Raw genomic sequence first — 56,567 nt, forward strand, 5'->3', positions numbered from 1 at the left:
GCGGGGCCCGCGACCGTACGTACTACTGCGCGGGTCCGGCCACCATGCTGGCGGTCCGAGCCGCCGATCCGGGCGCCGAGATCGCGCTGACGTGGACCACCCTGGCTCCCCCGCGCCGGGTGCTGATCGAAGCGGTGGCCCCGACCTGGCTCAACTACCGCTTCGGGCTGGTCGGCCCGGAGCTGGTCGACGCCCTGCACCGGGACGGCCTGCTGGTGTCGGCCTGGACCCCGGACACGAAGCGCGCGATGCGTGCGCTGGTCAGGGCCGGGGTGGACTCGATCACGACGAACCGGGTGGACGCGCTGGGAGCCGTACGGGCCGAGCTCGGCCGGTGAGCCGCGCTCGACTGGTGAAGCGTGCCTGGGGGGAGCTCGGAGCGTGGATCCGGCGGGCCGGTCCGCGCCGGCAGGACCTGGGGCTGACGCTGCTGGTGCAACTGGCCGTCACGATGCCGTTCGTGGTGCCCCGGTCGGCCGATCTGCCGCCCGCGGACTGGGCCTCGTACGCGATGACCACGCTCGGCGTGCTCCCGCTGATCTGGCGGCGGCGGGCCCCGGTCGCGGTGCTGGCCGCGATCCTGCTGGTCGGCGGCGCGTACAAACTGACCATCGACGGACCGGGGCAGCCACTTCCGTACGCGGGGCTGATCGCCTTCTACACGGTCGCCCTGCTGTGCACGGCCCGGGTCCGGATGGGGGTCGGCTGGATCGCGGTCCTCACGGTCTCCCTGTCGGTCGGGTGGAACACCGCCACCGCGCGCGAACTGCTCTTCACCCTCTTCGTCTCGGGCGCGGCCTACGCGCTGGGCCGGCTCCAGCACACCCGGCAGGCTTACACGGCGGCCCTCCTGGACCGGGCCGCCCAGCTGGAGCGGGCCAACAGGATCGAGGCGGAACAGGCGGCCGCCCGCGAACGGGCCCGGATCGCGCGGGAGATGCACGACATCCTCTCGCACGCGGTGAGCATCATGATCGTGCAGGCGGAGGCCGGCCCGGTGGCCGTACGCAGGGCCCCCGAGCGGGCCGAGGCCGCGTTCGAGGCCATCGCGGAGACGGGCCGCGACGCGATGGCCCAACTCCGCACGATGCTGGGCGTGCTGCGCACCGACGAGGCGGCGCCGCGCTCCCCGCAGCCCGGCATCGGGGAGCTCGCGGGGCTGCTGGAGCGGGTCCGGGGCAGCGGCCTGGAGGTGACCTACGAGCGCACGGGCCCGGTGCGCGCCCTGCCGGCGGCGCTGGAGGCGACGGTGCACCGGGTGGTGCAGGAGGCGCTGACCAATGTGGTCAAGCACGCCGGGGCTGCGGCGGTGGCCGTGCGCCTGGAGTACGGGGAGCGGGAGCTCACCGTGACGGTCACGGACGACGGGCGGGGGCCGGGTGTTCTGCCGCGCACGGGCTCCGTACCGGGGGCGCGACCGGGCGGGCACGGCCTGATCGGGATCCGGGAGCGGGCCGCCGCCCACGGCGGGACCGCGCGGTCGGGCCCCCGCCCGGACGGCACAGGCTTCGAAGTGCGGGTCGTCCTTGTAACGTCGGGCGCGGAGGTGGGGAAGTGACGATCCGTGTGGTGGTGGCCGACGACCAGGAACTGGTGCGCAGCGGCTTCGCGATGATCCTGGACGTCCAGGAGGACATCGAGGTGGTGGCGGAGGTCGGGGACGGGGCGGCGGCGGTCGCGGCGGTACGGTCCCTCGCGCCCGACGTGGCACTGCTGGACGTGCGGATGCCCGTGCTGGACGGGATCGAGGCGTGCCGGGAGATCTCGGGGACGAGTTCCTGCCGGACGGTGATGCTGACGACCTTCGACTCGGACGAGTACGTGTACGAGGCGCTGCACGCGGGGGCCAGCGGGTTCCTGCTCAAGGACGTGCGGCGGGACGATCTGGTGCACGCCGTACGGGTGGTGGCGGCGGGCGAGTCCCTGCTGGCGCCTTCGGTGGCCCGGCGGCTGATCGCGGAGTACACGGCGGCGACGGCCCGGCCGGCGGCCGGGGAGGCGCTGTCCGCGGAGCGGCTGGAGGTCCTGACGGCCCGGGAGCGGGAGACGCTGCTCCACCTGGGGCGGGGGCTGTCGAACGCGGAGCTCGCGGTGGAGCTGATGGTGAGCGAGCACACGGTCAAATCGCATGTGGGCAACGTGCTGTCGAAGCTGGGGCTGCGGGACCGGATCCAGGCGGTGATCTGCGCGTACGAGACGGGTCTGATAGCGGCTGGCTCTTCGGTATCTCCCTCTGGGGAGTGAGACGGGTCGTATCTCCTCGCTCTCGGTGGTGAGTTGTCGTACCGGCAAAGACCCCTCTCGGTGGTGATCCGCAACTACCCCTGTGACCAGCAGCATTGAGGTCATCGGGGCGAAAGTCGCCCGGAGAGCCGACAGGGGGATCCACCATGAACCGAGCGACCCGCACGCTGATCGCCACCGCCCTGGTCCTGGGCGTCGCGGCCGGACCGGCCGCCGCCCACGCCGGGTCGGCGGGGGCGTCCGCCCCGGCCGCGAGCTCCGCGACGCAGGGGCCCGCGCCGCTGGTCTCCACCCCGCCGAACGCCACGGCGCTGGAGCAGGCGATCGCCGGGCTCGGCGCCGGGCACAAGGAGGCGACGGCCGCGCTGGTACGAGTGGGCGGCGCGAGCGGCGCCTGGCGGGGCAGTTCCGGCGTCGCGGACATCCGCACCGGGCGTGCGGCCATCGAGGAGGGCCGGTTCCGGGCCGGCTCGGTGACCAAGGTCTTCACCTCGGCGGTGGTGCTCCAGCTCGCGGCCGAGGGCAAGCTGGACCTCGACGGGCCGGTCCGCCGGTACCTGCCCGGGACGATCCCCGAGGCGTACGGCGCGGTCACGGTCCGGCAGCTGCTCAACCACACCAGCGGGATACCGGCGGCCGACGGTCCGGGCGACTCCTTCGAGGCGCAGTGGGAGCACCGCTTCGACGTGACCGATCCGCACGACCAGATCGCCGACGCGGTGGCCAAGAGCCCCGAGTTCGTCCCGGGCACGGTCCAGCACTACCTGAACATCAACTACACGGTGCTGGGCGTGCTGATCGAGAAGGTGACGGGCACGACGTACGAGAAGGCGGTCGCCTCTCGGGTCCTGAAGCCGCTGGGGCTGCGGGACACCTCGTTCCCGGGCCGTTTCCAGACCCGCATACCGGGTCGCCACAACCACGGGTACCAGGCGGTGACGCGCGAGGACGGTTCCACGGAGCTTCGGGACGTGACCGAGTGGAACTCCTCGGACCGGTGGGCGGCGGGCGACATCATCTCCACCACGGCCGATCTGGAGCGGTTCACCTTCGCCCTGTTCAGCGGACGCCTCGTGCCGGCGGCGCAGCTCGAGGAGATGTTCACGGTCCCCGGGGTGAAGGACTTCGCCACGGGCAAGGCCGCGACGATGACGGCCGGTTTGTCGCGGATCAAGCTGCCCGACGGCACGGTCGCCTGGGGCAAGTCGGGTGGCCGGCACGGGTACAACACGGCGATAGGCGGGACCCGCGACCTGTCCCGCACCCTCGTGTACTCGGTCAACGCGACCGATGCCAAGGGCCAGGACATGAACTCGGTCGCCCTCGCCGTCGTCATGGCCGCCTTCGCCAAGTAGCGCGTACTCAGCCCCGGGCTGCGGCCAGGTCCGTTGCCGGGTCCGTGGCCGGGTCCGACGCCGCAGCCGTGGCCAGGTCCCGATCGGGGTCCACCGGCATGGCCTCCAGGCGCTTGATCATGCGACGCAGGGCCAGCAGGGGGATCACCCCGAAGACGCCGAAGGAGATGTCGATCAGCGACCAGTAGAGGGGGATCCCCCGGATGGGCCCGCAGATCAGGGCCAGCGGAATGATGCCGGCGCAGGCGATCATGCCGGCCTCGACGATCCAGACGTTGCGGACGGGGTCTCGGTGGACTCCGTAGAAGAACACCGCGATCACCAGGTGGGCGAAGGCGAGCCAGTCCGTGCCGTAGAGGAGGAAGGGGTACTCGGAGTCCGCCCGCTCCAGGCCGTCGCCGACACGGCGCAGCCACTCGTTGTCCACCAGGGCATTGGCCCAGTGGAGTTCGCTCACCAGGGGAAAGGCGGTGAGTCCGCTCAGCACGAGGCAGACGAGGAACAGGGCAAGCCAGGCACGGATCCGCCGCAGAAGGGCGCTTCTCTCGCTCATGAAAGGGAGCCTACCCAGTTTTCTGAACATGTTCAGCATAATTGCTGAACATGTTCAGTTCCGCCGCAAGATCGTGATCAGAGCCCGACGATGCCGTTCCAGCGCTTGGCGAAGGAAGAGCGCTCGGCGGAGGAGATGTCGCGGGCCACGACGAGCCGCTTGCGCATGTCCTCGTCGGGGAAGATCAGCGGGTTCTCGGCCAGTTCGGCGGTCTCCTGGTCGTCGGAGGCGGCCAGCACCTCGCGGGCGGCCGGGACCGGGCAGACGTAGTTGACGTAGGCGGCGAGCAGCGCGGCCACCTCCGGGTCGTAGTAGTAGTCGATCAGGGCTTCCGCATTGGCCTTGTGCCGGGCCAGGTTGGGGACGAGCAGGCTCTCCGCCCAGAGCTCGCCGCCCTCCTCGGGAACCACGAACTCGATGTCGGGGTTGTCGGCCTGGAGCTGGATCACGTCTCCGGAGTAGGCCTGGCAGGCCAGTACGTCGCCCTTGCCGAGATCGGAGGTGTAGTCGTTGCCGGTGAAGCGGCGGATGTGCTTCTTCTTCACCATGCTCTCGACCTGGTCGCACACCCGGTGGAAGTCGGATTCGGTCCACTTGGTCACGTCGACGCCGTTGCCCTGCATCAGCAGGGAGAAGGACTCGTCGAGACCGGAGAAGAGCGTGACCTTGCCGGCCAGGTCCGGGTGCCACAGGTCCTTGACGGACTTGATCTCCCGGCCGAGCGCCTTGCGGTTGTAGGCGATGCCGGTGATCCCCGACTGCCAGGGGACGGTGTGCAGCCGGCCCTCGTCGAAGGCCGGGGAGCGCAGCTGCGGGTCCAGGTGCTTGGCCACGTTCGCCTGCGCCGAGCGGTCCATCTTCTGGGCCCAGCCCAGGCGGACGAAGCGGGCGGCCATCCAGTCGCTGACCACGACCAGGTCGTGTCCGGTCTGCTGGCGGTTCATCAGGGACGGGCTGATCTTGCCGAAGAACTCGTCGTTGTCGTTGATCTCCTCGGTGTACCGGACCTCGATGCCGGTCTTCTCCGCGAAGGCGTCCAGCGTCGGGCGCCGGCTCTCGTCCTCTTCGTCGGTGTCGATGTAGAGGGGCCAGTTGGAGAAGGAGACGCTCCGGTCGCTCTCGGAGTGGTCCTGACCCTCCCGTCGGCTCTCGGGGACGTACGCGGCGGGGACACCACAGCCGGGAAGGGCGGCCAGCAGGCCCACGGCACCGAGGCCGCGCAGCGCCGCGCGACGGGAAAAGGCGAGTTCAGGCATGGGACGAGCCTGGTGGAACGCCAAAGGGCGGGCAATAGACATGTTGTCTACTGCCCGCCCCTTCAAGGCTGTGACCTGGTCAATGCGGCGGCCGGCAGGCCGCCCGCCCGGCCTTCGGTCAGCCGCCGAGCGAGGTCATGACGTGCTTGATGCGCGTGTAGTCCTCGAAGCCGTAGGCGGAGAGGTCCTTGCCGTAGCCGGACTTCTTGTATCCGCCGTGGGGCATCTCGGCGACGAGCGGGATGTGGGTGTTGATCCACACGCAGCCGAAGTCGAGGTTCTTGGACATCCGCATCGCGCGGCCGTGGTCCTTGGTCCACACGGACGAGGCGAGGGCGAACTCGACGTCGTTCGCGTACGCCAGGGCCTGATCCTCGTCCGTGAAGGACTGGACCGTGATGACGGGGCCGAAGACCTCGTTCTGGATGATCTCGTCGTCCTGCTTGAGGCCGGAGACCACGGTCGGGGCGTAGAAGTAGCCCTTCTCGCCGACCTGGTGGCCGCCCGCCTCGACCTTGGCGTGGGCGGGGAGGCGCTCGATGAAGCCCGCGACCTGCTTGAGCTGGTTCGGGTTGTTCAGCGGGCCGTAGAGCACGTCCTCGTCGTCCGGCTGGCCGGTCTTGGTGTCGGCCGCGTTCTTGGCCAGCGCCGCGACGAACTCGTCGTGGATCGACTCGTGGACCAGGACGCGACAGGCGGCCGTACAGTCCTGGCCGGCGTTGAAGAAGCCCGCGACCGCGATGTCCTCGGCGGCCTTGGCGATGTCGGCGTCCTCGAAGACCACGACGGGAGCCTTGCCACCGAGCTCCAGGTGGACGCGCTTGACGTCCTTGGAGGCGCTCTCGGCGACCTGCATGCCCGCGCGCACCGAGCCGGTGATGGAGGCCATCGCCGGAGTGCTGTGCTCGACCATGGCCCGGCCGGTCTCGCGGTCGCCGCAGACGACGTTGAAGACGCCCTTGGGCAGGATCGAGCCGATGATCTCGGCCATCAGGATGGTGGAGGCCGGGGTGGTGTCCGAGGGCTTGAGGACCACGGTGTTGCCCGCGGCGATGGCCGGGGCGAACTTCCAGACGGCCATCATCATCGGGTAGTTCCACGGCGCGACCTGGGCGCAGACGCCGACCGGCTCACGGCGGACGATGGAGGTCATGCCCTCCATGTACTCGCCGGCCGAACGGCCCTCGAGCAGGCGGGCGGCACCGGCGAAGAAGCGGATCTGGTCCACCATCGGCGGCAGCTCCTCGCTGGCCGTGAGGCCGAGCGGCTTGCCGGTGTTCTCCGACTCGGTGGCGACCAGCTCGTCCGCGCGCGCCTCGAAGGCGTCCGCGATCTTCAGCAGTGCCTTCTGGCGCTCGGAGGGGGTCGCGTCGCGCCACGCCGGGAAGGCGGCCGCGGCCGCGGCCATGGCGGCGTCGACGTCCGCCTGGCCGGAGAGGGGGGCGGTCGCGTACGCCTCGCCCGTGGCGGGGTTGACCACCTCGGTGGTCCGCCCGTCGGCGGCGTCCTTGAACTCCCCGCCGATGTAGTTGCGCAGACGACGCAGTTCGGTGGTCACTACAGCCACACTCCTGTGCTCACATGTCCAATGGTTGAGACAACTACCAAGCCTAGCCTCTCGGACACCGTTTTCGACAGGCCCACACAGCACGAACTACGGAATCGGTGAGATCTGACTCCCGAAACAACGAATTACATCGTTCTCGCCTTGCGGAACAGACGACTCCTCGTGCACAGTGAGGTCGTGGTCAGTCGAAGCGCAGATTCCAGGAACAGACAACCGTCCCCTTCGGTCGATGCTGTGTCCCTGGCGATCATCGAGCAACTGCAAGAGGACGGTCGTCGTCCTTACGCGGCGATCGGCAAGGCCGTGGGCCTGTCCGAAGCAGCGGTGCGCCAGCGAGTACAGAAGCTGCTCGACCAGGGCGTCATGCAGATCGTCGCCGTCACCGACCCGCTCACCGTGGGGCTCCGGCGCCAGGCGATGGTCGGCATCAACGTCGAGGGAGACCTCGACCCGGTGGCCGACGCGCTGACCGCGATGGCCGAGTGCGAGTACGTGGTGATGACCGCGGGCTCGTTCGACCTGATGGTGGAAATCGTCTGCGAGGACGACGACCACCTGCTGGAAACGATCAACAAGAAGATCCGCGCGCTCCCCGGCGTGCGATCAACCGAAAGCTTCGTTTACCTGAAGCTGAAGAAGCAGACCTACATGTGGGGAACGCGATAGCCGTGAGCCAGGACCTCTCCAAGACCGCCTACGACCACCTGTGGATGCACTTCACCCGCATGTCGTCGTACGAGAACTCGCCCGTACCCACCATCGTGCGGGGCGAGGGCACCTACATCTTCGACGACAAGGGCAAGCGCTACCTCGACGGCCTCGCGGGCCTGTTCGTGGTCAACGCCGGTCACGGCCGCAAGGAACTGGCCGAGGTCGCCTACAAGCAGGCGCAGGAACTCGCGTTCTTCCCCATCTGGTCGTACGCGCACCCCAAGGCCGTCGAGCTCGCCGAGCGCCTCGCGCACTACGCCCCGGGCGACCTGAACAAGGTCTTCTTCACCACCGGTGGCGGCGAGGCCGTCGAGACCGCCTGGAAGCTCGCGAAGCAGTACTTCAAGCTGCAGGGCAAGCACACCAAGTACAAGGTCATCTCGCGTGCGGTCGCCTACCACGGCACCCCGCAGGGCGCCCTGTCCATCACCGGTCTGCCGGCCCTCAAGGCCCCCTTCGAGCCGCTGGTCCCCGGCGCGCACAAGGTGGTCAACACCAACATCTACCGCGCCCCGATCTACGGCGACGACCCCGAGGCCTACGGCCGCTGGTGCGCCGACCAGATCGAGCAGGAGATCCTGTTCGAGGGCGCCGACACCGTCGCCGCCGTCTTCCTGGAGCCGGTGCAGAACGCCGGTGGCTGCTTCCCGCCGCCGCCCGGCTACTTCCAGCGCGTCCGCGAGATCTGCGACGAGTACGACGTCCTGCTCGTCTCCGACGAGACGATCTGCGCGTTCGGCCGTCTGGGCACGATGTTCGCCTGTGACAAGTTCGACTACATCCCGGACATGATCACCTGCGCGAAGGGCATGACCTCGGGCTACTCCCCGATCGGTGCCTGCATCATCTCGGACCGCCTCGCCGAGCCGTTCTACAAGGGTGACAACACCTTCCTGCACGGCTACACCTTCGGCGGACACCCCGTGTCCTCCGCGGTGGCGCTCGCCAACCTCGACATCTTCGACAAGGAAGGCCTCAACCAGCACGTGCTGGACAACGAGGACGCCTTCCGCGCGACGCTGGAGAAGCTGCACGACCTGCCGATCGTCGGCGACGTCCGCGGCAACGGCTACTTCTACGGCATCGAGCTCGTCAAGGACAAGGTCACCAAGGAGTCCTTCACGGACGAGGAGACGGAGCGCGTGCTCTACGGCTTCCTCTCCAAGGCGCTCTTCGAGAACGGCCTGTACTGCCGCGCCGACGACCGTGGCGACCCGGTCATCCAGCTGGCCCCGCCGCTGACCGCCGACCAGGGCACCTTCGACGAGATCGAGGGCATCCTGCGCCGCGTGCTCACCGAGGCCTGGACCAAGCTCTAACCAGCCCGCGTCCTCCCACCGTCCCGCAGGCGGCAAACTGCCGGACCACACGGCCCGGATCCTCCGTTCGAGTGAGAACGCGGGGGTCCGGGCCGTGTGCTGTCACCATCCAAGACGTTCATCTCTTTACATCTCATTGCGGCGCCAGTGACCAAGCGGGCTCCGCTTCGTTCCCCCGGACGGAGGTGTACGCCATGGTGGCTCCACGGGACAACGCTCCGCCGGACAACGCTCCGCCGGACAAGATCCCGCCCCAGGACGATCTGCTCTGGGCACGGTCCCTTCACTACTCCCACAGCGGTTCGCCGGGACTCATCGGGGTCTCGATCGGCGTCCGCGCGGGAGAGATCCTCGCCGTCACCGGCCCGCGGGGCAGCGGCAAGACCACGCTGCTGCACTGCCTGTCCGGACAGCTGCGGCCCGAGCAGGGCGAGGTCTGGTTCAACAGCGTCCCCGTGCACACCATGGGGACCCTGACCCGCGAGCGGCTGCGCCGCGACCGCTTCGGCTGGATCGGCCCCGAGCCGCGGCTGCTGCCCGAGCTCCGGGTCTGGGAGAACGCCGCCCTGCCGCTGCTGATCGCGGGCGTGCCCCACCGCACGGCCAAACGGGCCGCCTGCGAATGGCTGGACCGCCTCGACATCGGCGCCTTCGCCCGCAAGCACCCCGGCGCCCTCAACCGGGCCGAGTCCCAGCGCGTCGCCCTCGCCCGCGCCCTCGCGAACCTGCCCGCCGTGATCTTCGCCGACGAGCCGACCGCTCCCCTGCACCGGGCCGAGCGCTCCCTGCTGCTGCGCACCCTCACCACGGCCGCCCGCTCCCACGGCATCACCGTGCTGCTCGCCACCCACGAGGAGGAGACCGCGGCCGTCGCCGACCGGCACTTCGCCCTGCTCGACGGCCGCCCGGCCGCCGCGGCGGTCGCTGCCGGGCTCCCCCCTACCTCCATCCCCCAGCCCCCGGAGGACCAGGCCGCGTGCTCGCTCTCCGCCTAGCCCGCGGCTCCCGGCCGCTGGTCCAATTGCGCCGACTGCTCGTCGCCGCCGCTTCGGCCGGCAGCGGCTTCCTGCTGCTGTACGTGCTCGCACAGGCCACGGCCCGGCCCGCCGGATCGTTCCCTCAGCTGCTGTGGGCCCTGGTCCCCCTCGCCGTCACCGTCCAGTTCGCCGTCGCGGTGGCCCGTACCGACCCCGCGACCCGCCCCCTCGAAGGGCTGGACGCCGCCGGGCTGGGACCCCTACGACTCACCCTGGTCGCGACGATCTCCACCGCCGTGGCCTGCGCCCTCGGCAGCGCCGTGGCCCTGGTCGTCTTCCTCCATCTGCGCGGGGACGTGACCGGGCTGCCCTTCGACGGCGCCGGGTCGCGGCTGCTCCACGGCGACCAGCCCCTGCCCGTGGCGGCCGCCCTCACCCTGCTGGCCCTGCTCCCGCTGGCCGCCTCGATCGCCACCGCCCTCGCCCTGCGCCCGCACCCCCGGCCCGCGCCGCAGACCGCACTGCCCTGGGGCATCGCCCTCACCGCCTGCGGACTCGCCGCACTGGCCTACTCCCGCCCCGGCGGAGCCGCCATGCCGACGGGCTGGGCACTGACCGCCCTCGGACTCGCCCTCGCCGGCCCGGGCCTCGCCTACGCCTGCGGGGCGCTCGTCCAGGCCGTCCGCCCGGGCGCGCTCCGGCTGCTGGCCGGGCGGGCCCTCCAGGAGGAGGCCCCCCGGCTGGGCGCACCCCTCGGTGTCCTGTGCGCCGTCGCGGCGGGCGCCCTCAGCGCCGTGGCCCTGCGCGATCACGGCGGACTCCAGGTCCCGCTCGGCCCGCTGACCGCGCCCGCCGCCGCTCTGGTGACGCTGTGCGCGGCCGCCACCCTGCTCACCTCCGCGGTCGAAGTCCGCCAGGCCAGGGCCGCCACCCGCGAGACCCTGACCGGGCTCGGCGCCCCGGGCAAGGTCCTGCGTACGGCCGCGACCGTACGGGCCACCGCGCTGGTGGCGGTGTGCCTGCCGCTCAGCTGGGGTGTGTCACAGCTGACGTCGCTGGCATTGACCCGCTGAGCCGGGCAGCCCTTAGGGTGGGCCGAATGGTCAACCCACACATCGAGACCGATACCGAGATCGAGACCCTCGCCGAGTTCGACCGGGTCGTGGCCCGCGGCTCGCTCAGCGGGTACCGGATCCAGTCGGTCAACCTGCTGGAGCGGACCTTCGCCCTCCTGTCCGCCGACACCTCGGCCGCCGTGTTCCTGGGCTGCCCGATGGAACCGGACGCCTCGGTCAAGGTGCGCGCGGACGGCGCCCTGGTCTTCCCGCCCGTCCCGGACCTCCCCTTCAACCCCTACCGGGGCCTGCTCTACACGGCCGAGGAACTCTTCACCGGACTCTCCGCGGGCTACGAGGCCACGCCCGACTCCGAGGCGTACGCCTGGTTCCAGGAGACCAAGGCTGACGGCGACATCTACTCCTCGATGCTGCGCTCCATCCACGACGACGCCATCTCCGACGCCCTCGACGAACACCTCGTCGGCGCCCGCGTGGTCGGTGTGATGGGCGGCCACGCCATGGCCCGCGGCGGCGACGCCTACCGGGGTGCGGCCGAGCTCGGCCGGACGCTGACCCGCTCCGGTCTGACCGTGGCCACCGGCGGCGGTCCCGGCGCGATGGAGGCGGCCAACCTCGGCGCGTACCTCTCGACGGCCCCCGACGAGGCCCTGCCCGAAGCCCTGCGGATGCTGGCCAAGGCCCCTTCCTTCACCCCGTCCGTCTCCGACTGGGCGCGCGCGGCCTTCGCCGTACGGGAACGCTGGCCGGCGATCACGGGCGGCGACTCGGTGGGCATCCCGACCTGGTTCTACGGACACGAGCCGCCGAACCCCTTCGCCGGACACATCGCGAAGTACTTCGCGAACGCCACCCGGGAGGACGGGCTGCTCGCCCGCTCCAACGCGGGCGTGGTGTTCCTGCCGGGCGCGGCCGGCACCGTCCAGGAGATCTTCGACAACGCGACGCCCAACCACTACGAGTCCCGCGGCGAGCCGACCCCGATGATCCTGGTCGACCGCGCCCACTGGACCGAACGGCTGCCTGCCTGGCCGCTGCTCCAGTCACTCGCCCGGGGCCGGGCGATGGAGTCCCGGATCGCCCTGGTCGACTCGGTTTCAGAGGTTCCGGCGGCCCTCGCAGCCATGAGCTGACCTGGACAACCTGACCCGGTCAGGCAACTTCTCTCCCCTTTTCCACGTCTGGAAGAGGTACGCACTACGTAAAACCTGCCAGACGTGAACGGAGCCCTCGGGTGCTCATAGGCCTGCTCACCGCCATCGCGGCGTCCATCTGCTACGGCACGGGATCCGTCCTGCAAGCCGTGGGCTCACGGCGGGCGGCCCGGATGTCGCCCACCGCCGCCGGGGTCACCCAGCACGGCGGCCCGAACCTCAGCTCGACGGCGAAGGCCGCGATGACCTGGGAGTTCATCGTCGGCACCATCCTGGACTTCGTGGGCTTCGGGCTGGGCGCCCTGGCCGCCCGCCTCCTGCCGCTCTTCCTCTCTCAGACGGTCATCAGCGCCAACCTGGTGATCACGGCCGTGCTGAGCGTGAAGATGCTCGGCATCCGGCTGACCCGCAAGGAATGGACCTCCATCGGGGTCGTCTGTGCGGCACTGGTCCTGCTCGCGACCGCGGCGGGCCACGAGGGCGGCCACTACGCTCCGGCGTCCACGCACTGGTGGCTCCTGGGCGTGACCGTACTGATCATCGTGGGCGGCACGGTGGCGGTACGTTTCCTCGGCGCCCGGGCCGCGATCCTGGCGGGCCTGCTGTCGGGTCTGGCGTTCGGCGCGCTGGGCGTCGGGGTCCGCATCCTCAACGGCGTGGAGCCGTTCTCGTTCCCGTCCCTCCTCGCCGACCCGGCCCTGTACGCCATCGTCCTGGCGGGGGTCGGCGGCATGTACCTGCACACCGTGGCGCTCCAGATCGGCTCGGTGAACGGCGCCACCGCGGCCCTGGTGGTCGGCGAAACCGTGCTCCCCGGCGCGATCGGCGTCCTCTGGCTCGGCGACGCGTCCCGCCCCGGCATGGCCTGGCTGGCGGTCCTCGGCTTCGTCCTGGCGGTAGCCGGCGCGGTGGCAGTCGCCTGGTACGGCAACCACGAGGACGCACACGGAGACGTCCCCACCCCGGTCGGCTGAAACCCGGGGAAGCACCGGGGCTGGTCGCTTTCAGCCGTCCGGCATTTGAGGACCGGGGTCTGGGGCGGAGCCCGGACCCCTCAGCCCGTCCGGCGCTTGAGGACCGGGTCAGGGCCGGCCCTGGGAACGGTGGAAGGGCGGGTAGGGGAACTCCGCCCCGCGCAGCGGCAGGGGCCACCACGCGGACTGCTCCCCCGCGCAGCGGCAAGGGTCGCTGCGCGGGACTCCGCCCGGCCCTACTCCCCCGCCAGCACGACCACCTCGCCCGGGGCGAACTCCACCTCGACCCGGTCCCCGACCGCCGGCGCCCCCTCAAGCCCGCACTCCGCCTCGAGCACGGGCCCCACCTCGGGCCGCAGCGACAGCGCAACATGCGTCCCCCGAAAGGTCCGCGACACCACCTCGCACCCCAGCCCCCCGGGCGCCAGCACCACCCCCGCCGGCCGGATCAGCACACGATGATCCCCCGACGGCGACCCGGCCGGAACCGGCACCTTGCCCCACGGCGTCACGGCCACCCCGGCGGAAAGCACCGCACGCACCACGTTCTCGAAGCCCAGGAACCGCGCCACGAACTCCGACGCCGGCCGCTGCCACACCTCCAGCGGGGTCCCCGCCTGCGCGATCCGCCCGTCCCGCATCACGACCACCCGGTCGGCCAGCGCGAACGCCTCGCCCTGGTCGTGCGTGACGGCCAGTACGGTCGTGCCCAGCCGCGAGAACAGCCCCTGCAACTCCACCACGAGCCGCTCCCGCAGCCCCCGGTCCAGCTGCCCGAGCGGCTCGTCCAGCATCAGCAGCCGCGGCGAAGGCGCCAGCGCCCGCGCCAGCGCGACCCGTTGCTGCTCGCCGCCGGACAGCGAGGCCACCGCCCGGCCCTGCGCCCCGGGCAGCCCGACCAGCTCCAGGAGCTCGGTGACCCGCGCCTCGGAGGACTGCTTCGAAGCACCCCGCATCCGCAGCCCGAAGGCGACGTTCCCGCCCACGTCCCGGTGCGGGAACAGCTGGTGGTCCTGGAACATCAGGCCCACCCCCCGCCGGTGTACGGGCACTGCGGCCTGGTCGGCGCCGCCCAGGAGCACCCTCCCGCCGGCGACGGGCTGGAGCCCGGCCACCACCCGCAGCAGGGTGGACTTGCCGCTCCCGCTCGGCCCCAGCACGCACACGATCTCGTGCTCGGCGACCGCCAGGTCCACGGCGTCCACGACCGCGCGCTCACCGAAGCGGACCGACACCCCTTCCAGCTGAAGCAGGGTCATCAGAACTCTCCGGAGGTCTTGTCGGGCCGCAGCCGCTCCAGCAGGAGCAGGGACACCGCGCACGTCAGCATCAGGATCGTGCTCAGGGCCATCGCCTGGCCGTAGTTCATCTCCCCGGCCCGCCCCAGCAGTCGCGCCACGGCGACCGGCAGCGTCGGATGGTCGGGCCGCGCGATGAAGACGGTCGCCCCGAACTCCCCGAGGGACACGGCGAAGGCGAAGCCCGCCGCGATCAGCAGGGCCCGCCGCACCATCGGCAGGTCCACCTCCCGCCAGGCCCGCAGCGGTGAGGCGCCGAGCACGGCGGCGGCCTCCCGCAGCCGTCCGTCGACCGCGCGGAGCACCGGCAGCATGGTCCGTACGACGAAGGGAACGCCCACCAGCGCCTGCGCCAACGGCACCAGGATCCACGAGGTCCGCAGGTCCAGCGGGGGCTCGTCGAGGGTGATGAGGAAGCCGAAGCCGACGGTCACGGCCGACACCCCCAGCGGGAGCATCAGCAGGGCGTCGAAGCCCCGTACGAAACGGCCCGCGCGCCGGGTCAGCGCCGCGGCGGCGAGCCCGCCGACGACGAGCGCGATGGCGGTGGCGGCGAGCGCGTACTGCAGGGAGTTCCAGATCGCCTCCAGCGGCGGCACCAGGAAGGTACCGCCGCCGGCGCCGACTTCCTGGAGCGCCCGGTAGAAGCCGAACCCGTACCCGCCGGGGGCGTCGAGGGAGCGTTCGACGAGCACGGCGAGCGGCGCCACGATCAGCAGCGCCACCGTCAGCAGCACCCCGCCGAGCAGGGTGCGCTGGGCCCAGCCGCGCGGCCGGTGCGTGGTCCGTCCCGGGTCGACGAGCCGCAGTGCGGTCTCCCGCTTGCGCACGGTCCAGGCGTGCACGCCGAGGATCGCGCCGATGGCCGCGAACTGCACCATCGTCAGCACGGCGGCCGTCGGCAGGTCCAGGAGCTGCGCGGTCTGCCGGTACACCTCCACCTCCAGCGTGGAGTACGCGGGCCCGCCCAGGATCTGCACGACGCCGAAGGAGGAGAACGTGAACAGGAACACCATCAGCGAGGCGGCGGCCACCGCCGGCACCAGCGCGGGCAGCGTCACGCGCCGCCAGGCGGCGAACCGCCCGGCGCCGAGCACCCGGGCGGCCTCTTCCTGCCGTGGATCGAGCTGCGCCCACAGGCCGCCGACCGTGCGGATGACGACGGCGTAGTTGAAGAAGACGTGCGCGAGCAGGATCGCCCATACGGTCGTGTCGAGGCGGATCCCCCACACCTCGTCCAGCAGACCGTTCCGCCCCACCAGCGCGAGGAACGCGGTGCCGACCACGACGGTCGGCAGCACGAACGGCACCGTCACGAGCGCCCGCAGCACCTGCTTGCCGGGGAACTCGAAGCGCGCGAAGACGTACGCGCCGGGGAGTGCGATCAGGAGCGTGAGCGCCGTGGACGCGAGCGCCTGCCAGGTGGTGAACCAGAGCACGTCGCCGATGTCGGGCCGGGCCAGCACCTCGCCGATCCGGCCGAACTGCCAGCCGGTGTCGGTCTTGAGCCCGCGCCCGACGATCGCGGCCACGGGGTACGCGAAGAACAGCCCGAAGAAGACGAGCGGCACGGCCATCAGACCGAGCCTGACGGCCGTGGCCCGCCCGCTCTCCTTCGGTACGGAACTCAACCGTCCTACTTCACGACGAGCGCGGTCCACGCCTTGACCCACTGGTCGCGGTTCTTGGCGATGGCCTCCGGGGCGACCGTCTCGGGCTTCTCGATGACGACGCCGTGCTTGGTGAACAGCTCCGGCACCGCCGCGTCCTTGGTCACCGGGTTCACGAACATCTGGAGCGGCATGTCCTCCTGGAACTTCTTGGAGATCAGGAAGTCCAGGAGCGCCTTGCCGCCCTCCTCGTTCTTCGCGCCCTTGAGCAGACCCGCGAACTCGGTCTGGCGGAAGCACGTGCCCGTCGCGACGCCCGTGGGGGCCTCGGCCGGCTGCGGCTCGCCGAAGAGCACCTCGACCGGCGGGCTGGAGGCGTAGGAGACGACCAGCGGCCGGTCGCCCTTGGCCTTCTTTCCGCCCGCCGAGCCGGAGAAGCGCTCGTTGTAGGCCTGCTCCCAGCCGTCGACGACCTCGACGCCGTTGGCCTTGAGCTTGCTCCAGTAGTCCTTCCAGCCCTCGTCGCCGTACTTGCCGACGGAGGCGAGGAGGAAGCCGAGGCCGGGCGAGGAGGTCGCGGCGTTCTCGGTGACCAGCAGGTTCTTGTACTCCGGCTTGATCAGGTCGTCCAGCGTCTGCGGCGGGGCGATCTTCTTGTCGGCGAAGTAGGCCTTGTCGTAGTTCACGCAGATGTCGCCGGAGTCGACGGGGGTGACCCGGTGCTCCTTGTCGGCCACGAACTCGGGCTTCACCTCGGCCAGCCCCTTGGCCTCGTACGGCGTGAAGATGCCGTTGTCGAGGGCACGGGAGAGGAGCGTGTTGTCCACGCCGAAGAAGACGTCGCCGCGCGGGGAGCCCTTGGTGAGGATCTCCTGGTTCAGGGCGGCGCCCGCGTCGCCCGACTTCAGGACCTTGACGGTGTAGCCGCTCTGCTGCTCGAACTCCTTGAGGACCGTGTCGGTCACGTTGAAGGAGTCGTGCGAGACGAGGGTGATCGTCTTGGACTTCGGAGCGGCGCTCGCCCCGGCGGACTTGTCCTTGGCATCGCTGCCGCAGGCGCTGAGCGTGGTGACGCCGAGCGCGGCCACGAGCGCGATGCCCGCCATCTTCTTGGTGGTGCTCATTGGTGCATTCCTCCTGGGATGTCCAGGAGAAGACGCGGCCCTGCCCGGCGCTCTGTGGAGCGGACGCCGGGCAGGGCGCAACAGCTTGAGTGGTGACCGAACTTCCTACCCCGAATGACCGGGGCGAGGTTCAGAGGGTCTGCGGTGACGGTTACCGCACTCTCAGCGCTGTGGCGCTCCCCTGTCGGAATATGAAATTGGTTTCGGCCACAGGGTACCCCGTGGCCGAATGCGAACCTCAACTGGCGGAAATCAGCGCTCCGAGGCGGCGAGCTGGCCGCACGCGCCGTCGATCTCCTGGCCACGGGTGTCGCGGACGGTCACCGGCACGCCGTGGCGGGCGATGGCGTCAACGAAGGCCTTCTCGTCCTCGGGCCGCGAAGCGGTCCACTTCGAGCCCGGCGTCGGGTTCAGCGGGATCAGGTTGACGTGCACGCGCTTGCCCTTGAGCAGCTTGCCGAGCAGGTCGCCGCGCCAGGCCTGGTCGTTGATGTCGCGGATCAGGGCGTACTCGATGGAGATCCGGCGGCCGGACTTCTCCGCGTACTCCCAGGCCGCGCCGAGCACCTCGCGGACGTTCCAGCGGGTGTTCACGGGGACCAGGGTGTCGCGCAGCTCGTCGTCCGGGGCGTGCAGGGAGACGGCGAGGCGGCACTTGAAGCCCTCGTCGGCGAAGCGCAGCATCGCCGGGACCAGACCCACGGTGGAGACGGTGATCCCGCGCTGGGACAGGCCCAGGCCATCGGGCTCCGGGTCGGTGAGGCGGCGGATGGCGCCGACGACGCGGTTGTAGTTGGCGAGCGGCTCACCCATGCCCATGAAGACGATGTTCGACAGCCGGGCGGGCCCGCCGGGGACCTCGCCGTCGCGCAGGGCGCGCATGCCGTCGACGATCTGGTGCACGATCTCGGCGGTCGACAGGTTGCGGTCGAGGCCCGCCTGGCCGGTGGCGCAGAACGGGCAGTTCATTCCGCAGCCGGCCTGCGAGGAGATGCACATGGTGACCCGGTCCGGGTAGCGCATCAGCACCGACTCGACGAGCGTGCCGTCGTGCAGCTTCCACAGGGTCTTGCGGGTGGTGTCGTCGTCGCACGAGATGTGGCGCAGGACGTTCATCAGGTCCGGCAGCAGCTCCTGCTGGAGCTTCTCGCGGGAGGCGGCCGGGATGTCGGTCCACTCGGCCGGGTCGTGCGCGTACCGGGCGAAGTAGTGCTGGGAGAGCTGCTTGGCCCGGAAGGGCTTCTCGCCGATCGCGGCGACCGCCTCCCGGCGCTCCTCGGGGGTGAGGTCGGCGAGGTGCCGGGGCGGCTTCTTCGCTCCACGAGGGGCGACGAAAGTGAGCTCTCCCGGGACTGGGCGGGCCATGGCAGGTACTCCTTGTAAGACGAAAGGCGCGCCGCAGAAGCAGCGCGCCTTCCAAGAGTAACCGCCCTACCTGCACGGGCGCCTTTTCGCAGGTCAGCCCGTGCCCACGAACGCCGCCAGCAGCAGCCAGACCACCGGGGCCGTCGGAAGCAGGGAATCCAGCCGGTCCATGATGCCGCCGTGACCCGGCAGCAGCGTGCCCATGTCCTTGATCCCGAGATCCCGCTTGATCATGGATTCCCCGAGGTCGCCGAGCGTGGCGCTGACCGCGACGGCGAGGCCGAGCACCAGGCCCTGCCACCAGACGCCCCCGTCGATCAGGAACTCCATGCACAGCGCGCCGGCGCCCATCGCGAAGGCCACCGCTCCGAAGAGCCCCTCGCGGGTCTTTCCTGGGCTGATGCGCGGGGCGAGCTTGGTCTTGCCGAAGCGCCAGCCGACCGCGTAGGCCCCGGTGTCGCTGACCACCGTCAGGAGCAGGAAGGTGATCACCCGCTGCGGCCCGTCGTCGGCGGTGAGCAGCATCGCGACGAAGGTGGCCAGGAAAGGCACGTAGAACGCCGCGAAGGCGCCCGCCGTGACGTCCTTGAGGTAGTCCTCGGGCGGCTCGGTCATCCGCCAGACGAGGACCGCCAGCACCGTCAGCGCCATGGCCACCCAGGCACCCTCGGCCCCGCGGACGTATCCGGCGATGACCATGGCCGCGCCGCCGATGGCGAGCGGGACCAGCGGGGCCTTGATGCCCTTCTTCTCCTGCAGCCGGGAGGTGAGCTCCCACAGGCCGACGACGACCGCCACGACGACGACGCCGACGAAGACCGCCTTGACGATGAGCAGCGAAGCGAAGATCACCGCACCGAGGCCCACTCCGACCCCTATGGCGGCACGCAGGTCCCGCCCGGCACGCTTCTTCTGAGGCGGTGGCGAGGCGTCCTGCGGTGCCGGCGAAGGCGGAGTCGGCGGGGGGCTGGGCATGGGCTCCTGCGGCGGTGTATCGGCGCGGAAGAGGGGGCCGCCGTCAGCGGCGGCCCCCCGATCGCGTGCTTCCCGGTCGTCGAAGTCACGGCCGGCGGCATCGGGCACGATGGGCATGGGCCGAGTGTGCGGGCCCACCAGCGCATCGTAGGCGGGACCCGCCGGAACCGGCTCCGGCTGCCAGGAAGTGTCGTTCATCAGACTTCGAGGAGCTCGGCTTCCTTGTGCTTCAGGAGCTCGTCCACCTGCGCGACGTACTTCGCGGTGGTGTCGTCGAGCTCCTTCTCGGCGCGGCGCACCTCGTCCTCGCCGGCTTCCTTGTCCTTGACGAGCTTGTCGAGGGCGTCCTTCGCCTTGCGGCGGATGGCGCGGATCGACACCTTGGAGTCCTCGGCCTTGGTGCGCGCGACCTTGATGTACTCCTTGCGGCGGTCCTGCGTCAGCTCGGGGAAGGTCACCCGGATGATGCTGCCGTCGTTGCTGGGGTTGACGCCCAGGTCGGAGTCGCGGATGGCCGTCTCGATGTTGCGCAGGGCGCTCTTGTCGAACGGGGTCACGATCGCCATGCGCGGCTCGGGGACCGAGAAGGAGGCGAGCTGGTTGATGGGCGTGATGGCGCCGTAGTACTCCGCCACGATCTTGTTGAACATCGCCGGGTGCGCACGACCGGTGCGAATCGCGGCGAAGTCTTCCTTGGCGACGACGACGGCCTTTTCCATCTTCTCCTCGGCCTCGAGGAGGATCTCTTCGGTCACCACGTGCTCCTGCATGTCAGAAATGGATGGTTCAGGCGGACGGGGGGCCTGCTCAGGCCCGGGTGCCCTGGTCGCTCACGAGCGTGCCGATCTTCTCACCCTTGACGGCTCGCGCGATATTGCCCTCGGCGAGCAGCTCGAAGACCAGGATCGGCAGCTTGTTGTCGCGGCACAGCGTGATGGCGGTGGCATCGGCGACCTTGAGGTCGCGCGACAGCACCTCGCTGTACTCCAGCGCGTCGAACTTCACGGCGTCCGGGTTCTTCTTCGGGTCGGAGTCGTAGACCCCGTCGACGCCGTTCTTGCCCATGAGCAGGGCTTCCGCGTCGATTTCCAGGGCGCGCTGGGCGGCCGTGGTGTCGGTGGAGAAGTAGGGCATGCCCATGCCGGCGCCGAAGATGACCACGCGGCCCTTCTCCAGGTGGCGCACGGCGCGCAGCGGAATGTACGGCTCGGCGACCTGGCCCATGGTGATGGCCGTCTGGACGCGGGAGTCGATGCCTTCCTTCTCCAGGAAGTCCTGGAGGGCGAGGCAGTTCATGACCGTGCCGAGCATGCCCATGTAGTCGGACCGGGCCCGGTCCATGCCGCGCTGCTGGAGTTCGGCGCCGCGGAAGAAGTTGCCTCCGCCGATCACGATCGCGATCTCCGCGCCGTCGCGGACCACCGCGGCGATCTCGCGGGCGATGGCGTGGACCACGTCGGGGTCGACGCCGAGTCCTCCGCCACCGGAGAAGGCCTCGCCCGACAGCTTCAGCATGAAGCGGCGGCCCTTCTTGTCCTGGTCGCTCTTGTCGTCGGAAGCGGTGTGGGTGTCCACGCCCTGATTCATGGAGATCTCCTCGTGCACATACGAAGAAGGCCATTGCCGGTGGGTCCTCGCGGTTCCCTCTACGGCAATGGCCTCCTCGTCAGATCTGCGGTCGCCCTGCGCGAACGCGGGCGACTGCTTCAGACCCTACCGGGGTCCGGTGTCCGTCGCGTACGGACGGACTCAGATGCCGACCTTGATGCGCGAGAAGCGCACCAGGGTGACACCGGCCTCGTCCAGAACCTTCTGGACGGACTTCTTGGCGTCCAGGGCGTAGGCCTGGCCAAGCAGCGTGTTGTCGCGGAAGAAGCCGTTGACACGACCCTCGACGATCTTCGGCAGCGCGGCCTCCGGCTTGCCCTCGGCGCGGGTGACCTCTTCGGCCACGCGACGCTCGGACTCGACGACCTCGGCCGGAACGTCCTCGGCGGAGAGCCACTTCGGCGCGAACGCGGCGATGTGCTGCGCGACGCCGCGGGCGACCTCGGCGTTCTCCTTGTCGAGCTCGACCAGGACGCCGATCTGGAACGGCAGGTCGGGCATCGTGCGGTGCATGTACGCCGAGACGTAACCGCCGGTGAACTGCGCGAAGCGGTCCAGGACGATCTTCTCGCCGAGGTTGGCGTTGGCCTCGTCGACGAACGCCTGCACGGTCTTGCCGGGGGCGATCTCGGACGCCAGGAGCGCCTCGGTGTCGGCCGGCGAGGTCGCGGCGATGTGGTTGGCCAGCTCGTTGGTGACCGCAAGGAACTTGTCGCCCTTGGCGACGAAGTCCGTCTCGCACTTCAGCTCGACGAGGACACCGGAGGTGTTGTCGTCGGAGATGACGGAAACGACGGCACCGTTCTCGGCAGAACGGCCTTCGCGCTTGGCGACGCCCTTCTGACCCTTGATACGGAGTGCCTCGACGGCCTTGTCGACGTCACCGTCGGCCTCGACCAGCGCGTTCTTGCAGTCCAGCATGCCGACGCCGGTGAGCTCGCGGAGCTTCTTGACGTCAGCGGCGGTGTAGTTCGCCATGAGTCTGTGATTCTCTCTCGAAGTCGTAGATCTACGGGTGAACGGCGGAGGAGGCGCGCTCGTGGCGCGGCTCCCCCGCCGTCATCGTCCGTGCTGTGAGTGCCCGGCGTTCACGCGCCGGGCGCCCTCAGTGGGTGGGTCAGGCCTGCTCGGCGTCGGCGGCCGGAGCCTCGACGACGGCCTCGGCGACAACCTCGGCCTCGGCGGCCGGAGCAGCCTCGGCCTCGACGGCGGGGGCGTCGACAACAGCCTCGGCGGCCGGAGCGGCCTCGGCGTCGTCGGCCTTCTTGTCACCCTCGAGCAGGTCGCGCTCCCACTCGGCGAGCGGCTCGGCGGCGGCCTTCTCGCCCGGCTTCGAGTCGCCAGTGGCGGCACCGGAACGGGCGATGAGGCCCTCGGCGACGGCGTCGGCGATCACGCGGGTGAGCAGGGTGACGGAGCGGATCGCGTCGTCGTTGCCCGGGATCTTGTAGTCGACCTCGTCGGGGTCGCAGTTGGTGTCGAGGATCGCGACGACCGGGATGTGGAGCTTGCGCGCCTCACCGACGGCGATGTGCTCCTTCTTGGTGTCGACGATCCAGACGGCGCTGGGGACCTTCGACATCTCGCGGATACCACCGAGGGTCTTCTCCAGCTTGATCTTCTCGCGAGAGAGGACCAGGAGCTCCTTCTTGGTGAGACCCGAGGCGGCGACGTCCTCGAAGTCGATCGCCTCAAGCTCCTTCAGACGCTGAAGGCGCTTGTAGACGGTGGAGAAGTTGGTGAGCATGCCACCCAGCCACCGCTGGTTGACGTAGGGCATACCAACGCGCGTCGCCTGCTCGGCGATGGCCTCCTGGGCCTGCTTCTTGGTACCGACGAACATGATGGAACCGCCGTGGGCGACGGTCTCCTTCACGAACTCGTAGGCGCGGTCGATGTACGACAGCGACTGCAGCAGGTCGATGATGTAGATGCCGTTGCGCTCCGTGAAGATGAAGCGCTTCATCTTCGGGTTCCAACGGCGGGTCTGGTGACCGAAGTGGACGCCGCTTTCCAGCAGCTCCCGCATCGTTACGACGGCCATGGCCATCTCCTTGTTTTCTCGGTTTGGTTCCTGACGCCCCTGTCGCGCCCTGCCCCCGTAGAGGGGACCGAGAGACGCTGTCACCTGGCCCTGAGGGGCCGGTGCTGGGGCGTGCGAAGTCGACCCGGTGACCCGGATCGCCACAAGAAGTGTACGGGACCCGGTGGTATGCCGGATGACGCGGTTGTCCACAGCTCCCCGCCCGTCCACAGGCCCGCCCGGGACCGGCTCCTGAAGCGGAACCATTCCCCCATGACGAAGCTGCTGCTCACCCTGCTCCTGGCCCTGGGCCTGACCCTGACCCCGGCTCCGACGAAGCCCGGGTCGCCGGGGCCGGCCCCGGGCGGACGCCCGCTCCCGTCCCCCCTGACGGTGATCCGCTGGTGGGACCCGCCCCCGACCCCGTACGCGGCGGGCCACCGCGGGGTGGACCTGGCGGCCCCGGTGGGCACGGAGCTCCGCGCGGTCGGTCCGGGCCGGGTCCACTTCGCCGGCCCGGTCGCGGGCCGCGGGGTCCTCTCGCTGACCCTCCCGAACGGCCTGCGCACGACGTACGAACCGGTCCGCCCCCTGGTGGCACAGGGCGCCGAGGTCACGACGGGCCAGGTGGTGGCCCTCCTCACGGACGGCCCCCACTGCCCCCGCTCATGCCTCCACTGGGGCCTCCTCCACCAGGAGACCTACCTCAACCCCCTGAAACTCCTCCCCCACCCAACCCCCCGCCTACTCCCCCTGCCCCACCCGAGCTTTCAGCCGCCGGGCGCTTGAGACCGGGGTCAGGGCACTTCCAGCCGTCCGGCGCTTGAGGACCGGGGTCCGGGCACTTCCAGCCGTCCGGCGCTTGAGGACCGGGGTCTGGGGCGGAGCCCTGGGAACGGTCGAAGGGCGGGTAGGGGACGGCCCCGCAGGGCATCGCACCCACCACACCGTCACGACCTGGGGCCGGCCCCCGGACTGGAGGCTCGGCCAGAGCCGGAAGCCGGGGCCGGGTCAGCCCCCGACGCCCCGCAGCGCCATCGCCACCGCCGCATCCGTGACAACGCCGGGATCCTCCCCCGCGCCACCCTCGATCCGCCGGACGGCGGCGTCCACCACACCCTGAAGCAGCATCGCGGCCAGCCTCGGCTCCGCCTGCCCCAGCGCGCCCAACGCCTCCACGATCATCGCGATCAGGCTCCCGTGCGCCGCACGGATCTTCTCCCGCGCCCCGGCGTCCAGCTCGCTCGCCGAGATCGCCACCACCGCCCGGTGCCGCTTGTCCCCCACCAGCCCCAGCTGGCAGCGCACGTACGCCTCGATCTTCGCCTCCGGCGCCTCCGCCTCGGACATGGCCGCCTCGATCTCGGCCGCCCACACGGGGAAGTCCACCGCGCACAGCTCTTCGACGACGGCCGCGCGGGATCGGAAGTACTCGTACACGGAGGACCGGGCGAGGCCGGTGCGCTCGGCGAGGGCGGGGAAGGTCAGCGCTTCCGTCCCCCCTTCGGACAGCAGGGAACGCGCGGCGTCCAACAGGGCGCCGCGCTGCATCGACCGGTGCTCGGCCACGGAGGCCGCTCGAATCCTGGGCACGCGTCCACTCTACGGATGTACCGCAAGGCCGGCGCACGCTCTCGGCCTCCGCCCCCGCGCACCGGGCCCCCGGTTCAGCGCCCGACGTCCGCCAGCTTCGCGCGCAGCTGCAGGACGGACTTCGTGTGGATCTGGCTGACGCGGCTCTCGGTGACCCCGAGGACGTTGCCGATCTCGGCGAGCGTGAGGCCCTCGTAGTAGTAGAGGGTCACCACCGTCTTCTCCCGCTCGGGCAGCGTGTTGATGGCCCGCGCCAGCAGCCGCCGCAACTCCCGGTCCTCGGCGACCTCCACCGGGTTGTCCGCGGCGGTGTCCTCCAGGGTGTCCATCAGGGAGAGGCGGTCGCCCTCCCCGCCGACGTGCAGCAGCTCTTCCAGGGCGACCACGTTGGCCAGCGACAACTGGCTGAAAACGGCGTGCAGATCCTCCACGCCGATGCCCATTTCCCCGGCGACCTCGTGCTCGGTCGGGGTGCGCCGCAGCTGGGCCTCCAGCGTGGCGTAGGCCCGTTCCACGGCGCGCGCCTTCTGCCGCACCGAGCGGGGGATCCAGTCCAGCGCCCGCAACTCGTCGATCATCGCGCCGCGGATGCGGGTGATCGCGTACGTCTCGAACTTGATGGACCGTTCGATGTCGAACTTCTCGATGGCGTCGATCAGTCCGAAGACTCCGGAGGAGACGAAGTCGGCCTGTTCCACATTGGGCGGCAGACCGACGCTGACGCGGCCCGCCACGTACTTCACGAGGGGCGAGTAATGCAGGATCAGCTGCTCCCGCAGCCGCTCGTCACCCGAGTCCTTGTACGAGCGCCACAGCACCTCCAGGGACGAGGGCGCGGTGGACCGCTCGCTGCCGCGCGCAGCGGGGGGCACCGCAGCGCGGTCGGACCCTGAGGTGTGCTGGGGCATGCTTCGCCTTTGCCGGAGCCGGATTCCTTGGGAGCGTAGCGTGACGGAAGTGTCGCGGTGCGCGAAGAGTACGGGATCGCGCGGGCCCGCAAGGGCGCCCCGACTCGCGCGGGAGACCCGGGACCGGCGCCTGGCGCACGGTCCCGGCGGGTGCCACCGGGAAGACCGCGTCTCTCATCGGCTTCACTCTTTCACCGGAATGCCCCAGGTCAACGACCGCCTCGCCGGGTGGCTCCGCTTTATGCGCCTCCTCCCGGCCGCTTCGGGGTCAACTGCCAGCCGTCGCCCTGCCGTTCGACGAACCCCAGAGAGTGAAGTTCGTACAGTCTGCCGATGACTTCATCAGTGCCGGTGCCCGCAGCGAGGGCCAGCTCCTCCAGGTCCGCGAGGCGCCCCGCCGGGAGGGCTTCGAGTACCCGGACCGCTTCGGGACCCAGCAGGTCCCGGGCGATCACGGGGCCCCGCCTCTCGGGGGCCAGCTCGCCCATCCCTCCGACCAGCTCGATGACCTCCGCCGCGTCCGTGACCAGCGAGGCCTCGCCGCGCAGCAGTTCGTGCACGCCGGCGGAGAGCCCGCTGGTGGCCGGGCCCGGGATGCCCATGGTGATCCTCCCCAGCGCCTGGGCCCGCCGGGCGGTGACCAGGGACCCGCTGCGGTGGGCCGCCTCCACGACGACCGTGCCCCGGGTCAAGGCGGCGATGACACGGTTGCGCAGGACGAAACGGCTCGGCGTGGGATGGCTGCCGGGCGGCAGCTCCCCGAGGACCAGCCCCTGCGCGGCGATCCGCCCGAGCAGTCCGGCGTGCCCGCGCGGGTAGGGCACGTCCACCCCGCAGGCCAGCACGGCGGCCGTGGCTCCGCCGGCGGCGAGGGCCCCGCGGTGGGCGGCGCCGTCGATCCCGTAGGCGGCGCCGGAGACCACCACCCACCCGCGCTCGGCGAGTTCACCGGCCAGGCTCTGCGCCATGTGTGCCCCGTACGGGGTGCACGCGCGGGCCCCCACCACCGCCACGGAGCGCAGGGCCCAGGCCCGCAGGCTCGGCCTGCCCCGCACCCACAATCCGACGGGCCGGGCGTCACCGAGGTCGTCCAGCTGACTCGGCCACTCCGCAGACCCGGGGCAGACGAACCGGCCCCCGGTCTCGGCGGCGGCCGCCAGGTCCCGCCGGGGGTCGGCCGACGCGGCCCGGCGGCGGTATCCGGCGAGCCTCTCGGCGCCGACCCCGGCCAGCACCCCGGGCTCCGGCGCGGGCCCGGTCAGCAGCCGTATCAGCCCGACGGCCCCGTGCGCCCGCAGCCAGCGTCCGCCGTGCTCCTCCCCGGGCTCCAGGACCCGGGTGAGGGCGGCCCGCGCGAGCACCTCACCCCCGGGCTCCGCCCCCGGCTCCGGCTCCGGGCTCTGTGCCGGGCTGCTTCCCGGGCCCGGTCCCGGGGCCGGCGTCGCGGCGGTCATGAGGCGGCGTCCAGGTGCGCCGCGGCTCCGCGGGCGATCCCGGTGCGCAGTTCGAGGGCGACCGCCACGTCCAGGGCGTCGGGGCGGTCCCGGCTCCTCAGGTCCGCCACCGTCCAGGCGACCCGGAGCACCCGGTCGAGCCCCCGCGCGGTCAGCAGGCCGCGCTCCAGGTCCCGCTCGGCCTGGGCCAGTGCGCCCGGGGCGGCCGGCCAGCGGGTCCGCAGCTCGTGGCCCGGGACCTCCGCGTTGAGCCGCCAGGGCGTGCCGTCGAGCCGGACAGCCGCCCGCTCCCGGGCCTCCCGGACCCGCGCGGCCACCGCCGCCGTGGCTTCGCCGCGGCCCCCGCGCCCCAGCAGATCGGAGCGGGTGACCGGCTCGACCTCCACGCGCAGGTCCACCCGGTCCAGCAGCGGCCCCGACAGCCGGGCCTGGTAGCGGCGGACCACCGAGGCCGGGCAGTCGCAGCCGGTCCCGTGCAGGGTGTGCCGCCCGCAGGGACAGGGGTTGGCGGCCAGCACCATCAGGAACCGGGCCGGCAGGCGTACCACCCCGGCGGCACGGGCGATGACCACGTGTCCCGCTTCGAGGGGCTGCCTCAGGGCGTCGAGGGCCTTGGTGCTGAACTCCGCGGCTTCGTCCAGGAACAGCACCCCCCTGTGGGCCAGGGACACCGCTCCGGGCCTGGCCACACCAGCTCCGCCCCCGACGAGCGACTGCATGGTCGCCGAGTGGTGCGGGGCGCAGTAGGGGGGCCGGGCCACGAGCGGTTCGCCCGGGGGCAGGATTCCCGCGACCGAGTGGACGGCCGTGACCTCCAGGGAGTCCTGTCGGGTGAGCGGGGGCATGATCCAGGGGATCCGCTCGGCCATCATCGTCTTGCCCGCGCCCGGCGGTCCGCTCAGGAAGAGGTGGTGGCCCCCGGCGGCGGCCACCTCCAGGGCCCGGCGCGCCGCGTACTGTCCGGCGACGTCGGCGAGGTCGGGGACGTCCCGCCCGTCACCGTCGCGGGCCACCCCCGTGCCGAGTCCGGCGCCGGGGACGACCAGCCCCGCGAGCATCGGGTCGGGGCGCCCGGACGGATCCGGCGGATCCTCCTCGGGGACCTCCCCCTCCGTGAGCACCGCGATCAGCTGCCGCAGGCTGCGCACCCCGAGCACCGAGACGTCCGGGACGAGCATGGCCTCGGCCGCGCACTGCTGCGGGACCACGACCTGCCGGTATCCGGCCTCGGCGGCGGCGAGCACCGCCGGCAGGATCCCGCGGACGGGACGCACCCGGCCGTCCAGTCCCAGCTCCCCGATGAGGACGAGATCGGCGATCACCTTCGGGTCGACCACCTCGGCGGCGCCGAGCACGGCGGCCGCCACGGCGAGATCGAAGCCCGCGCCCGACTTCGGGACGGACGCCGGGCTGAGGCCGACGGTGAGCTTCTTCTGCGGCCAGGCGGCGCCCGAGTTCACCACGGCCGCCCTGACCCGGTCCCGGCTCTCGACCAGGGTCTTGTCGGGCAGCCCCACCAGGGAGAAGGTGGCGACCCCGGGCTCCAGGTCGGCCTGGACCTCCACGACCACGCCGTCGACGCCCACGAGGGCGACCGAGCAGGCCCGTGCGAACCCCATCAGGCCGCCCCCCTGACGTGCTCCACCACGGGCCCGCCGCGCCGCGGCAGGAGGACACCGACGAGGTCGATGCGGACCCCGCCCGTGGGTGGTCCCCCGTGGTCGGCCAGCCAGCGCCCGGCGAGCCTGCGCAAGCGCTCGGCCTTGGCGGGCCGCAGCGCGGCCATGGGATGTTCGAACTCCCCCGCCCGCCGGGTCTTGACCTCGCACACGACGAGGGCGTCCCCGTCCCGGGCGACGATGTCGATCTCCCCGCCGCGACACCGCCAGTTCCGCGCGATCACGGTCATCCCGGCTTCGGTGAGCCGCCGCGTCGCGAGGTCCTCGCCGTACCGCCCCAATGCCTGCTGTGCCACGCCCTTCGCGTTCATCCGGCACCACCTCCGGCACCGACGATCCCGCGTCCCCGCCCACCTAGTGGATCTTGGTGGACAGCCGGGGCGATGTGGAAAACCGCGTCACCCCGGCGAGGGAACCGGCCCGGAGGCCAGCTGCCGGAGGAGGCCAGTTGCGGGAAGGAGATCAGCCGCCGGAAGGAGGTCAGCTGCCCGGAAGTTCGAGATCGCTCTTGTTGAGCTCCTCGATGTTCACGTCCTTGAAGGTCAGCACCCGCACCTGCTTCACGAACCGAGCCGGTCTGTACATGTCCCAGACCCACGCGTCGGCCATCGAGACCTCGAAAAAGACCTCCCCCTGTACCGAGTGCACCTGCATCTCGTAGTCGTTGGTGAGGTAGAAACGGCGTTCGGTCTCGATCACATACTTGAACAGCCCGACGACGTCGCGGTACTCGCGATAGAGCTTCAGCTCCATCTCGGTCTCGTACTTCTCGAGGTCCTCGGCACTCATGGCATGTTCCCCTTCAGCCGTGCGTCCCCCTATTGTGCGCCAGGCCCGTGCGCCCCTAAACGATTTCCGGGGCCAGGTTCACGGGCGCACCCGGGGGACCGTCGTCGAGCAGCGTGCGGAGCAGCTCTGCGAGTCTGGTCGGGTACACCGTCTCATGGGCCGCAAGCAGTTCCTCGGAGGTCCACCACCTGGTGCCCGAGACGCTCCGTCGCTCCAGCTCGGTGAGGCCTCCCAGCACGGTCGCGGTCTGGGTCGTCCGGGCCAGGAAGTACCACTCGTCCTGCTCCCAGCGGCGCCCGTCGAAGGGGAACGAGCAGTAGCGGTGCCACAGCACCGGCCCCAGTTCCACGTCGGTGATCCCGGTCTCCTCCGCGAGCTCGCGGAGCGCGGCCTGTTCCCGGGTCTCGGCCCCTTCCAGGCCTCCGCCCGGGGTGAACCACCAGTCGTCCGCCGGGTCTCCCGGCTCGAAGCCGTGCATCAGCAGGATCCGGTCCTCGGGGTCCAGCAGGATCACCCGTGCCACCTTGCGCGGCGCGACCGGCGCTTCCCGCCCTTCCCGCTCCTCCGGCCCTCCCGGCCCCGAGCCGGCCCCCGGCCCCGCCGGGGCGTCAGCGGACATCGGCCCGCTCCCGCCTCCGCCCGCGCCCGAGAACCCGTACGACCGGCCCGTACGCGGCTCCGAGCACCACCAGGGCGGCTCCGCCCACCACCGCGAACACCTGGAGCAGCAGCGGCCCCGGCCCCGAGGTCCCGCCGGGCAGGGCGGCGTAGGCCGCGGGCCGCTCCACCATCGCCATGTCGGGCCAGGCGAGGGCGTCGACGCGGCCCTGTACCGCCGAGCGCGCCACCGTCCCCTGTCCGGCCTCCTCCAGGTGTGCCCGGGAGTCCAGCGAGGCTCCGCGCCGGTCGCCGAGCAGGAAGAGGTTGCCCTCGGGCACCGTCACCTCGAACGGCGTCCGGGAGGCGGACCCGCCCGGAGCGCCCGCCACGTCGAGCTTCTCCGCCTCGATGTACGGCTCGTCCAGCTCCTTGCCGTTGACGGTGAGCCGGCCGCCGTCACCGCAGCACTTGACCGTGTCCCCGCCGACGCCGACGACCCGCTTGACCATCGGCGAATCGCTCCACTGCCCGTCCTTGAAGATCACCACGTCCCCGCGGCGCACGTCCCCGCCGGTGATCCGCTGCGCCAGCACGCGGTCTCCGGGCTTCACGGTGGGCATCATCGAGTCGGTCGGCACCGTGTACGGCTGGTACGTGACGGCTCCCCACACGAACCCGCCCAGGAAGAGCACAAAGCCGATGGCCACGGCGACTCCCGACAGCATGCTGCCGAGAGCACCGCGGCCATCGCCGTCACCTGCTCGTATTGCTTGTGTTCCGCCCATTGCAAGCGCCCCCACACTCGGAGATCGATCGACCTGGGCGGCACCCTACCTGCCGGTACGCCCCGCGGTCAGCCTCTGCCTGCGCCACAGCACGACCGGCACCGCGCCGGCGAACCCGAGGGCCGCGGGGCCGAGCCCGACCGGAGCCAGCCCGGCGGCGTCCAGACCGAGCGCGGTGGCCTTGGTCTGCGTGCCGATGCCCGGCTGGTCGTAGGTGTCCGGGACCGGCAGGGTGGACCAGCGGGTGATCGGCCAGGCGACCACCACGGCGCGTCCGACGACATCGCTGACGGGCACGAAGCCCTGGGTGGGGTCCTGCTGGTGGTAACGGGAGTCCTGCGAGTTCTGCCGGTGGTCGCCCATCACCCAGATCTTGCCCTTGGGCACGGTGAGCGGACCGAAGGGGAAGTCGTCGCACGGGGTGTTGCCCGGGAAGATGTACGGCTCGTCGAGCTCCTTGCCGTTGACGATGACCGGTCCCCCCTTCTTGCACTCGACCGTGTCGCCTCCGATGGCGATCGTCCTCTTGATCAGGTCCTTCTCCTCGGCGGACGGCATGAGGCCGATCCAGCTGAGGGCCTTCTGCGCGATGTTGGGGTCCGGGGTGGGCTCCCCGCTCAGCCAGTTCGACGGGTCGTGGAAGACGACGACCTCACCGCGCTCGGGCTCCGATCCGAACCACGGCGTCAGCTTGTCCACGAGCACCCGGTCGCCGCGCTGCAGGGTGTTCTGCATCGAGTCGGAGGGGATCGAGAACGCCTGCACCAGGAAGGTCTTGATCAGTAGGGCGAGCAGCAGGGCGATTCCGATCAGGAGCGGCAGCTCCTTCCAGAACGACCGGTGCGAGCGTGCCGCGGCGCCGTCCTGCGCGTCGCCGTCGTTCTCGACGGCATCGGGCCCGGAGGAGTCGTTCGGCTCCTCGCCACCCTCGTCGCGTCCGGATCGTGCACCAACCGCCACGTCCCCCACATCCACTCCTCGTTCGGAAATCGACGCCCGGCCCTGATGAGGCACGGGCCCTCCCCTCCCTTAACGAGCGGGAGTTCCCGAAGGCGCGGGAGACCAAGGACACACTATGCGAATGGGGAGCCGCCCCGGCGCCTACGGGGCGCGCGGCGACCGCCGCGCGCCTGGTCGGGAACCATGCGGAAGGTGGCGGGCTGTTCCAGCCGGTGCCAGTGACCGAAGGGCCAGGCGATCACGACGGCCTCGCCGACCACGTCCTTCTCGTCGATCGTGCCGTGGAAGGCCTCGTCGAGGTGGTAGCGGGAGTCGGCGGAGTTCGCCCGGTGGTCGCCCATGACGAAGATCCGTCCGGCGGGCACCTGCACCTCGAAGCGGATCTCCGAGGGCACGTTGCCCGGGTTCACGTACGGCTCGTCGAGCGGCGATCCGTTGACACTGACCCGGCCCCGGGCGTCGCAGCACTTCACGCTGTCCCCGCCGACGCCGATGACCCTCTTGATCAGGTCCTGTTCGTTCGCCGAGGGCAGCAGGCCGATGAAGGTGAGGGTCTGCTTGATCTGCTTGATCCCCACCGGGTCCTCGGCGGGCTGGACGCTGTCGCCGCCCAGCCAGCCTCCCGGATCCTTGAACACGACCACGTCCCCGCGCTCGACCTCGGAGCCGAACCACGGGGTGAGCTTGTCCACCAGGACCCGGTCGCCGATCCGGATCGTCTGCTCCATGGAGCCCGACGGGATGAAGAAGGCCTGGACGAGGAAGGTCTTGAGGATCAGGGCGATGCACAGCGCGACCACCACGAGCAGGGGCAGCTCCCCCGCCCGGCGCGTACGCCGTCTGCGCCGGACCCGGCGGGCGAGGCGGCGGCGTTGGGCCCGGCCGCCGGGCTCCGCGGGCTCGGCCGGCGCGTCCCGCTCCGGCTCCGGGTCGGCGTCGGCATCATCGTGGCCTTCGTACCGGTCGCCCCGCGGGCGCCCGCGGCTACCCACGGCCACCGCCCGCGGAACCCGCGTCGCCCCAGCGCGACACCGGCCAGCCGATCCAGTCGGCCCGCCCGATCACCTTCTCCACCGGCACCATCCCCCCGCCCGGCTCCCCCAGGTGGTCCCGGGAGTCCCGGGACTGGGAACGATGATCACCCATGACCCACAGGGTCCCAAGGGGCACGACGACGCGGAACGGCACTTTCGATCCCGAGTCGCCGGGGAAGAGGTACGGCTCGTCGAGCGGCACCCCGTTGACCTTGATCCGGCCGTTCTCGTCGCACACCACGTCGTCGCCGCCGACGCCCACGACCCGCTTCACGAAATCGGAGTCCGAGGGCTCGGCCAGCCCGAGGACCGAGGCCGCCCCGTGCAGGGCCTCGCCGATCGGATTCCCGTCCGGTTCCTCCCGTACGAAGGAGCCCGTGCCGTCGAAGACCACGACGTCCCCGCGCTGCGGAGCGCCGCCGAAACGGTACGCCAGCTTGTTGACCAGCACCCGGTCCCCCACGGCGAGCGTGGGCTCCATCGAGCGGCTCGGAATCAGGAAGGGCTGGAGCACGAAATTGCTGAACAGCAGCAGGAAGACGGTGCAGGCCACGCCGAGCAGCCCGGCACGCTGCCAGGTCAGCCAGCCGGCCGTGCCGTGGTCGGGGCCCGGGTCCGCGCCGGAGTCGGACCCGGGGCCGGGGTCCGCGCCGGGGTCGGAACCGGGACCGTGGCCAGGACCGGGGCCGTCACCGGAACCGGGGCCCGGGGCGGGCCCCGCTCCGGAAAGCACGAAACGCGACCTCCCCTCCCCCTCGTCGGGGGAAGAGTGGCCGCGCTGCGTGTGAGGTGCTTCGGTGTCCATCGGGGGCGAGCCTATCCGGCCTTCCCCTGAACTCCGGGAGCAGTTCAGCGGTCGCGCTTCTCCTTGATCTTCGCGGCCTTGCCGCGGAGCTCACGGAGGAAGTACAGCTTGGCGCGACGCACGTCACCGCGGGTGACGAGCTCGATCTTCTCGAAGATCGGGGAGTGGACCGGGAAGGTACGCTCCACGCCGACGCTGAAGGAGACCTTGCGGACCGTGAAGGTCTCGGAGACGCCCGAGCCCTGACGGCGGATGACGACACCCTTGAACTGCTGGATACGGGAGCGGTTGCCCTCGATCACGCGGACGTGAACGTTGACGGTGTCACCCGGGCGGAAGGCCGGGAGGTCCGAGCGCAGGGTGGCGGCGTTGACGCCATCGAGCAGGTGAGACATGTGATTCGTCTGCTTTCTTCGCATGACGCCACAGGTCGCCGATGCGGGGTTTCCGGAGAGAATTCGGGAGCCGCGGGACTCGGCGGACGACGGTCCCCCTGTGGCAGGGGCGTCCGCGAGCACACAGCAGCCGCCTATTCTTCCACGGTCTGGGGCCTGCGCCAAAATCGGCCGTCGGGAGACGGCTTCCAGCCGAGGATGCTCAGCAGCTCGCGGTCCTTCTTGTCGAAGGCGGAGGCCTCGCAGCGCTCGATCAGATCCGGGCGGTTGGCCGCCGTACGCCTGAAGGCCTCGTCGCGGCGCCACCGGGCGATCTTGCCGTGGTGCCCGCTGACCAGCACGTCCGGGATTCCGTGGCCGCGCCACTGGGGGGGCTTGGTGTAGACGGGCCCCTCCAGCAGGTTGGCCATGTCCCCGGCCGCGAAGGAGTCGTCGCGGTGCGATTCGGCGTTGCCGAGCACCCCGGGCAGCAGCCGGGCGACGGCCTCGGTGACGACCAGGACGGCAGCCTCGCCGCCGGCCAGGACGTAGTCGCCGATGGACACCTCGTAGACCGGGAGGCGGGTGGCGTACTCGTCCATGACCCGGCGGTCGATGCCCTCGTACCGGGCCGGGGTGAAGATCAGCCAGGGGCGTTCGGAGAGCTCGACGGCCAGTTCCTGGGTGAAGGGCCGGCCGCTGGGGGTGGGGACGACGATGACGGGCCCGTGCGCGCCCGCCTCGTAGCCGTCGGCCAGCGCCGCGTCCAGGGCCTCGCCCCAGGGCTCGGTCTTCATGACCATGCCGGGACCGCCGCCGTACGGGGTGTCGTCCACCGTGTTGTGCCGGTCGTACGTCCAGTCCCGCAGGTCGTGGACGTGTACGTCGAGCTGGCCGCGCGCCCGCGCCTTGCCGACCAGGGAGACGTTGAGCGGTTCCAGGTACTCGGGGAAGATCGTGACGACGTCGAGACGCATCAGGCGTCTTCCCCGTTCACGCCCTCGGCCGGGTCGCCGTCGGCGTCCCCGTCGGAGTCCGCTTCCCCGGCTTCCTCGTCCCGGGTGGAGACGACGATCGCCTCGCGCTCGTCGATGAGACCGGGCGGCGGGGTGATGACGCAGCGCTGCTCGTCGAGGTCGATCTCGGCGACGATCTCCTCGACGAAGGGGATCATCACCTCGGTGCCGTCCGGCCGCTCGACGATGAACAGGTCCTGCGAGGGCAGGTGCGAGATCTCGGTGATCCGGCCGATCACGGTGCCGTCTTCGAGGACGACGTCGAGGTCCATCAGCTGGTGGTCGTAGTACTCGTCGTCCTCGGCCGGCAGCTCCGCCGGGTCCACGTCGGCGATGAGCAGGATGTTGCGCAGCGCCTCGGCGCCGGTGCGGTCCTTGACCCCGGCGAAGCGCAGCATCAGCCTGCCGCTGTGCACCCGGCCCGTCTCGACCGTCAGCGGTCCCGCCGACGCCGGGTCGGTCCGGAGCACGGCGCCGGGTCCGAGCCGCAGCTCGGGCTCGTCGGTCCGCACCTCGACGGTGACCTCACCCTTGATCCCGTGGGCGCGGCCGATCCGCGCGACTACCAGCTCCACTGCATTTTCTCCTGTTCAGACGACGACGGGCCGGGGCGGGCGTATGCCCTCCCCGGCCCGTGCCGGTGATTCAACTGCTCAGCGGACCTGGTCCACGTCGACGAGGTCGACGCGGATCCCCCGGCCGCCGATGGCGCCCACGACGGTACGCAGAGCACGTGCGGTGCGGCCGTTGCGGCCGATCACCTTGCCGAGGTCGTCGGGGTGGACCCGAACCTCCAGCACCTGCCCGCGGCGCAGGTTGCGCGAGGCGACCTGCACTTCGTCGGGGTTGTCCACGATGCCCTTCACGAGGTGCTCAAGAGCCTCCTCGAGCATGCTCAGGCCTCGGTCGACTCGGCGGTCTCGGCCTCAGCCTCGTCCGCCTTCTTGTCGGCCTTCTTCGCCTTCTGGGTAATGGCTTCGCCCTTGCCCTCGCCGATGCCCTCGAGGGCCTTGGCGAACTCGTCGAAGGAGCGACGCTTGTTCTCCTTCGTCGCCGGCTGCAGCAGCGGCGCGGGGGCCGGGAGGCCCTTGTGCGCCTGCCAGTCACCGGTGAGCTTCAGGATGGCGAGCACAGCCTCGGTGGGCTGGGCGCCGACCGACAGCCAGTACTGCGCACGCTCGGCGTTGACCTCGATGCGCGACGGGTTGTACGTCGGGTGGTAGATACCGATCTCTTCGATCGCGCGACCGTCCCGACGGGTACGGGCGTCGGCGACGACGATGCGGTAGTGCGGCTGGCGAATCTTGCCGAGGCGCTTGAGCTTGATCTTGACTGCCACTGGAGTGGTGTCTCCTGAACTTGACGTGGTTGGGCACATGAGATGCCACGTGGGGTTGCGGTACTCGGGTGCCCGATGGACGCGTCAGCCGGAGGAGAGAGGGGTCCTATGCGACTGTCGAGTACAGCTGTCCATTGTGCCACACGCCCGCGGCGCGCTCGGCCGGGAGGTCGCGCAGCTCACCCGCCGGGTCAGGAGGCCACCGCGATGGCCACTTCGGGGATGCGGAAGGGCTTCATGCAGCCTCCGCACACGATCGGGGCCTGGGCCAGCACGGACGGGACCACGCGCACGTTGCGCCCGCAGTCGCAGACCGCCTTGACGCGCACTCCGCCGCCGGAGGACCCGTGCCGGGCGGCCGGTCCGCGGAAGCTGCGCTTGGTGTCGGCGGCCGTGGCGACCGTGTGGGCCCTCAGCGCGCGCTGGAGGTGCTCCATGGTGGGGCGGTAGCGCTTCTTCGCCTCGGGATTGAGCGAGACCAGGGAGAAGCCGCTGCTCGCGTGCGGCTCGTCGGTGTGGTCCAGCCCCATCTCCTCGGCGATCGCGAGGAACCTGCGGTTGTGGTAGCGGCCGGCGCGCGAAGTGTCACGCACTCCGCGGGCTGCGGCGATGCCGTGGACTGCCTCGTGCAGCAGTCGCTCGAAGGAGAGTTCGGCGCCGCAGGCGGACGAGGACTCTCCGATCAGGGACTCGGGCGCGGCAAGGTCAGGCAGCTCGGGGTGGTACCGCTGAATATCGGCCCACGCCTGCGCCAGCTCTGCGGCGAGAACAGGTGGTGTCGTGCTCACGTCGTGACAACGAGCCGGGGTGCCCCGGTGTTCCGATTCCGGGCCATTCCAAATTTTTTGCACGTACCAGTCAGTTCAGTCTCATGCGTCCCGACGAGGACGGGTGCGCATATCTCAGGAGGAGTCGGTACGTAGTGAGGCCCACCAGCAGGCCACGACGGGCACAGCCCCGGCGTGCGGCAGGTGCCGCGCGCCGGGGCGTGAGAGCCGTCAGCCGCAGCGGCTAGTACGAGCGCGCGACGATCGCGAGGTTACCGGGGGCGTCGTCCGCCTGCGGAACCGACCCGTCCTCGGCGATCAGGCAGCGTACGGACACGGCCTGCTCGGCGAGCTTCGCCTCGCCCTCGGGGCCGAGGTCGGCCCACGGGATCCGCGCCCAGCCACCGGCGATGGCGGCCTCGGCGGCCTCCTCGATGGTCGAGACGTCGGACGTACGGGCGATGCGGCGCTCGCGGGACTCGCGCAGCAGCTGCTCCTGGTCCTCCTCCAGCACCTTGGGCAGCAGGGCGGCGAGGTCGGAGATCTGCACGGCCTCCTTGCCGCCCGGGATCCGGCGGGCCAGCATCGCGGTGCCGGCCTCCAGGTCGCGGGGGCCGATCTCGACGCGGACCGGTACGCCCTTGAGCTCCCAGTCCACGGCGCGGCGGCCGAAGGGGGTGTCGACGCGGTCGTCGACGAACACCCGCAGGCCCGCGGCCTTGAGCTGGGCGCCCAGCTCGCGGACCTTCGCCACGGCCTCGTCGCCCTTGATCGCCATGACGACGACCTGGACGTGCGCGAGGCGCGGCGGGACCCGCAGGCCGTTGTCGTCGCCGTGCGACATGATCAGGCCGCCGACCATGCGGGTCGAGACGCCCCACGAGGTCTGCCAGACGAGCTCCTGCTTGCCTTCCTTCGACAGGTACTGCGTGTTGAAGGCCTTGGCGAAGTTGGTGCCGAGCTCGTGGCTGGTGCCGAGCTGCAGGGCCTTGCCGTCGCCCATCATGCCCTCGAGGGTGAGGGTGTTGATGGCGCCGGCGAAGCGCTCCTTGGCGGTCTTGCGGCCGAGCACGACGTCGATGCCGAGCACGTTGGTCATGAAGTCGCCGTAGACGTCCGTGTGGATGCGTGCGGCGTAGTCGCGGGCGTCCTCGTACGTGGTGTGGGCCGTGTGGCCCTCCTGCCAGAGGAACTCGCTCGTACGGAGGAAGATGCGCGGGCGCATCTCCCAGCGGACCACGTTCGCCCACTGGTTGATCAGCAGGGGCAGGTCGCGGTAGCTCTGGACCCACTTGGAGAAGTAGTCGTTGATGATCGTCTCGGAGGTGGGGCGGACGACGATCGGCTCGTCCAGCTCCTTGCCGCCGCCGTGCGTGACGACCGCGAGCTCGGGGGCGAAGCCCTCGACGTGCTCCGCTTCCTTCGTCAGGTACGACTGCGGGATGAACAGCGGGAAGTACGCGTTCTGGGCGCCCGCGTCCTTGATGCGCGCGTCCATCTCCTGCTGCATCCGCTCCCACAGGCCGTAGCCGTACGGCCGGATGACCATCGTGCCGCGGACCGGACCGTTGTCGGCCAGCTCGGCCTTGTTGATCAGATCCTGGTACCAGCGGGGAAAATCCTCCGCCTGGGGGGTGAGAACGGGTGCCTTTGCCATGGCGCGAATGGTACGGCGCCCGGAGTGCCGAACGTGAATCGGGTGCGAATCGGGTGGCGCACTCCTCTGGACGCGGGGGCGAATCGGGAGTTCTCTGGCAACGGGGGCAAGGGGGCGACACGGAATCAGGAGCGCTCTTTCGATGACACCGACGCCGACGGCGACGCTTGTCGCGCGGGACTGGGCGGAGATCCAGGAACGGATGCTGGTACCGCTGTACGAGGCGGTCTACGACCGGCTGGAGGTCGGGCCGGGAGACCGGCTGCTCGGCCTCGACTGCGGGGCCGGGCTGGCCCTTCTGCTGGCCTCGGGCCGGGGAGCCCTGGCCACGGGTGTGGAGACGGATCCGGCACGCCGCACGCTGGCCCGGGAGCGCCTCCTGGAGGTCCTCGCGGCCCCGCCCGCGCCCGCGGTTCCCTACGACGTCCTACTAGCCTTCTCGCCCGCTCCGGGCGCCCTGGCGGCGGCCCTGCCGGCGCTGCGCCGGCCCGGCGGCGCGGTGGTGCTGGCCGACTGGGGTCCGGCGGAGCGGTGCACCGTGCCCTCGGTCCTGGGCGGCGGGCCGGCGCCGCGGGACCTGGACGCGATGGCGGCCGAGGCCGGGCTGGTGCCGGACGGATCGGGGCGGGTGTTCTGCCCGTTCGGGTACGCCGACGTGGACAGCGCGGTGCGCGGGCTGCTGTCGACCGGGTTGTACGAGTGCTCGGACCCGGTCCAGGTGGAGAAGGAGCTGGCGGAGGCCCTTCACCCGTACGAGCGGGGTGACGGGGCCGTCTGGCTCCCGAACATCTTCCGGTACGTCATCGCCCGGACGGCGTAACCGGCGCAGGCGGCGTGACGGGCGCCGTGCGGGGCCGCGGACCGGCCCCGCACGGCCCTCGCTCGTGCGGCGCTCACTTGTGGAGGCGGGGGATCCCCGCGGCGGCGTAGGCGGCCGCTTCGTCCAGGGTCTCGTTGGCCATCAGGGCGTCCGCGAGGGCGTCCAGCTTGTCGCGGTTCTCGCGCAGGAGGAGGCAGGCCTTCTCGTAGCACTCGTCGACGATCCGGCGCATCTCGTGGTCCACCGCGTCGAGGGTGGCGGGGGCCGCGGAGAGGCCGTAGGGGCTCTGTCCGTCCGAGGGGATGGCGGTGAGCCGGCCGATGCGCTGGCTCATGCCCCAGCGGCCGACCATGCCCCGGGCGATGTTGGTGACCTGTTCGAGGTCGTTCTCCGCGCCCGTGGTGATGACGTCGTAGACGGTGTGCTCGGCCGCCATGCCGCCCAGCGCTCCGATGATGCGGCCGCGCAGGTACTCCTCCGTGTAGGCGTACCGGTCCGCCTCCGGCGTGGAGAGGGTGACGCCGAGCGCACGGCCGCGCGGGACGATGGTGATCTTGCGGACCGGGTCGGCGCCCGGCTGGAGCATGCCCAGCAAGGCGTGGCCGCTCTCGTGGTACGCGGTGCGGCGGCGGTCCTCCTCCGACATGACCAGCGGCCGTTCCGCGCCCAGCTGGACCTTTTCCAGCGCGTCGGAGAGGTCCGACTGGGTGACTTCCTTCTGCTGGCGCTTCACGGCGAGCAGGGCGGCCTCGTTGGCGAGGTTGGCCAACTCCGCTCCGGTCATGCCCGGCGTCGTGCGGGCCACTTGGGCGAGGTCGACGCCGACGGCGAGCGGGATGTCCCTGGTGTGGATCCGCAGGATGGCTTCGCGGCCGCTCTTGTCGGGCGGGGAGACGACGACGGTGCGGTCGAAGCGGCCCGGCCGGGTGAGCGCCGGGTCCAGGACGTCGGCCCGGTTGGTCGCGGCGAGGACGACCACGCCTTCGGAGCCGGAGAAGCCGTCCATCTCGGTGAGGATCTGGTTCAGGGTCTGCTCGCGCTCGTCGTGGCCGCCCATGCCCGCGCCGCCGCCGCGCACCCGCCCGATGGTGTCGATCTCGTCGATGAAGACGATGGCGGGGGCCACTTTGCGGGCCTCTGAGAAGAGTTCGCGCACCCGGGACGCGCCGACGCCGACGATCATCTCGATGAACTCGGAGGCGGAGGCGGAGAAGAACGGCACCCCGGCCTCACCCGCGAGGGCGCGCGCGAGCAGGGTCTTGCCGGTTCCGGGCGGGCCGGCGAGCAGGACGCCGCCGGGCATGCGGGCGCCCATCTTTCGGTACTCGTCCGGGTTCTTGAGGAAGTCCACGACGTCGTTGAGCTCGCCCTCGACCTCGTCGATGCCGGCCACGTCCTCGAAGGTCGTGCGCTTGGCGCCCTCCAGCTCGACCGGCTTGGGCGGCGTCTTGCGCCCCAACCCGCCCATGCCGCCGCCCATCGCCGATCCCATCCGGCGGGCGATGACCACCCACAGGAGGACCAGCAGCAGCATCGGGGCCAGGGAGATCAGCAGATTGGCCAGGAAGCTGCGCTGCACGACGACCGGGGAGGCGGTGACGACGACGTTCTGCTTGGTGAGGTTGGCCCACAGGTCGTCGTCGGCGAAGGCGGGGCGCTGGGAGACGAACTTCTTGTAGGTGCCCTTGTCGCCGTCCGGCTTGGGCTGTTCGGTCTTCAGCTCGCCCTGGATCGCGTCGCCCTTGGCGTAGATCTTCGAGACGTTGCCGTTCGCGACCTGCTTGCTGAACTCGGTGTACGAGATGGTCGGCTCGTCGCCCTCGTTGAAGAAGGACAGCACCAGGTTGGTGATCAGGTAGACGATCAGGGCGGTGAGGATCAGGCCGCGCCAGCCGCCGGGCATCCGCTTCTTCGGCGGCGGAGCGGGGGGTGCGCCTTCGGAGCGCCAGGGCGTATCGGCCCGGTCGCGGGGCGGTACGGGGGTGGGGCTGGGCACGTAGGCCTCCTTCTGCCGTCCTCCCGGCTGACCATAAGCGACAAACCGGACCATCGCCCCTGGCGGCGGGCCACACGGCGAAGCCCCGGCCGGAGTGGTCCGGCCGGGGCTCGCGTGGCTCCGTACTACTCCTTCGCGTACCGCTACTTCATGAACTTCTTGAACTCGTCCGGGAGGTCGAACTCATTGGCGGACTGACCGGACTGGGCGCCGGTCGGAAGGCCGAACGGGTTGCCGCCGGCGGCGGGCTCGATCGCCTCCGGACCGGCCTCGCGGCGCGCGGCTGCCGCGGCCTCTTCTTCCTTGCGCTTCATCGGGTTGCCGCTCTTGCGCTTGCCCTTGGCCTGCTTGACCTGCTTCTTCTGCCGGCCGGGTCCGCCGCCCATCCCGGGGATGCCGGGCATGCCCGGCATGCCACCGCCCTGGGCCATGCGGGACATCATCTTGCGGGCCTCGAAGAACCGCTCGACGAGCGACTTGACGGCGCTGACCTCGGTGCCGGAGCCCTTGGCGATACGGGCGCGGCGCGAGCCGTTGATGAGGTGCGGGTCCTGGCGCTCGGCCGGGGTCATCGACTTGATGATCGCGGCGGTGCGGTCCACGTCGCGCTCGTCGATGTTGTTGATCTGGTCCTTGATCTGCCCCATGCCCGGGAGCATGCCGAGCAGCTTGGAGATCGAGCCCATCTTGCGGACCTGCTCCATCTGGGACAGGAAGTCGTCGAGCGTGAACTCCTTCGGGCCCTTCTGGAGCTTGGCCGCCATCTTCTCGGCTTCGGCCTGGCTGAAGGTCTTCTCGGCCTGCTCGATCAGGGTGAGCATGTCACCCATGTCGAGGATCCGGCCCGCCATGCGGTCCGGGTGGAAGGCGTCGAACTCGTCGAGCTTCTCGCCGTTCGAGGCGAACATGATCTGCTTGCCGGTGACGTGCGCGATGGACAGCGCGGCGCCGCCTCGCGCGTCGCCGTCGAGCTTGGAGAGCACGACGCCGTCGAAGCCGACGCCGTCGCGGAAGGCCTCGGCGGTGTTGACCGCGTCCTGGCCGATCATGGCGTCGACGACGAAGAGGATCTCGTCCGGGCTGACGGCGTCGCGGATGTCCGCGGCCTGCTGCATCAGCTCCTGGTCGATGCCGAGGCGGCCGGCGGTGTCGACGACGACCACGTCGTACTGCTTGGTGCGCGCGTACTCGATGGAGTCCTTGGCGACCTGGACCGGGTCACCGACGCCGTTGCCCGGCGAGGGGGCGTAGACGGCCACGCCGGCCCGCTCGGCCACGACCGAGAGCTGGTTGACGGCGTTGGGGCGCTGGAGGTCGCAGGCGACGAGGAGCGGGGTGTGGCCCTGCCCCTTCAGCCACAGGCCGAGCTTTCCGGCGAGGGTGGTCTTACCGGCACCCTGGAGGCCGGCGAGCATGATCACCGTGGGCGCGGTCTTGGCGAAGCGCAGCCGCCGGGTCTCGCCGCCGAGGATCGAGACCAGCTCGTCGTTGACGATCTTGAGGACCTGCTGGCCCGGGTTCAGGGCCTTGGAGACCTCTTCGCCGCGGGCGCGCTCCTTGACGTTCGCGATGAAGGAACGGACGACGGGGAGGGCGACGTCGGCCTCGAGGAGGGCGATACGGATTTCCCGCGCCGCAGCGTCGATGTCCTGCTCGGAGAGGCGGCCTTTGCCCCGGAGGGACTTGAAGGTCGCGCTGAGGCGGTCGGAAAGCGTATCGAACACGGTGGTCGCGATTCCTCGGGTCGGGGGCGTGTGGTCGTCCCCCAGGGTATCGGGCCGCGCCACCCCCTTGGCCCTGCGGGCGGCATTCCCCCTCCGGGAGCCCGGCGCCCCGACGGAGCCGCTGCGCGGCCGGAGTCCCCTACCGCCCTTCGCCCGTTCCCCGGGGCTCCGCCCCGGACCCCGCGCCTCGCACGCCGGCGGGGCTATTTGCAGCCCCACCGGCGTGTGAGGCGTTTCGGGAAGGGGCGGGGTGGGGGAAGGCTCCGCGCAGCGGCTGCCGGGCTACGTCAGGGCAGCCTGGACCGCCCCGGCCAGGGTGGCCGCGGCGGCCGGATCCAGTGGTTTGCCCTCCACCGTGGTGACGTACAGCGTGTCCACCGCGTTGGCGCCGAGCGTCGACACGTGCGCGCTGCGGACCCTGACCCCGGAGGACTCCAGCGCGCGCCCGATCCGGTGCAGCAGCCCGACCGCGTCGGGCGCCCGCACCTCCAGGACCGTGGCGAGCGAGGAGACCTCGGGCACCACCGTGACCCGGGGCGGCGGCGGGACCACCCCGCGCCGGCGCGGGTACGCCGCTTCGCGGTCCGCCAGCTTCGACGGGACGTCCAGCGAGCCGTCCAGGGCCCGCACCAGGTCGGTGCGCAGCCGCGCGGCCTCCGGCAGGGAGCCGTACTCCGCGGCCACCCGCCAGCGCAGGACCAGTACCTCGCCCAGCTGGTCCGGGAGCTCCATGGAGCGCAGGTCGGCCGCGCGCACGGTGAGCCGGTGCAGTGCCAGTACGCCGGCCGCCGCGGGCAGTACTCCCGGCTGGTCGGGGACGGCCACCACCAGTTCCACGCCGACCGCGTCCTCCTCCTGGCGGGCGTGCAGGGCCAGGACCGGCTCGCCGGTGCGCAGCGCCTCCACCGCGAGGCGCTCCTGCTCGGTGGTCGGGATCTCCAGCTCGGTCGCGGCCGGGGCGGCGCCGCGCAGCACGGCGGCGACCCGGTCGACCAGGTCGGCCACGAGGGAGCCGCGCCAGGCGCTCCAGGCCGCCGGGCCGGTGGCGAGCGCGTCGGCCTCCGTCAGCGCGTGCAGGATCTCCAGCGTGCCGGGCGAGCCGACCGCCTCGGCGACCGCCTTGACCGTGGCCGGGTCGTCCAGGTCCCGCCGCGTGGCGGTGTCGATCAGCAGCAGGTGGTGGCGTACGAGCACGGCCAGCACGGCCACGTCCTCCGGGTCGAAGCCCACCCGCAGTGCCATGTCGCGCGCGATCGTCTCCCCGGCCACCGAGTGGTCGCCGGGCCAGCCCTTGCCGATGTCGTGCAGCAGCGCGGCCATCAGGAGGAGGTCGGGGCGGCCCACCCGGCGGGTCAGCTCGGAGGCCCGCACGGCCGTCTCGACGAGGTGGCGGTCCACGGTCCAGGTGTGCACGGGGTTGCGCTGCGGCCGGCACCGCACCCGCTCCCAGTCGGGCAGCAGCTTCGTGATGATCCCCTCGGCCTCCAGGGCCTCCCACACGGCCACCGTCGGCTCCCCCGCGCCCAGCAGGGTCAGCAGCTGCTCCCGGGCCTCGGCCGGCCACGGCACGGGCAGCGGCTTCGCCTGCGCCGCGAGCCTGCGTACGGCGTGCAGCGAGACGGGCAGTCCGGCCTGGGCGGCGGCCGCGCCGAAGCGCAGGGGCAGCACCGGGTCCCGGTCGGGCCGCGCGGCCAGGGCCAGTACGGCCTCGCCGTCGGACTCGACGACGCCTTCGGCGAGCGGCGCCCGCTCCGGTACGGAGCTGCGGGTGCCGAGCAGTCCGCGGAGCCGGGGGCGGGCGGACCGCGCCCGGAGCACGCGCCCGACCTCGCGCCAGGTCACGTCACCGGCGTACGAGACCACCCGCGCGGCCTCGTACACCTCCCTGAGCAGGGCGTCGGCGTCGAGCAGACCGAGCTGCGCCGCCACCGGCGTCTGTTCCTGGAGGGAGAGCCGTTCGGTGGCGCGGCCGGTCACCAGGTGCAGCGCGTCCCGGGCGTCGAGCAGCCGGCGCCGTGCTTCGGCGAGGCCCTCGCGCGGGGCGTCGGCCAGCCAGGACGCGGCGACGGCCCGCAGCGCGGTGACGTCGCGCAGTCCCCCGCGGGCCTCCTTGAGGTCGGGTTCCAGCAGGAAGCGGAGCTCCCCCACGCGCTCGGCCCGCTCGCGGCACAGGGAGTGCAGCTGGGGCAGCCGTTTGGCGGCGTGGTTGCGCCAGTCCGCCAGGACGGAGGTGCGCAGTCCCGCGAGGAGCCCGGCGTCGCCCGCGACGGGCCGGGCGTCGAGCAGTCCGAGGTGCACCTTGAGGTCTTCGGCGGCGGTCTTGCGGGCTTCGCCGGGGGTGCGCACCGAGTGGTCGAGGGCGACGCCGAGGTCCCAGACGGGGTACCAGAGCCGGTCGGCCAGGGCGGCCAGCGCCCGCGGTTCGGCTTTGCCGTCGTGGAGCAGGACCAGGTCGAGGTCGCTGCGGGGGGAGAGTTCGGCGCGGCCGTAGCCGCCGACGGCGACGAGGGCGGCGCCCCGCACGCCCGTCTCCCGTACGGCGGTGGCGAACAGCGCCTTCAGCCAGTCGTCCGTCAGGGCCGCGAGGGCGGAACGCCGGGAAGGCCCGGACCGCGACTCCTCCTGGAGGAGTCGCAGCCGGGCCGCGGCGTACCCGCTGGGTCCCGAGTCGGCCGTGCTGCCGTCAGTGGTCTCTTCGACGCTCGTCACCCAGGGGTTCCAATCAGTGAGGGCCTGTCCGGTCAGTCGTGCCGGGCTCCCGTGCCCTGGCACGCACGCTCGCCGCGTTGTCGTCGGTCACCGACGCTCCGCGTCGATTCCCTCCTCCGCCTTGCGAGCGCACGCGCCAGGCCCCGCTCGCTTACCCGGCCCGACCGACCGGACAGGCCCTACAGCGCGTCAGCGCCGCGCTCGCCGGTGCGGACCCGGATGACCGAGTCCACGGGGATGCTCCACACCTTGCCGTCGCCGATCTTGCCGGTCTGGGCGGCGTCGACGACGATCCGCATCACGTCTTCCGCGTCGCCGTCCTCGACGAGCACCTCTATGCGGATCTTCGGGACGAGGTCCACGGTGTACTCGGCGCCCCGGTAGACCTCGGTGTGTCCGCGCTGGCGGCCGTAGCCGCTGGCCTCGGAGACGGTGAGTCCCTGGACTCCGAAGCGGTGCAGGGCTTCCTTGATCTCGTCCAGCCGGTGCGGCTTCACGATCGCGGTGATGAGCTTCATGCGTCAACCTTCTTGCTCGCGGCGGCAACAGGGGCGGGGACGGCGGTGCTCCGGGAGGAGGAGCCGCCGCCGGCTCCGCTGAAGTCGTAGGCGGTCTCGGCGTGTTCGACCTGGTCGATGCCGGAGACCTCGTCGTCCTCGGTGACCCGCATCCCGATCGTCTTGTCGAGGAGGAAGGCGAGTACCGCGGATGCCACGAGAGAGTAGGCCAGGACGGAGAAGACTCCGATCGCCTGCTTGCCGAGCTGCTCCAGGCCGCCGCCGTAGAAGAGGCCCGCCACGTCGGACTGGACCCCGCCGGTGGCGAAGAGGCCGACGAGCAGGGAACCGAGGACACCGCCGACGAGGTGGACTCCGATGACGTCGAGGGAGTCGTCGTAGCCGAACTTGTACTTCAGGCCGACGGCCATGGCGCACAGGACACCGGCGATGACGCCGATGGCGATCGCGCCGAGCGGGGAGACGGCGCCGCCGGAGGGGGTGATGGCGACGAGGCCCGCGACCGCGCCGGAGGCGGCGCCGAGGGTGGTGAAGGAGCCGTGGCGCAGCTTCTCGTAGCCGAGCCAGGCGAGCATGGCGGCGGCGGTGGCGACCTGGGTGTTGACGAACATGACCGCGCCGACGCCGTCGTCGTTGCCGAGCCAGGAGCCCGCGTTGAAGCCGAACCAGCCGAACCACAGCAGACCGGCGCCGAGCATCACGAGCGGGAGGCTGTGCGGGCGCATCGGGTCCTTCTTGAACCCGACGCGCTTGCCGATGACCAGGATCACGCCGAGGGCCGCGGCGCCCGCGTTGATGTGGACGGCGGTGCCGCCGGCGAAGTCGATGACCCCGAGCTCGAAGAGCCAGCCGCCGGCGCCCCACACCCAGTGGGCGACGGGGAAGTAGACGATGGTGACCCAGAGGGTGATGAAGAGGGCCCACGCGCTGAACTTGACGCGGTCGGCCAGGGCGCCGCTTATCAGCGCCGGGGTGATGATCGCGAACATCAGCTGGAAGACGGCGAAGACGTAGACGGGGATGGTGTACCCGTCCCACAGCTCGGTGATGCCGATGCCGCTGAGTCCCACGTAGTCGGAGGTCCAGCCGATGAGCGAGCCGGAGTCGGCGCCGAAGGCGAGGCTGAATCCGTAGAGGACCCAGAGGATCGTGACGATCCCGAGGCTGATGAAGCTCATCATCAGCATGTTGAGGCTGCTCTTGACGCGGACCATGCCTCCGTAGAAGAAGGCGAGTCCCGGGGTCATCAGCATGACCAGGGCGGAGCAGATGAGCATGAACCCGGTGTTCGCGGAAGACAGCGTGGGTGCGTCTGCCGCGAGGGTCGTGATGGCTGATGCCATCGGCGTCTCCTCGTCGTCGGTACGTTCGCGTGCGGGCGATCGTGAAAACCTGAGCGGCGCTGGTTCGTGAATCAGGCCTGAGGGTGTTCCGGCCCGGGGGCTGGCCGGTTATTGGCCCTGAGATTCGCGCAGGCCGGTTTCCGGCGGCGCCGCTGGGTGTTTCGCGTCGATGACGAAGAGGTCCGGCGTGTTACGCCTCCATGAACGAGTGGTTCATGGAGGCGCCGGTGGAAAACCCGGCCGCGGCGATGACCCGGGGAACCTGGCTGGGGGAGCCTGATCGGGCTTCACGGGGTGACTGCCGCGGCCGGGGGCCTGGGGGCGGCCGGGTGGCCGTCAGACGGCCTCCGCGGCCTCGGGGAGGCGGGAGGCGAGGTGGTCGGTCAGCCGCACCACGTCGGCGACGTCGCCGTACTCACGCGCGGCGGTGTCGACGGTCTTGCGCAGCCGGGTGTTGACCCGTTCGGACCGCACCTTTCCCGCCACGTCGAGGGCGCGGCCGACGAGGACGGTGGCCTGCTCGGGCTCGCGCTGGAGCAGGTGCACGGTGGCCATGCCGATGAGGTTGAGGGCGTAGGAGCGCTGGTGCTCCTCGTCCTTCTCGAAGAGCTCGACGGCGCGCCCCATGATCGGCTCGGCGAGGGAGGCGTACATGGGGCTGCGGCCCGCGACGTAGGCCAGGTCCCGGTAGGAGTGGGAGTTCTCGCCGTTGAGCTCGGCCTCGGAGAAGAAGCGGATCCAGTCGGGCTCGGGCTCGGCGTCGAAGCCGACGTCGGAGAAGGTGTCCTCGGCCATCCGCACGGCCCGCTTGCAGCGGCTGGGCTGGCCCATGTTGGCGTAGGCGCGGGCCTCCATCGCATACAGCATGGCCTGGGTACGGGGCCCCGCGCAGTCGCGGCTGCCGTACTGGGCCAGGTGGATCAGCTCCAGGGCGTCCTCGGGGCGGCCCAGGTGGATCATCTGGCGGCTCATGCTGGAGAGGATGTACGAGCCCAGGGGCTTGTCCCCGCCCTCCTTCGCGGCGTGCAGCGCGAGGACGAAGTACTTCTGCGCGGTGGGGTGCAGGCCTATGTCGTAGCTCATCCAGCCGGCGAGTTCGGCGAGCTCGGCGGCGACCTTGAAGAGCCGCTTCATGACCGGGGCCGGGTGGTTCTCCTGGAGCAGGTCGGTGACCTCGTGGAGCTGGCCCACGACGGCCTTGCGGCGCAGTCCGCCGCCGCACTGGGCGTCCCACTGGCGGAACATCACGGTGGTGGCTTCGAGGAGGTCCACCTCGGGTTCGGAGAGCCGGGGCGGCCGGTGGCCGCTCAGGGCGCCCGCCGGCCCCGCCTCCCGGGGTCCCGGGTCGGCGGCCGGAACCGGTACGAGCCAGCGCTGCATGGGCTCGATGAGGGCGGGACCGGCGGACAGGGCGAGCGAGGTCCCGAGGAAGCCGCGGCGGGCCAGCATCAGGTCGCTGCGGGAGAACTCGCCGAGCAGCTCGATGGTCTGCGGGCCGGCCCAGGGCAGGTCGACGCCGGAGACCGAGGGGGTCTGGTGGGCGGTGCGCAGGCCGAGGTGCTCGATGGCGACGACGGATCCGAAGCGCTCGGAGAAGAGCTCGGACAGGATCCTCGGGACGGGCTCGCGGGGCTGTTCGCCGTCGAGCCAGCGGCGGACCCGGGAGGTGTCGGTGCTGATGTGGTGGGCGCCCATCTGGCGGGCGCGGCGGTTGACCTGGCGGGCGAGCTCGCCCTTGGACCAGCCGCTGCGGACGAACCACGACGTCAGCTGCTCGTTGCGGACGGTGGCGTCCTGCGGGGAGTCCGATGCGGCATCTGTGTCCCGGTCCGGCATGCCGGACGACGACACGTCGGACTCCGCACTCGTTCCGCTTGCGCCGTTGCCGCTCACTGGAACGCCCCCATCCGTCAGTCTCTTCAACACGAAACCCAGTCGGGAAACGATCTTCACAGGTCCTTCACGCCATGCCTCCGGCATACCCGCGAACCCGTCTTCCTTCGCGCTTCGTGCACCGAAAGTAATCCTACGATCACCCCTCCGGCGAGGTCGATCCCGGAAACGCCACCATTCGCCACCCCTTCGAATGAACTCGCCACCCGCCAGGCGCGATTCACTTGACACGAAGGCGGAACCGATCGGTTGGACAGGAGCGCGCCGGGGCGCGCGCGGCGAGGAGTGCGCCGGGCATCCCGGCAGCCAACGCAACCAGCCGATGTCGTAACCACCGGCACGTCCGACCCGTTGGAGGGGGCATGGGCATGGGCTTCACGATCGGCGGCAGCCGCGGCACCAAGGAGTTCCGTTCCGGCGCTCGGCGCCGCGGCCGGACGTCGGAGTGCACGACGGTGGCGGAGTACACCGGACTCTGGGGCTGGGACGTGGTCCCCGGCGCCCGGGCCGCGGGGCCCTCCCGCGACTGTTCCTGCGGTCATACGAGTTGTGGTGCGCCGGGGGCGCATCCGCTGGCCCTCGCTCCGACCGTCCCGGCCGGCGCCACCCTCGACGAGGTCACCGAGACCTGGAGCGGGTACCCGGGCGCCGCGGTACTGCTCCCCGTCGGCCGCTCCTTCGACGTCATCGAGGTGGCCGAGGAGGCCGGGCGGCGGGCGCTGGTCCGGCTGGAGCGGATGGGCCTGCCGCTCGGCCCGGTGACCGCGACCCCGGACGGCCGGGCCCGGTTCTTCGTCGCCCCGGGGGCGGCGGCCGGGCTGCCGCAGCTGCTGTACCGGATGGGCTGGGACGACGCCGGTCTCGATCTGCGCGCGCTGGGCCAGGGCTCCTACGTCACCGCCCCGCCCTCGGACTTCGCGGGCCTCGGCCCGGTGAGCTGGATGCGTCCGCCGGCTCTGGACTCGGCCGGGGATCCCCCGCAGGCCCGCCTCCTGCTGGGCACCCTCGCCTACCTCTGCCACCGGCTGCGCCGCGCCTAGCTCCGCACCTGGCTCCGCCCGTGCACCTGCCCGCGGCCCCGCCCATGGCAATGCCCCCGGGTCCTGGGGACCTCGGGGGCACTGGCCGGCGTAGGAGCGTCGGGCGCGGTCAGTCGCCGATCAGGGCGTCGACGAAGGCCTCCGGCTCGAAGGGCGCCAGGTCGTCCGCGCCCTCGCCGAGGCCGACGAGCTTGACCGGGACGCCGAGCTCGCGCTGGACGGCGATGACGATGCCGCCCTTGGCGGTGCCGTCGAGCTTGGTCAGCACGATGCCGGTGATGTCCACGACCTCCGCGAAGACCCGGGCCTGGGTCAGGCCGTTCTGCCCGGTGGTGGCGTCCAGGACCAGCAGGATCTCGTCGAGCGGACCGTGCTTCTCCACGACGCGCTTGACCTTGCCGAGCTCGTCCATCAGGCCGGTCTTGGTGTGCAGGCGGCCCGCCGTGTCGATGAGCACCACGTCGGCGCCCTGGGCGATGCCCTCCTTGACCGCGTCGTAGGCGATCGAGGCCGGGTCACCACCCTCGGGTCCGCGCACGGTGCGCGCCCCGACCCGGTCGCCCCAGGTCTGGAGCTGGTCGGCGGCGGCGGCGCGGAAGGTGTCCGCCGCGCCGAGCACGACGCTGCGGCCGTCGGCGACGAGCACGCGGGCGAGCTTGCCGGTGGTGGTGGTCTTGCCGGTGCCGTTCACGCCGACGACCATGATGACGGCGGGGGTGTCCACGCCGCTCTCGGTTTTCACGGCGCGGTCGAAGTCGGTACCGAGGAGCGCGACCAGCTCCTCCTTCAGCAGGGCGCGCAGATCGGCGGGGGTGCGGGTGCCGAGCACCTTGACCCGCTCGCGGAGCCGGTCCACCAGTTCCTGGGTCGGAGCGACACCGACGTCGGCGATGAGGAGGGTCTCCTCGATCTCCTCCCAGGTGTCCTCGTCGAGGTGCTCGCGGGAGAGCAGCGTGAGCAGTCCCTTGCCGAGCGTGTTCTGCGACCGGGCGAGGCGGGCGCGCAGCCGGACCAGGCGGCCGGCGGTGGGCTCGGGCACCTCGATCTCGGGCGCGGCCGGAACCTCGGCGACGGGGGCTTCGGGCTCCGCGACCGGGGCCTCGGCCTCGGGCAGCACGACCTCTTCGATCGTGCGGCGCGGCTCTTCCGCCGTCGGTGCGGCGTCCTCCCCCACCTGCGGCTCGGCGGGCGGGGCAGTGATGGTCGGCGTGCTGGGCGGGGCCGTGGGGGGCAGCTGCTTCTTCTTGCGGCTGCTGACCACGAGCCCGCTGATCGCACCGACCGCGACCAGGGCGATGACTACGGCAAGGATGAGGATTTCCATAACCAGCCCAGTATCGGCCACGCGCACCCCGGGGCGGGGACCCTGGAGGTTCATACCGGGCCGTAAGCCTCTGTTTGTGGTTTTTGCGGCAAATCTACGATGATGAGCAGCCCCCCATCACACCCCCGCCTCCCCCACGGAGTACACCTATGCCTGCCGAGACCGCCGTCGAGTCGCGCGGCCTGGAGCCCGTCCCGGACGCCGAGCGCCGCGGCCGGGTCCGCGAGCTCGTCCCGACCTGGGTCGCCGCCAACATCAGCGTGCTGCTGCTGACCATGGGCGCCGGTCTCGTCATCTTCAACAAGCTGAACATCTGGCAGGTGCTCGTCGTCGCGATCGCCGCGCCCGTGGTCTCCTACGGGCTCGTGGGGCTCATATCCATCGCGGGCAAGCGCGGCGGCTCCCCCGGCATGGCGCTCTCCCGGGCCGTCTTCGGCCAGCGCGGGAACCTCTTCCCCGGCGCCCTGATCTGGGTCGCCCGGTGGGGCTGGGAGACCATCAACGCGGTCAGCGGCGCCTACGCCGTCCTGACCGTCCTCGACCTGGTCTTCGGAGTGAAGAAGAACACCACCCTGATCGTCGTCACCCTGCTCTTCTTCGTCGGCTGCACCTTCCTGGTCTCCGGCCTCGGCATCAACGCGCTGCGCGTCTGCTCCAAGTGGTCCACGTACCTCTTCGGCGCGTTCAGCGTGCTCGTGCTGGGCTACCTGATCGCCGAGACCGACTGGTCCGCCGTCTTCGCCAAGCCCGCCGGCTCCACCGCGATGATGATCGCGGGCATCGGCACCATCGCGGCCGGCGGCATCAGCTGGGTTCCCTCCGGCCCGGACTTCACCCGCTACCTTCCCCGTACCGCCTCCGCCCGGGGCATGGTCGGCGCGACCATCAGCGGCGCGGCCGTCGTCGTGATCCCGATGGTGCTCATGGGCGCGGTGATGGCCGTCGCCACCCCCGACCTGGCCACGGCGCAGGACCCGGTGTCCTTCATCGGCGAACTGCTGCCGACTTGGATCGCGGTCCCGTACCTGCTGATCGCGCTCGTCGGCATGCTGCTCATCAACTCGATGTCCATGTACTCGGCGGGCTTCACCGCCCAGACCCTCGGCATCAAGGTCCCGCGTGCGGCGGCGGTCAGCGTCAACGCCGTCATCAGCCTGGTCTTCGGCTTCCTGCTGATGGTGGTCGCCACCAGCTTCTTCGGTTCGTTCATCTCCTTCCTGACCCTGCTGGCCGTGGCCTTCTCCGCCTGGATCGGCGTCTTCGGCGTGGACATGCTGCGCCGCCCCTCCTACGACGGGGCCGCGCTGCTGGACACCACGCGGAGCAGCGCCTACTGGTACCGGGGCGGTTTCGCCTGGCAGGCCATGACCGCCTGGGGCCTGGCCCTGGCGGTGGGCCTGCTGTTCACGAAGGTCGACTGGTTCAGCGGCCCGCTGGCCACCACCTGGATCGGGCAGAACGGCCTGGGCTGGGCGGCGGGCATCGTCACCTCGGCCGTGCTGTACGCGGTCCTGCCGCGCACGCCGGCGACTCCGGCGGCTCCGGCTCCGCAGGCCCCGGCGGACGAGCGGGTCCCCGCCGGATCCCTGTCCAACTGACGCCACGTCAGCTAACGTCCCCCTTCGCCCGCCCACCCACCTCCGGCGAAGGGGGACTTCTCCATGCCCATCACCGTGGCCCGGTTCAACCTCATCGACCCGAACGGCACTCCGGAAACCCTCTCCGCCCGCTACAAGGCCGCGCTGGAGATGGCGAAGTACGCGGACGACCGCGGGATCGACACCATCCAGACCGAGGAGCACCACGGCACCGACAACAACTGGCTGCCCTCCCCCTTCGCCTTCGCGGGCGCGGTCTTCGGCGCCACCCGCCGGATCGCGGTCACCGTCTCGGCGATCATCGGCCCGCTGTACGACCCGCTGAAGGTCGCCGAGGACATCGCCGTACTGGACCTGCTCAGCGGCGGCCGCCTCGTCACGGTGGCCGGCATCGGCTACCGGCCCGAGGAGTACGAGCAGCACGGCGTGGAGTGGGGCCGGCGCGGCAAGCTCCAGGACGAGCTGCTGGAGACCCTGCTCAAGGCCTGGACCGGCGAGCCGTTCGAGTTCCGCGGCCGTACCGTACGGGTCACCCCGCGGCCCTTCACCCAGCCGCACCCGCTGCTCCTGGTCGGCGGCAGCTCGGAGGCGGCGGCCCGCCGGGCGGCCCGCCTGGGGCTGCCGTTCTTCCCGAGCGCGCACCTGCCCGAGCTGGAGGCGTACTACCACGCGAAGCTCGCGGAGTACGGCACGGAGGGCTTCTGCATGATGCCGGCGGCCGAGACCCCGCTGCTGCACATCGCGGAGGACCCGGACCGGGCGTGGGACCAGTACGGCGAGCGGTTCCTGCACGAGGCCGGGATGTACGCCTCCTGGCAGTCCAAGGACATCCGCAGCGCCGTACGGTCGGGTGCGCACACGGTGGAGGAGCTGCGCGCCGAGGGCGTGTACCGCATCCTGACCCCGGACGAGGCGGTCGCGTACGCCCGCGGCGCCGGCGAGGCCGGGAACCTGGTGCTGCACCCGCTGTGCGGCGGGATGCCCGTGGACGAGGGCTGGCGGAGCCTGCAGCTCCTGTGCGAACAGGTGCTGCCCCGCCTCAAGGACTGAGACGGGGCAGTACCCGCTGCGGGAGGAGAGGGGCTGTTGGCGGGGTCGGTCAGCCCATCTCCTCCAACGCCTTGCCCTTGGTCTCCGGCACCCACTTGAGGATGAACGGGATCGAGAGCACGGCGAAGACCGCGTAGATGACGTACGCCCCGGACAGGTTCCAGTCCGAGAGCGTCGGGAACGAGACGGTGATGACCCAGTTGGCGATCCACTGGGCGGCGGCCGCCACGCCGAGGGCCGCGGCGCGGATGCGGCCCGGGAACATCTCGCCGAGCAGGACCCAGACCACCACGCCCCAGGACAGGGCGAAGAAGAGCACGAAGCAGTTGGCCGCGATGAGGGCCACGAGCCCCTGGGCGTGCGGGAGGGCGATGTCGCCACCGCTGGTGTCCTTGTAGGAGAAGGCCCACGCGGCGAGCGCGAGGGAGATCGCCATGCCCACGGACCCGATGAGCGCGAGGGGCTTGCGGCCGATGCGGTCCACGAAGACCATCGCGATCACCGTACCGATGATGTTCACGACGGAGGTCTCGAAGGAGTACAGGAACGAGGAGCTCGGGTCGATGCCGACCGACTGCCACAGCGAGGAGCTGTAGTAGAAGATCACGTTGATGCCGACGAGCTGCTGGAAGACGGAGAGGCCGATGCCGATCCAGACGATCGGCAGGAAGCCGAAGCGGCCGCCGAGGAGGTCCTTGAAGGTGGACTTCTGCTCCGAATGGATGGCGCTGTCGATCTCGCGGACGCGGGCGTCGGCGTCGATGCCCTCGCCCTCGACCTCGCGCAGGACCGTCTTGGCCTTCTCCATGCGGCCCGCCGAGACGAGGAAGCGCGGGGACTCGGGAATGGCGAAGGAGAGCAGGCCGTAGAGCACGGCCGGGACGACCATGACGCCGAGCATCCACTGCCAGGCTTCCAGGCCGCCGATCTTTCCGCGCTGGTCGCCGCCCGCGAGGTTGAGGATCCCCCAGTTGACGAGCTGGGAAATGGCGATTCCGATGACGATCGCGGCCTGCTGGAACGAGGCGAGCCGGCCGCGGTAGGCGGGCGGGGAGACCTCGGCGATGTAGGCCGGGCCGATCACCGAAGCCATGCCGATGCCGAAGCCGCCGATGACCCGCCAGAGCGCCAGGTCCCAAAGGGCGAACGGCAGGGCGGAGCCGATGGCACTGGCCGTGAAGAGGACGGCGGCGATCTGCATGCAGCGGATGCGGCCGATCCGGTCGGCGATCCGGCCGGCGGTGGCCGCGCCGAGGGCGCAGCCGATCAGCGCGGCCGCGATCACCTGGGCGAGCGTGCCGGAACCGACGTCGAAGCGGTCGCGGATGGCCTCGACGGCGCCGTTGATGACGGAGCTGTCGTAGCCGAAGAGGAATCCGCCCATCGCGGCGGCCGCGGTGATGAAGATGACGTGCCCGAGGTGGTCGGGCTGCGATACGTGGCCGCCGCCTGAGGCCTGGGGCGGCGTCGTCCTGCTGCTCAAGGTGCGCTCCTGCGTGCCGGCTGTGGTGACGGGCTGAGGGTGTGATCCCTCCCAGTGGCACACAGGTCAAGATCGGGCACCACCCGGAGGGGCCATCGGAGCGCACGTGCCCCGCATCGG

Annotated in this window: 52 protein-coding genes, 1 pseudogene and 1 riboswitch (1 of these 54 cut by a window edge); of the genes and pseudogenes, 15 read left to right on the top strand and 38 right to left on the bottom strand. The window is 71.2% G+C overall.

Translation table 11 applies throughout. The features are described from left to right. From OG276_RS09680 to OG276_RS09695, 4 genes are all read left to right on the top strand, one after another. On the top strand, window positions 1-338 hold the 3' portion of the coding sequence (locus tag OG276_RS09680) for a glycerophosphodiester phosphodiesterase (protein WP_266904057.1). 352 nt of this gene lie to the left of the window's left edge; 338 of the gene's 690 nt are visible here — the last part of the coding sequence; the start codon falls outside the window, past its left edge; its stop codon occupies window positions 336-338. 113 nt (window positions 339-451) lie between these two features. Next, window positions 452-1,558: a sensor histidine kinase gene (locus tag OG276_RS09685; protein ID WP_266912653.1), complete on the top strand. Its 1,107-nt coding sequence runs from the start codon at window positions 452-454 to the stop codon at window positions 1,556-1,558. After that, on the top strand, window positions 1,555-2,244 hold the full coding sequence (locus OG276_RS09690) for a response regulator transcription factor (protein ID WP_266904058.1): 690 nt from the start codon (window positions 1,555-1,557) through the stop codon (window positions 2,242-2,244). Before OG276_RS09685 ends, OG276_RS09690 begins: the two co-directional genes overlap by 4 nt. Before the next feature lie 146 nt (window positions 2,245-2,390). Next, the gene (locus tag OG276_RS09695) at window positions 2,391-3,599 is read left to right on the top strand and encodes a serine hydrolase (protein WP_266904059.1); all 1,209 of its coding nucleotides are present in this window, start codon (window positions 2,391-2,393) and stop codon (window positions 3,597-3,599) included. 7 nt (window positions 3,600-3,606) lie between these two features. On the opposite strand, the gene OG276_RS09700 is transcribed toward OG276_RS09695, so the two are convergent. The 3 genes from OG276_RS09700 to OG276_RS09710 form a co-directional block, all read right to left on the bottom strand. After that, window positions 3,607-4,152 (bottom strand): hypothetical protein, encoded by a 546-nt coding sequence (locus OG276_RS09700; RefSeq protein ID WP_266904060.1) that lies wholly within the window; start codon window positions 4,150-4,152, stop codon window positions 3,607-3,609. Window positions 4,153-4,229: 77 nt separating this feature from the next. After that, window positions 4,230-5,408 carry a spermidine/putrescine ABC transporter substrate-binding protein gene (locus OG276_RS09705; protein WP_266904061.1) on the bottom strand — a complete coding sequence of 393 codons (1,179 nt, stop codon included), beginning with the start codon at window positions 5,406-5,408 and terminating at the stop codon, window positions 4,230-4,232. Between the two features lie 118 nt (window positions 5,409-5,526). After that, window positions 5,527-6,966 carry a gamma-aminobutyraldehyde dehydrogenase gene (locus OG276_RS09710; protein ID WP_266904062.1) on the bottom strand — a complete coding sequence of 480 codons (1,440 nt, stop codon included), beginning with the start codon at window positions 6,964-6,966 and terminating at the stop codon, window positions 5,527-5,529. A 171-nt stretch (window positions 6,967-7,137) separates the two neighbouring features. Here OG276_RS09710 and OG276_RS09715 point away from each other — a divergent pair, with 171 nt between their 5' ends. The 6 genes from OG276_RS09715 to OG276_RS09740 all read left to right on the top strand — a co-directional run bounded on the left by OG276_RS09715 (window position 7,138) and on the right by OG276_RS09740 (window position 13,186). Next, window positions 7,138-7,641 (top strand): Lrp/AsnC family transcriptional regulator, encoded by a 504-nt coding sequence (locus tag OG276_RS09715; RefSeq protein WP_073910973.1) that lies wholly within the window; start codon window positions 7,138-7,140, stop codon window positions 7,639-7,641. Then, window positions 7,626-9,005, top strand: a complete 1,380-nt coding sequence (locus OG276_RS09720) for an aspartate aminotransferase family protein (protein ID WP_266904063.1) — start codon at window positions 7,626-7,628, stop codon at window positions 9,003-9,005. The genes OG276_RS09715 and OG276_RS09720 overlap by 16 nt, the downstream gene beginning before the upstream one ends. A gap of 194 nt (window positions 9,006-9,199) precedes the next feature. Next, window positions 9,200-10,000, top strand: a complete 801-nt coding sequence (locus tag OG276_RS09725) for an ABC transporter ATP-binding protein (RefSeq protein WP_266904064.1) — start codon at window positions 9,200-9,202, stop codon at window positions 9,998-10,000. Next, window positions 9,982-11,055 (top strand): hypothetical protein, encoded by a 1,074-nt coding sequence (locus OG276_RS09730; RefSeq protein ID WP_266904065.1) that lies wholly within the window; start codon window positions 9,982-9,984, stop codon window positions 11,053-11,055. The genes OG276_RS09725 and OG276_RS09730 overlap by 19 nt, the downstream gene beginning before the upstream one ends. 26 nt (window positions 11,056-11,081) lie before the next feature. Further along, entirely contained in the window at window positions 11,082-12,191 is a 1,110-nt protein-coding gene (locus tag OG276_RS09735; protein ID WP_266904066.1) for an LOG family protein, read from the top strand. 101 nt (window positions 12,192-12,292) lie between these two features. Then, window positions 12,293-13,186 (top strand): hypothetical protein, encoded by an 894-nt coding sequence (locus tag OG276_RS09740; protein ID WP_266904067.1) that lies wholly within the window; start codon window positions 12,293-12,295, stop codon window positions 13,184-13,186. 236 nt (window positions 13,187-13,422) lie between these two features. Here OG276_RS09740 and OG276_RS09745 read toward each other — a convergent pair whose 3' ends face one another. From OG276_RS09745 to rpsB, 9 genes are all read right to left on the bottom strand, one after another. Then, on the bottom strand, window positions 13,423-14,445 hold the full coding sequence (locus OG276_RS09745) for an ABC transporter ATP-binding protein (protein ID WP_266904068.1): 1,023 nt from the start codon (window positions 14,443-14,445) through the stop codon (window positions 13,423-13,425). Next, window positions 14,445-16,061 carry an iron ABC transporter permease gene (locus OG276_RS09750; protein WP_266912655.1) on the bottom strand — a complete coding sequence of 539 codons (1,617 nt, stop codon included), beginning with the start codon at window positions 16,059-16,061 and terminating at the stop codon, window positions 14,445-14,447. The genes OG276_RS09745 and OG276_RS09750 overlap by 1 nt, the downstream gene beginning before the upstream one ends. Window positions 16,062-16,120: 59 nt before the next feature. After that, complete coding sequence (locus tag OG276_RS09755) at window positions 16,121-17,218, bottom strand: thiamine ABC transporter substrate binding subunit (RefSeq protein ID WP_266904069.1); 1,098 nt, start codon at window positions 17,216-17,218, stop codon at window positions 16,121-16,123. Window positions 17,219-17,302: 84 nt separating this feature from the next. Then, a riboswitch (TPP riboswitch) is annotated at window positions 17,303-17,411 on the bottom strand. A gap of 59 nt (window positions 17,412-17,470) precedes the next feature. Further along, a complete protein-coding gene (gene rlmN / locus OG276_RS09760) occupies window positions 17,471-18,583 on the bottom strand; it encodes a 23S rRNA (adenine(2503)-C(2))-methyltransferase RlmN (protein ID WP_266904070.1) in 1,113 nt (370 codons plus the stop codon). A 93-nt stretch (window positions 18,584-18,676) separates the two neighbouring features. After that, entirely contained in the window at window positions 18,677-19,756 is a 1,080-nt protein-coding gene (locus tag OG276_RS09765; protein WP_266904071.1) for a phosphatidate cytidylyltransferase, read from the bottom strand. Beyond that, window positions 19,756-20,313, bottom strand: coding sequence for a ribosome recycling factor (gene frr / locus OG276_RS09770; protein ID WP_112453867.1), 558 nt, complete (start codon window positions 20,311-20,313; stop codon window positions 19,756-19,758). Before frr ends, OG276_RS09765 begins: the two co-directional genes overlap by 1 nt. Before the next feature lie 52 nt (window positions 20,314-20,365). Next, complete coding sequence (gene pyrH, locus OG276_RS09775; RefSeq protein ID WP_243337648.1) at window positions 20,366-21,145, bottom strand: UMP kinase; 780 nt, start codon at window positions 21,143-21,145, stop codon at window positions 20,366-20,368. Between the two features lie 162 nt (window positions 21,146-21,307). Further along, on the bottom strand, window positions 21,308-22,144 hold the full coding sequence (tsf, locus tag OG276_RS09780) for a translation elongation factor Ts (protein ID WP_266904072.1): 837 nt from the start codon (window positions 22,142-22,144) through the stop codon (window positions 21,308-21,310). A 139-nt stretch (window positions 22,145-22,283) separates the two neighbouring features. Next, window positions 22,284-23,210 (bottom strand): 30S ribosomal protein S2, encoded by a 927-nt coding sequence (rpsB, locus tag OG276_RS09785; protein WP_266904073.1) that lies wholly within the window; start codon window positions 23,208-23,210, stop codon window positions 22,284-22,286. 252 nt (window positions 23,211-23,462) lie between these two features. Here rpsB and OG276_RS09790 point away from each other — a divergent pair, with 252 nt between their 5' ends. Further along, entirely contained in the window at window positions 23,463-23,978 is a 516-nt protein-coding gene (locus OG276_RS09790) for a M23 family metallopeptidase (protein ID WP_266904074.1), read from the top strand. Between the two features lie 222 nt (window positions 23,979-24,200). On the opposite strand, the gene OG276_RS09795 is transcribed toward OG276_RS09790, so the two are convergent. From OG276_RS09795 to proS, 18 genes and pseudogenes are all read right to left on the bottom strand, one after another. Then, complete coding sequence (locus OG276_RS09795; RefSeq protein ID WP_266912657.1) at window positions 24,201-24,758, bottom strand: TetR/AcrR family transcriptional regulator; 558 nt, start codon at window positions 24,756-24,758, stop codon at window positions 24,201-24,203. 98 nt (window positions 24,759-24,856) lie between these two features. Continuing rightward, window positions 24,857-25,690 (bottom strand): RNA polymerase sigma factor WhiG, encoded by an 834-nt coding sequence (whiG, locus tag OG276_RS09800; RefSeq protein ID WP_250743879.1) that lies wholly within the window; start codon window positions 25,688-25,690, stop codon window positions 24,857-24,859. A gap of 239 nt (window positions 25,691-25,929) precedes the next feature. After that, window positions 25,930-27,144, bottom strand: coding sequence for a DNA-processing protein DprA (gene dprA, locus OG276_RS09805; protein ID WP_266904075.1), 1,215 nt, complete (start codon window positions 27,142-27,144; stop codon window positions 25,930-25,932). Continuing rightward, on the bottom strand, window positions 27,141-28,763 hold the full coding sequence (locus OG276_RS09810) for a YifB family Mg chelatase-like AAA ATPase (protein ID WP_266904076.1): 1,623 nt from the start codon (window positions 28,761-28,763) through the stop codon (window positions 27,141-27,143). The genes dprA and OG276_RS09810 overlap by 4 nt, the downstream gene beginning before the upstream one ends. Then, window positions 28,763-29,134, bottom strand: a complete 372-nt coding sequence (locus OG276_RS09815) for a YraN family protein (RefSeq protein ID WP_266904077.1) — start codon at window positions 29,132-29,134, stop codon at window positions 28,763-28,765. The genes OG276_RS09810 and OG276_RS09815 overlap by 1 nt, the downstream gene beginning before the upstream one ends. A 169-nt stretch (window positions 29,135-29,303) precedes the next feature. Next, the gene (locus OG276_RS09820) at window positions 29,304-29,612 is read right to left on the bottom strand and encodes a DUF2469 domain-containing protein (RefSeq protein WP_005311352.1); all 309 of its coding nucleotides are present in this window, start codon (window positions 29,610-29,612) and stop codon (window positions 29,304-29,306) included. 55 nt (window positions 29,613-29,667) lie between these two features. Next, window positions 29,668-30,231 carry an NUDIX hydrolase gene (locus tag OG276_RS09825; RefSeq protein WP_266904078.1) on the bottom strand — a complete coding sequence of 188 codons (564 nt, stop codon included), beginning with the start codon at window positions 30,229-30,231 and terminating at the stop codon, window positions 29,668-29,670. Continuing rightward, complete coding sequence (gene lepB, locus OG276_RS09830) at window positions 30,221-30,997, bottom strand: signal peptidase I (protein ID WP_266904079.1); 777 nt, start codon at window positions 30,995-30,997, stop codon at window positions 30,221-30,223. The genes OG276_RS09825 and lepB (OG276_RS09830) overlap by 11 nt, the downstream gene beginning before the upstream one ends. 45 nt (window positions 30,998-31,042) lie before the next feature. Further along, entirely contained in the window at window positions 31,043-31,966 is a 924-nt protein-coding gene (gene lepB, locus OG276_RS09835) for a signal peptidase I (protein ID WP_266904080.1), read from the bottom strand. After that, window positions 31,926-32,838 (bottom strand): annotated as a pseudogene (gene lepB / locus OG276_RS09840) (signal peptidase I); the annotation flags it as partial. The pseudogene lepB (OG276_RS09840) and the gene lepB (OG276_RS09835), both read right to left, overlap by 41 nt. A gap of 103 nt (window positions 32,839-32,941) precedes the next feature. After that, a complete protein-coding gene (gene lepB, locus OG276_RS09845; RefSeq protein WP_266904081.1) occupies window positions 32,942-33,724 on the bottom strand; it encodes a signal peptidase I in 783 nt (260 codons plus the stop codon). A gap of 116 nt (window positions 33,725-33,840) precedes the next feature. Next, window positions 33,841-34,191 (bottom strand): 50S ribosomal protein L19, encoded by a 351-nt coding sequence (gene rplS, locus OG276_RS09850; protein WP_243337670.1) that lies wholly within the window; start codon window positions 34,189-34,191, stop codon window positions 33,841-33,843. Between the two features lie 134 nt (window positions 34,192-34,325). Then, a complete protein-coding gene (trmD, locus tag OG276_RS09855; RefSeq protein WP_266904082.1) occupies window positions 34,326-35,147 on the bottom strand; it encodes a tRNA (guanosine(37)-N1)-methyltransferase TrmD in 822 nt (273 codons plus the stop codon). Beyond that, window positions 35,147-35,761 carry a ribosome maturation factor RimM gene (gene rimM / locus OG276_RS09860; RefSeq protein WP_266904083.1) on the bottom strand — a complete coding sequence of 205 codons (615 nt, stop codon included), beginning with the start codon at window positions 35,759-35,761 and terminating at the stop codon, window positions 35,147-35,149. Before rimM ends, trmD begins: the two co-directional genes overlap by 1 nt. Before the next feature lie 78 nt (window positions 35,762-35,839). Beyond that, entirely contained in the window at window positions 35,840-36,079 is a 240-nt protein-coding gene (locus OG276_RS09865) for an RNA-binding protein (protein WP_030011889.1), read from the bottom strand. A gap of 2 nt (window positions 36,080-36,081) precedes the next feature. After that, the gene (gene rpsP / locus OG276_RS09870) at window positions 36,082-36,525 is read right to left on the bottom strand and encodes a 30S ribosomal protein S16 (RefSeq protein ID WP_243337676.1); all 444 of its coding nucleotides are present in this window, start codon (window positions 36,523-36,525) and stop codon (window positions 36,082-36,084) included. 191 nt (window positions 36,526-36,716) lie between these two features. Beyond that, on the bottom strand, window positions 36,717-37,313 hold the full coding sequence (locus OG276_RS09875; RefSeq protein ID WP_266904084.1) for a hypothetical protein: 597 nt from the start codon (window positions 37,311-37,313) through the stop codon (window positions 36,717-36,719). A gap of 223 nt (window positions 37,314-37,536) precedes the next feature. After that, window positions 37,537-38,949 carry a proline--tRNA ligase gene (gene proS / locus OG276_RS09880; RefSeq protein ID WP_266904085.1) on the bottom strand — a complete coding sequence of 471 codons (1,413 nt, stop codon included), beginning with the start codon at window positions 38,947-38,949 and terminating at the stop codon, window positions 37,537-37,539. 142 nt (window positions 38,950-39,091) lie between these two features. Here proS and OG276_RS09885 point away from each other — a divergent pair, with 142 nt between their 5' ends. Beyond that, window positions 39,092-39,769: a methyltransferase type 11 gene (locus OG276_RS09885; protein WP_266904086.1), complete on the top strand. Its 678-nt coding sequence runs from the start codon at window positions 39,092-39,094 to the stop codon at window positions 39,767-39,769. A 73-nt stretch (window positions 39,770-39,842) separates the two neighbouring features. Here the strand turns inward: OG276_RS09885 and ftsH are convergent, their stop codons facing one another. The 6 genes from ftsH to OG276_RS09915 all read right to left on the bottom strand — a co-directional run bounded on the left by ftsH (window position 39,843) and on the right by OG276_RS09915 (window position 49,895). Beyond that, window positions 39,843-41,672, bottom strand: coding sequence for an ATP-dependent zinc metalloprotease FtsH (gene ftsH, locus OG276_RS09890; protein WP_266912659.1), 1,830 nt, complete (start codon window positions 41,670-41,672; stop codon window positions 39,843-39,845). A gap of 236 nt (window positions 41,673-41,908) precedes the next feature. Next, on the bottom strand, window positions 41,909-43,489 hold the full coding sequence (ffh, locus tag OG276_RS09895) for a signal recognition particle protein (protein ID WP_266904087.1): 1,581 nt from the start codon (window positions 43,487-43,489) through the stop codon (window positions 41,909-41,911). Window positions 43,490-43,771: 282 nt separating this feature from the next. Continuing rightward, a complete protein-coding gene (locus OG276_RS09900) occupies window positions 43,772-46,198 on the bottom strand; it encodes a [protein-PII] uridylyltransferase (protein ID WP_266904088.1) in 2,427 nt (808 codons plus the stop codon). 179 nt (window positions 46,199-46,377) lie between these two features. Continuing rightward, window positions 46,378-46,716, bottom strand: a complete 339-nt coding sequence (locus OG276_RS09905) for a P-II family nitrogen regulator (RefSeq protein WP_112451060.1) — start codon at window positions 46,714-46,716, stop codon at window positions 46,378-46,380. Continuing rightward, window positions 46,713-48,059 carry an ammonium transporter gene (locus OG276_RS09910; RefSeq protein WP_266904089.1) on the bottom strand — a complete coding sequence of 449 codons (1,347 nt, stop codon included), beginning with the start codon at window positions 48,057-48,059 and terminating at the stop codon, window positions 46,713-46,715. The genes OG276_RS09905 and OG276_RS09910 overlap by 4 nt, the downstream gene beginning before the upstream one ends. 336 nt (window positions 48,060-48,395) lie before the next feature. After that, on the bottom strand, window positions 48,396-49,895 hold the full coding sequence (locus OG276_RS09915; protein WP_266912661.1) for a hypothetical protein: 1,500 nt from the start codon (window positions 49,893-49,895) through the stop codon (window positions 48,396-48,398). Window positions 49,896-50,320: 425 nt separating this feature from the next. Between OG276_RS09915 and OG276_RS09920 the strand changes: the two genes are divergently transcribed. Next, window positions 50,321-50,992 carry a bifunctional DNA primase/polymerase gene (locus tag OG276_RS09920; RefSeq protein ID WP_266904090.1) on the top strand — a complete coding sequence of 224 codons (672 nt, stop codon included), beginning with the start codon at window positions 50,321-50,323 and terminating at the stop codon, window positions 50,990-50,992. Between the two features lie 109 nt (window positions 50,993-51,101). Here the strand turns inward: OG276_RS09920 and ftsY are convergent, their stop codons facing one another. Further along, window positions 51,102-52,316: a signal recognition particle-docking protein FtsY gene (gene ftsY, locus OG276_RS09925; RefSeq protein WP_266904091.1), complete on the bottom strand. Its 1,215-nt coding sequence runs from the start codon at window positions 52,314-52,316 to the stop codon at window positions 51,102-51,104. A gap of 149 nt (window positions 52,317-52,465) precedes the next feature. On the opposite strand from ftsY, the gene OG276_RS09930 reads away from it, so the two are divergent. Continuing rightward, window positions 52,466-53,914, top strand: a complete 1,449-nt coding sequence (locus tag OG276_RS09930; RefSeq protein ID WP_266904092.1) for a cytosine permease — start codon at window positions 52,466-52,468, stop codon at window positions 53,912-53,914. A 63-nt stretch (window positions 53,915-53,977) separates the two neighbouring features. Next, window positions 53,978-54,964, top strand: a complete 987-nt coding sequence (locus OG276_RS09935) for an LLM class flavin-dependent oxidoreductase (RefSeq protein ID WP_266904093.1) — start codon at window positions 53,978-53,980, stop codon at window positions 54,962-54,964. A gap of 49 nt (window positions 54,965-55,013) precedes the next feature. Here the strand turns inward: OG276_RS09935 and OG276_RS09940 are convergent, their stop codons facing one another. Continuing rightward, window positions 55,014-56,447 (bottom strand): sugar porter family MFS transporter, encoded by a 1,434-nt coding sequence (locus OG276_RS09940; protein ID WP_266904094.1) that lies wholly within the window; start codon window positions 56,445-56,447, stop codon window positions 55,014-55,016. Window positions 56,448-56,567 lie beyond the last annotated feature (120 nt).

This window comes from Streptomyces sp. NBC_00086 (genome assembly GCF_026343255.1).
In the GTDB taxonomy this organism is placed as follows: Bacteria; Actinomycetota; Actinomycetes; order Streptomycetales; family Streptomycetaceae; genus Streptomyces.

Coding starts and splice junctions, on each gene's coding strand:
- OG276_RS09685 (WP_266912653.1), top strand. CDS start 452: ATGCCGTTCGTGGTGCCCCGGTCGGCCGATCTGCCGCCCGCGGACTGG.
- OG276_RS09695 (WP_266904059.1), top strand. CDS start 2,391: ATGAACCGAGCGACCCGCACGCTGATCGCCACCGCCCTGGTCCTGGGC.
- OG276_RS09700 (WP_266904060.1), bottom strand. CDS start 4,152: ATGAGCGAGAGAAGCGCCCTTCTGCGGCGGATCCGTGCCTGGCTTGCC.
- OG276_RS09705 (WP_266904061.1), bottom strand. CDS start 5,408: ATGCCTGAACTCGCCTTTTCCCGTCGCGCGGCGCTGCGCGGCCTCGGT.
- OG276_RS09725 (WP_266904064.1), top strand. CDS start 9,200: ATGGTGGCTCCACGGGACAACGCTCCGCCGGACAACGCTCCGCCGGAC.
- OG276_RS09735 (WP_266904066.1), top strand. CDS start 11,082: ATGGTCAACCCACACATCGAGACCGATACCGAGATCGAGACCCTCGCC.
- OG276_RS09745 (WP_266904068.1), bottom strand. CDS start 14,445: ATGACCCTGCTTCAGCTGGAAGGGGTGTCGGTCCGCTTCGGTGAGCGC.
- OG276_RS09750 (WP_266912655.1), bottom strand. CDS start 16,061: ATGGCCGTGCCGCTCGTCTTCTTCGGGCTGTTCTTCGCGTACCCCGTG.
- OG276_RS09755 (WP_266904069.1), bottom strand. CDS start 17,218: ATGAGCACCACCAAGAAGATGGCGGGCATCGCGCTCGTGGCCGCGCTC.
- rlmN (WP_266904070.1), bottom strand. CDS start 18,583: ATGGCCCGCCCAGTCCCGGGAGAGCTCACTTTCGTCGCCCCTCGTGGA.
- OG276_RS09765 (WP_266904071.1), bottom strand. CDS start 19,756: ATGAACGACACTTCCTGGCAGCCGGAGCCGGTTCCGGCGGGTCCCGCC.
- pyrH (WP_243337648.1), bottom strand. CDS start 21,145: ATGAATCAGGGCGTGGACACCCACACCGCTTCCGACGACAAGAGCGAC.
- tsf (WP_266904072.1), bottom strand. CDS start 22,144: ATGGCGAACTACACCGCCGCTGACGTCAAGAAGCTCCGCGAGCTCACC.
- rpsB (WP_266904073.1), bottom strand. CDS start 23,210: ATGGCCGTCGTAACGATGCGGGAGCTGCTGGAAAGCGGCGTCCACTTC.
- OG276_RS09790 (WP_266904074.1), top strand. CDS start 23,463: ATGACGAAGCTGCTGCTCACCCTGCTCCTGGCCCTGGGCCTGACCCTG.
- whiG (WP_250743879.1), bottom strand. CDS start 25,690: ATGCCCCAGCACACCTCAGGGTCCGACCGCGCTGCGGTGCCCCCCGCT.
- dprA (WP_266904075.1), bottom strand. CDS start 27,144: ATGACCGCCGCGACGCCGGCCCCGGGACCGGGCCCGGGAAGCAGCCCG.
- OG276_RS09810 (WP_266904076.1), bottom strand. CDS start 28,763: ATGGGGTTCGCACGGGCCTGCTCGGTCGCCCTCGTGGGCGTCGACGGC.
- OG276_RS09815 (WP_266904077.1), bottom strand. CDS start 29,134: ATGAACGCGAAGGGCGTGGCACAGCAGGCATTGGGGCGGTACGGCGAG.
- OG276_RS09820 (WP_005311352.1), bottom strand. CDS start 29,612: ATGAGTGCCGAGGACCTCGAGAAGTACGAGACCGAGATGGAGCTGAAG.
- OG276_RS09825 (WP_266904078.1), bottom strand. CDS start 30,231: ATGTCCGCTGACGCCCCGGCGGGGCCGGGGGCCGGCTCGGGGCCGGGA.
- lepB (WP_266904079.1), bottom strand. CDS start 30,997: ATGGGCGGAACACAAGCAATACGAGCAGGTGACGGCGATGGCCGCGGT.
- rplS (WP_243337670.1), bottom strand. CDS start 34,191: ATGTCTCACCTGCTCGATGGCGTCAACGCCGCCACCCTGCGCTCGGAC.
- trmD (WP_266904082.1), bottom strand. CDS start 35,147: ATGCGTCTCGACGTCGTCACGATCTTCCCCGAGTACCTGGAACCGCTC.
- OG276_RS09865 (WP_030011889.1), bottom strand. CDS start 36,079: ATGCTCGAGGAGGCTCTTGAGCACCTCGTGAAGGGCATCGTGGACAAC.
- proS (WP_266904085.1), bottom strand. CDS start 38,949: ATGGCAAAGGCACCCGTTCTCACCCCCCAGGCGGAGGATTTTCCCCGC.
- OG276_RS09885 (WP_266904086.1), top strand. CDS start 39,092: ATGACACCGACGCCGACGGCGACGCTTGTCGCGCGGGACTGGGCGGAG.
- ftsH (WP_266912659.1), bottom strand. CDS start 41,672: ATGCCCGGCGGCTGGCGCGGCCTGATCCTCACCGCCCTGATCGTCTAC.
- OG276_RS09905 (WP_112451060.1), bottom strand. CDS start 46,716: ATGAAGCTCATCACCGCGATCGTGAAGCCGCACCGGCTGGACGAGATC.
- OG276_RS09910 (WP_266904089.1), bottom strand. CDS start 48,059: ATGGCATCAGCCATCACGACCCTCGCGGCAGACGCACCCACGCTGTCT.
- OG276_RS09915 (WP_266912661.1), bottom strand. CDS start 49,895: ATGCCGGACCGGGACACAGATGCCGCATCGGACTCCCCGCAGGACGCC.
- OG276_RS09920 (WP_266904090.1), top strand. CDS start 50,321: ATGGGCTTCACGATCGGCGGCAGCCGCGGCACCAAGGAGTTCCGTTCC.
- ftsY (WP_266904091.1), bottom strand. CDS start 52,316: ATGGAAATCCTCATCCTTGCCGTAGTCATCGCCCTGGTCGCGGTCGGT.
- OG276_RS09930 (WP_266904092.1), top strand. CDS start 52,466: ATGCCTGCCGAGACCGCCGTCGAGTCGCGCGGCCTGGAGCCCGTCCCG.
- OG276_RS09935 (WP_266904093.1), top strand. CDS start 53,978: ATGCCCATCACCGTGGCCCGGTTCAACCTCATCGACCCGAACGGCACT.